We start from the raw sequence: 57,671 nt of genomic DNA, 5'->3' as shown, positions 1-57,671 counted from the left end.
CCACCGTCGCCTACCTGGGCGGCTTCTGGCTCGGCCTGCTGGTGACCGGCGAGCCGCCATCGGCCAATGCCCAGGTGCTCTGCGGCGCCGCGCTGCTGGCCCTGGGGCTGGGGGTGAACCTGCTGGGCATCAACCCGCTGAAGTACTTCGTCAACGCCGGCATCTTCGCCGAGGCCATCGCCTCCATCGGCATCGGCGTGCTGTTGCTGCTGTTCTTCCGCAACCACTCCTTCGAGATGCTGTTCAGCAGCCTCAATGCCCTGGAAGTCTCCGGCGGCAGTTACTGGAGCGGCTTCCTCACCGCGCTGGCGGTGGGTGGCTGGGCCTTCCTCGGCTTCGACGCCTGCTCGCAGATATCCGAGGAAACCACCGACGCCCGCGTCTCCACGCCGCGCGCCATCCTGCGCTCGATGCTGGTGGTCGGGCTGACGGTGATGCTCACCGCCTTCGCCGTCACCCTGTCGTACAAGGACCCGGCCGCCGTGGTCAGCGGGCAGATCATCGACCCGGTGACCCCGGCGGTGGTGGACGCCTTCGGCGCCTGGGCCGAGCGGCCGTTCGTGGCCATCGTGCTGGTGGCCTTCGTCGCCTGCGTGGTCTCGGTGCAGACCTACATCGGCCGCGCCATCTTCGGCATGGCCCGCGACCGCATCCTCCCCGGCTCCGCCCTGCTGCGCCGGGTGGACAAGCGCAAGGTGCCGATGGCCGCGATGGTCTGCAGCACCCTGCTGGCCAGCCTGGGCCTGGCGCTGGGGCTGAACGCCACGGCGGTCGGCACGCTGATCGCCTTCGGCAGTGGCGGCTTCTTCTTCGTCTTCCTGATCGTTGCCGCCAGCGCGCTGTATGCCCGCCTGACCGGCCGCTGGGATCCGGACAAGGGCGCGCTGAAGCTCGGCCGCAAGGGCCTGCTGGTCAACGTCATCGCCGTAGTCTGGCTGGTGTTCGAGGCGATCAACGTGGCCTGGCCGCGGGAAATGCTCGCTCCGCCCGGCGCGCCCTGGTTCCAGGTGTGGGCGGTGATCGTGGTGTTCTCCGTGCTCGCCCTGTTCGGCCTGGCCTACCTGTTCATCGCCAAGCCGCACCGCCGTATCGCCACCAGCCTGAGCTTCGCCGGCCGCGCTGTCGGCTGAATCATCGGCGCCGGTCCAGACCGGCGCCCACCTTTTCCGCCTTCCCGCCGCTGGCTTCCTGAATAGCCGGCACGGGCAGGTCATGCCTGAAATCCGGAGCTGCCCATGTCCACCCTGAACTACTGGAACTACCCCACGGAAATCCTCTGCGGCGTCGGCGCCCTCGACCAGCTGGCCGAGCGCTGCCGCCTGGCCGGCATGCGCAAGCCGCTGCTGGTCACCGACCCCGGCATGCTCGAACTGCCGCCGCTGCACGAGGTGCGCCAGCGCCTGGAAGCGGCCGGCATCGACTACGCGCTGTTCCACGGTTTCTCCAGCAATCCCGCGCTGGAAGAAGTCACCACCGGCGCCCAGGCCCTGGCCGAAGGCGGCCACGACTCGCTGATCGCCCTGGGCGGCGGCAGTGCGCTGGACGCGGCCAAGGGTATCGCCCTGCTCAGCCGCGACGCCGATGGCCTGCAAAACTTCGAATGGTCGCAGCTGATCGAGCGCTACCCGACCCTGGGCGATCACCCGGCCCTCGACCTGCCGCCGCTGATCGCCATTCCCACCACCGCCGGCACCGGCTCCGAGCTGGGCCGCGAAGCGGTGCTGACCGATACCGCGCGCGGCATCAAGATCGTCGTCGGCCACCGCGAACTGCTGGCCCGTTCGGTGATCCTCGACCCGGCGCTGACCGTCGGCCTGCCCAAGGGCCTCACCGCCGCCACCGGCATGGACGCCCTGACCCACCACCTGGAATCGCTGTTCTCGCCGCTCTACCACCCCATGTCGGCCGGCGTCGCCATCGAAGGCGTGCGCCTGGTGAAGGAGCACCTGCAGCGCGCGGTGCACAACGGCAGCGACCTCGCCGCCCGCGAAGGCATGCTGATTGCCTCGGCCAGCGCCGCGGTGGCCTTCCAGAAAGGCCTGGGCGGTGTGCACGCCCTCGCCCACCCGCTGGGCGCCAAGCACCACAAGCACCACGGCCTGCTCAACGCGGTGCTGCTGCCCTACCTGCTGGTGGCCAACCGCTCGGCCATCGAGGCCGACGCCACCCGTCTGGCGCGTTACCTGGAGCTGCCGGAAGCGAGTTTCGACGGTCTGCTCGGCTGGGTGCTGGAGCTGCGCGCCGCGGTGGGCATTCCCCACACGCTCAAGGAACTGGGCCTGGACGGCACGGACGCGCAGTGGGTCGGCGAACAGGCGGTGGCGGACATTTCCTCCTCCGAGACCAACGCCCTGCCGCTGGCGGCCGAGGACTACTCGCGCATCTACCTCAACGCCATCAACGGCATCCTTGCCTGAGCACTCAACCGTGCAGGCCGTGCACGCTCAGCAGGTCTTCGATGAAGGCGCGGGCGGCCTCGCTGCGGGGCCGCCCGGCGTAGGTGATCAGGCTGTGGGTCACCTCGTAGCAGAGCTTCTGCGGTAGCAGCGGCTTCATCCGCCCGCGCTCGACCCAGATGTTCGCGTAGTGGGTCGGCAGGTAGCCCAGGTGCGTGCCGGCCAGTACCGAATGCGCCACCGCCTCCATGTGATGCGCGGTGGCGCTGCTGCGTTCGGGGCGGAACGGCAGCTCCTGGTCCGCCGGCAGGAATCCGTGGCGCACCCAGTTGTATTCGGCGATCTGCTTGAGCGTCGGCTTGCGCGCGCTGAACAGCGGATGGCGCTCGCCGCAGAACACGCCGATCTCCTCGGTGTACAGCGGCAGGTACTCCAGGGTCGGCCGGGTGCGGCTGAAGTAGGAGATGGCCAGGTCCAGCTGGCCATCGATCACCGCCAGTTCCAGCTCGGTCGGCGAGTTCACGTAGAGGTTCAGCTGCACGTCCTGCTCGCGGCCGTGGAAGGCCGCCAGGGTCTCGTCGAAGCGCGCCTGCGGCAGGGTCGTGACGTTGTCCGCGAGGCCCAGGTACAACTCGCCCACCAACCTGCCGGAAAGCGCCTGGGCCTGGTCGCGGAACAGGCCGATGGCATCGAACATCGCCTGGGAGGCTTCGAGGATGCGCTGGCCCTTGGCGGTCAGGCGGAAGCCGCCCTTGCCGCGCTCGCACAGCCGGTAGCCCAGGCGCTTCTCCAGGCTGCCGATGTGCATGCTGATGTTCGACTGGCTCATGTTCAGCTCTGCCTGCGCCGCGGTGAAGCCGCCGCACTTCACCACGCAGGCGAAGATGCGCAGCAGGCGCAGATCCAGATCGGTGAAATTCCTGAGCATGACGGGCTTCCGGCGCCGGGCGGGGCTGGCAGTCTACTGCACCGGCGGCCCCGCGCCTAAGCCTGCGGGCCCGCTCAGCGAGCGCGCGAGGGCGCAGCGTATTGCGGCATGGTGATGCAGCCGATGTTGCCGCCACCGAGGAGGATTTCCCGCGAGTTGTCGATGCCGATCACCCGCTTGTCCGGGAACAGTTCGGCCAGCACGCCCTGGGCGATGCGGTCGTTGGGATCGTCGAAGAACGGCATGACGATGGCCGAGTTGCCGGTATAGAAATTGATGTAGGACGCGCAGATTTTCGTGCCTTCCTGGCGGTCGAAACTGCCGTCCACCTGGTCCAGCCCTTCGGCTTCGGCGGCGCTCCATTCGAGCACCAGCGGCTGCGGCAGCTTGTGCACCTGCAGCGCATTGCCACGGGCATCGCGGGCGTTGCGCAGGACGTCGTAGGCCTCCTGGTAGATTTCCCACTGCGGGTCGTTGCGATCATCGGTCCACTGCATCACCACCACGCCGGGGCGGACGAAGCAGGCCAGGTCGTCGACGTGGCCGTCGGTCTCGTCGAACTTGCAGCCGCGCGGCAGCCAGATCACGTGCTCGGCGCCCAGGTAATCGCACAGGCGGCGGGTGACTTCCTCCTTGCCCAGGTGGGCATTGCGGTTGCGATTGAGCAGGCACTGCTCGGTGGTCAGCAGGGTGCCCTGGCCGTCGCTGCGGATGCTGCCCATCTCGGCAATGATGGACGCGCGGTAGCGGTCGAAGCCCTCGATCTCCAGAATCTTCTGCGCGATCTGGTCGTCCTTGTCCCAGGGGTAGTACAGGCCGCCGTCGAGGCCGCCATAGGCGTTGAACTGGAAGTCCACGCCACGCATCTCGCCGCTCTCGTCGTTGACCAGGAAGGCTGGCCCGCTGTCGCGGAACCAGGTGTCGTTGCAGGTCATCTCCACCACGCGCACGTTGTCGGGAAGCATGCGCCGGGCGTTGGCGTATTGCGCGGCGGAGGCGCAGACGGTCACCGGTTCGCTGCTGGCAATGGCGCTGACCACCTCGACCCAGACCTTCTGCGCCGGCTTGCCACCGTTGCGCCAGACATCGCTGCGCTCGGGCCAGCCCAGCCAGCAGCGGGCCTTGGGTTCGAATTCGCCGGGCAGGCGGAAGCCATCGGCCTTGGGCATAGTCGAGTGGGTGCGGGACATCGGTGGCTCTCCGTATTCAGGGCGTATTCAGGCGGGAATGAGCGCAAGGTTGCCGCCCCACAGCGGAGGAAACCACTGATGAATTTCGCGGAATAGCTGAATAGGATTCATCGATCAACCCCCGATCAATGAGATTCCATGCAACGTAGGAGCGGACTCCGTCCGCGATCGGCCACGCTTCACGCCGGAGAGCATCGCGGACAGAGTCCGCTCCTACGCAAGGATCGCCAACCTCGCCGCCGCCACATTCCACACCTGGATGTGCCCGACGTTCACCTGTAGGAGCGAGCTTGCTCGCGAACAGATCCTTCCGGCGACTCCTGCATCAAGCCGGTTCGCGAGCAAGCTCGCTCCTACAAAAGCCGCTTCACCCGACTTACAGGTCGTTGAGCTGATCCGTTACCCACTCGATGAACTGCGCCACCGCCGGCTTGTCCAGGCGCAGGCGTTCGCAGACCAGCGCGTACTGCCCCAGAGAGGTGATCTGCGCAGCGAACGGGCGCACCAGGCGGCCGCTGGCCAGGTCCTCGGCGCTGGTGAGGTTGTCGCCGATGGCCACGCCCTGGCCGCGCACCGCCGCTTCCATGGTCAGCCCGGCGTGGCCGAGGTAGACGTGGCGGCTGGGGCGGATGTCGCTGGCGTGGGTGGTCAGCCAGGCGGTCCAGGACTTGCCGTCCTGATCATCGTGCAGCAGGCAGTGACGGGCCAGGTCGCGCGGGTGCTTGAGCGGCGACTGGTTGAACAGGCCGGGGCTGCACACCGGGAAGAACTGCAGGGTCGGCAGCGGCCGCACGAAGTAGGTGCTGGCGTCGGCCGGGCCGGTGCCGTAGGTGATCGCCAGGTCCATCTCGGCGGCCGGCCCCGGCGCCTCCAGCGGCTGCTCGTGCAGGTGCAGGACGATCTCCGGGTAGCGTTCGGCGAAATCTGCCAGCCGCCCCACCAACCACTTCTGCGCCAGCTCCACGGTCACCGCGATGTGCAGCTGCGCCTGGGACCCCGGATCGCGCAGCTCGTCGCAGGCGCTGCCGATCAGCTCGAAGGCCTGCTGCAAGCTGCGCAGCAGACGCCGCGCCTGGGCGGTCGGCTGCACCTGGCGGCCCCGGCGCTCGAACAATGTCGCCCCCAGTTGTTCCTCCAACTGGCGAATCTGGTGGCTCACCGCGCTGTCGGTGACGCACAGCTCAGCGGCAGCGCGGCCGAAATGCGCGTGCCGCGCGGCGGATTCGAAGGTGCGCAGGGCGGTGAGCGAAGGCAGGCGGCGCATGGCAGGGCTCTTGGCTGGAAACGAAGCGGAAGGTGGGCAGCCGGCATGCTGACGGAAGCAATGCGCGCCGTGCAAGACCACCCGGAGCATTCGTATGTTTGTATGAACAACCCCAGCGTAATCCTTAGGAATGCACGATAGGGATGGACTCCATTCCCGGCCACAGTAGCGTCAAACAACAACCCCATGGACCCCCACCATGAAGCGCTCCCTCTGGCTCCAGGAAATCGCCGACGAACTCACCCCCACCGAACCGCTGCGGGAACATCTCGAGGCCGACGTCGCCATCATCGGCGGCGGCTTCGTAGGCCTGTGGACGGCTCTGCGCCTGCTGGAGCTGGATCCCAAGTGCCGCATCGTGATCCTCGAGCGGGACATCTGCGGCGGCGGCGCCTCGGGGCGCAACGGCGGCTTCGTGATGTCCTGGTGGCCGAAGATCAGTTCGCTGGTGGAGCAGTGCGGCCAGGAGGAAGCGTTGCGCCTGGCCCGCGCCTCGGAGGCGAACATCGCCGAGATCGGCCAGTTCTGCGAGGAGCACGGCATCGACGCGCACTTCCGTCGTGGAGGCTGGCTGTGGACCGCCACCACCGCCGCCCAGCGCGGCTCCTGGAAAGGCGTGCAGCGCACCTGTGAAAGCCTGGGCGCCAACGTCTTCCGCAGCCTGCCGGACAACGAGGTGGAACGCCGCGCCGGCTCGCGCCAGCACCTGGAAGGGGTGATCGAGGACAGCAACGCCACCGTGCAGCCCGCCCGCCTCGCCCGTGGTCTGCGCCGGGTCGCCCTGGAGAAGGGCGTGCGCATCTTCGAGAACACCCAGGTGGACGACATCCAGCGCAGCCAGCCGGCTGTGCTGCGCACGCCTTACGGTTCGGTCACCGCGCCGCGCGTGGTGCTCGCCACCAACGCCTGGGCCGCGCAGGTTCCGGAATTGAGCCGCATGGTTTTGCCGGTCACCAGCACCATAGTCGCCACCCGGCCGATGCCCGAGCGCCTGGAGCAGATCGGCTGGACCGGCGGCGAATCCATCACCGACTCACAGCTGATGGTCGACTTCTACCGCACCACGAAGGACGGTCGCATTGCCTTCGGCAAGGGCACCGGGATGATCAACTACGCCAGCCGGATCGACGACAGCTTCGACGACAACCCGCGCCTGACCGAGGAAACCGAGCAGGACTTCCGCCGCACCTACCCCAACCTCGCCGACGAAGCCATCACCCACGCCTGGTGCGGCCCGATCGATCGCACCTACGACAGCATGCCGGTGTTCGGCCACCTCGACGGCGCGCCGCACATCTTCTACGGCATCGGCTGGAGCGGCAACGGCGTCGGTCCGACCCGCCTGGGCGGGCGCATTCTCGCCAGCCTGGTGCTGGGGCGCAATGACGAGTGGAGCCGCTGCGGTCTGGTCGGCCGCCAGCCCAAGCGCTTTCCGCCCGAGCCGGTGCGTTACGTCGGCGGCCTGATGGTGCGCGGCGCCGTGCAGCGCAAGGAGCAGGCCGAAGCGCAGAACCGCAAGCCATCGTGGATCGATCTGCGACTGGCCAAATTCGCCCCCGTGGGCCTGGAAGACAAGAGCGCCTGAGTGCGCAAGGAGACCGCCATGAACCAGCCGATCCACCTGCCCGACACCGCCCGCTTCGCCCTGCCCGCCGCCGTGCCCGCCAAGGAGCCGGTCGGCACCCCCATCGCCGAGGCGGCGACCCATGCCGCCGAGGGTCAGGGTGGGCTGCTCACCGGCGTGTGGGAGTGTTCGCCGGGGCGTTTCCGCCGGCAGATCCTGCAGCGCGAGTTCAGCCACTTCATCAGCGGCCACGGCTTCTTCCTCCCCGATGGCGGCGAGCCGATCGAGCTGCGCGCCGGCGACGCCATCCTTTTCCCGGAAAACTGCCAGGGCACCTGGGACATCCGCGAAACCCTGCGCAAGAGCTTCGTGATCATTCCCTGAGGTCGTTGCCCAACCCGGCGATCTGCGCGGCGCGCAGGGCGATCCAGAGGACGGCGACGTCCTCGGTGGAGTCCAGCGACAGGCCGGTGATCTCCTCGATGCGGCGGATGCGATAGACCAGGGTCTGCCGGTGCACGCTGAGCCGCTCGGCGGTCTTCTGCCACGAGCGGTTCTGTTCCAGGAATACCTGCAGGGTCTGCTGCAGCTGGGCGCTGTGTTCGCCGTCGTAGTCGGCCAGGGCACCCAGCGCACGGCGATGCACCAGTAGCGCCTCTTCCAGGCTGGAAGGCAGCCACAGCAGTTCGCCAGCGGCGCGCGCGTAATGCGCCAGCGGACGGCTCGCCGAGGTGTGCGCCAGGGCCAGGCGCGCCTCGCGCAGGGCCTCGCTGGTGCGCCCCGCATGCCCCAGCGGATCGGACAACCCCAGCGGGCAACCCAGCACCTGCTGCACCGCCGGCGCCGATTCAACATTCGCCAGCAGCAGGATCAACTCCTCGCCCTGGGCTCGTGCCAAGGTCGCCACGCCCTGCAACTGCAGACGCTGGCTCCAGCGCTCGGGCAATTGCGCCAGGCCACGGGCAATGGCGAACACCGCCTTGCCCACCGCATAGCCCATGGCGCTCAACCGCTCGTGGGCAGGCCTTTCGCTGAGGCGCTGCTGCAGCAGGTCGTCGAGCAGCTCGCCACCCTGGCGCAGCACGCGCTCCTGTTCGACCTGCTGGCGCTCCAGCTCGATGCCCAGTACCGCGGTGACATGGTGCAGCAGCCCGTAGTCGAGCAGGCCGCCGCAAGCCAGGACCTTGCACGCCGGGATCGACGGCAGCGCCATGGACAGCGCGTCGCCCTCCTCGGTGGCATGCCGGGTCACCGTGGTCGCCGTGCTGCTGCGCCGGCCCAGGCGTTCGCGCCAGTGGGCCGGCAACGACGCCAGGGCCGGCTGCCAGGGTTCCAGGCTCTGCGCGTCGAACAGGTAGAGCTGCGTGCGCAGGTCTGCCGCCAGCCGCTCCAGGAGAAACTCCAGGCCGTTGTGGCGCAGGCCCATGCGCGCGCTCTCGTAAATGCGCGTGACGGCGCTGCGGCGCTCCAGTTCCTCCTGCTTGCTGGTGTCGATGATCGCCCGCGCCACCGCCGAGAACGGCACCGACTTGTGGATCAGCAGCAAGGGGAAATCCAGGCGCTGGGCGGTGGCCAGCAGGGCGTCGATGTCCCGTGGCGCCTGCATGTTCTCGCCCAGCATCAGCCCGGCGACACGGGCGGCGGCCAGGCGCTCGACGTAATCACGCTGGGGCTCTGCGCCCGCCGGAATGCCCATCCCGGTGGTCATCAGCAGCTCGCCCTCGCCCAGCCACTGCGCCGGGTCGGGCAGCTCGCAGACATGCGCCCAGCGCAGGCGCCGCTGGGCGTGCTGGGCGCCGCTGACCAGACGGGTGACCAGTGCGGGGTCGTCGAGAATGTCCTGGATGGAAATGGGCATGGGCGGGCTCGCGGGCAAAGACGGAAGAACGAGGTGTCGGCGGAGCAAACCACAGCCTCTGCCGACAGCACTACGTACAAAGGTATGAACCATATCCAGGCGATTTGTAAATCCGTCTGATGTCACCGCGCCGCAGCGGCGCCGACACTGGTCCTCGAGCCCAGCCAGATCCCGCGCTCGGCCGCCATGCCGTGGCGGCCTCCTGACGACCCATCGGAGCCCATAACAATGCCAAAGCCTCTGAATACCGCCCTCGCCTTTTCCCTCTGCCTTCCCCTCATTGCCACATCCGGCCTCGCCCTGGCCGACATCACTGTCGCCTCCCAGGGTGGTGCCAACAAGGCCGCGCAGCAGAAGGCCTACTACGAACCCTACAGCGCCCAGACCGGCAGCAAGATCATCGCCGACGAGTTCAACGGCGAGATGGCCAAGGTGAAGATCCAGGTCGACACCGGCAGCGTCACCTGGGACGTGGTCGAGCTGGAGATGCCCGAACTGGCCCGCGCCTGTGACGAAGGTCTGCTGGAGGAGATCGGCAGCGACCCGGCCATCGCCGCGATGACGCCCAAGGTGGTCAAGGGCGCGATCCAGCCCTGCGGCGCCGGCATCTTCGTCTGGTCCACGGTGCTGGCCTACAACGCCGACAAGCTGAAGGTCGCGCCCACCGGCTGGGCCGACTTCTGGGACGTGAAGAAGTACCCGGGCAAGCGCGGCCTGCGCAAGAGCCCGATGTACACCCTGGAGTACGCGCTGATGGCCGACGGCGTGCCATACAAGGACATCTATACCCTGCTCGCCACCCAGGAAGGCCAGGACCGCGCGTTCCGCAAGCTCGACGAGATCAAGCCGTACATCCAGTGGTGGGAGGCCGGCGCGCAGCCGCCGCAGTACCTGATGTCCGGTGACGTGGTGATGAGCGCGGTGTACAACGGCCGCATTGCCGCCGTGCAGAACGAGAGCAACCTGAAGGTGGTGTGGGACGGTGGCATCTACGACATCGAGACCTACGCCATTCCCAAGGGCGCGAAGAACGCCGCCGAAGGCCGCAAGTTCATCGAGTTCGCCCTGCAGACCCAGCAGCAGAAGGCCTATTCCGACCACATCGCCTACGGCCCGGTGAACCTCGCCGCCGCCGCCGAGATCGCCCCGGCCCAGGCCCGCGACCTGCCCAGCGCGCCGGAAAACCTGAGCAAGCAGCTGGCGATGGACGCCAGCTTCTGGGCCGACCACGGCGAGCAACTGCAGCAGCGCTTCAACGCCTGGGCGGCGCGCTGAGGCCTGTCACTGGTCTTTACCCCCACCCGCACCCTCTCCCGCACGCGGGAGAGGGTGCCGTTCGGTGCAGGATAAAAACTCATCGTCAGCCGGCACGATCTGCCCCCTCTCCCTGAGGGAGAGGGCTGGGGTGAGGGTAAGAACTTGCACGGTATTCCCGACAGCGCCCGAAACATCGCTGACTGAAAAACACCGCCGCTCCGGTAGAAGCGGCGGCGCCTTTCCCAAGCAAACTGTATTGCTCCACCGGCAGACCTCTCTCCCTTCAGTGACGAACGTCAGCGCAGCTGAATCCCCGGCGTGCGCTACGGTCAACTGCCAGACAACCGTCCGGGAGAACCCCCATGCTGCTCGAAGGTTCCTGCCACTGCGGCGCCGTGCACTTCAGCCTGCACAGCGCCCATCCCTACCCCTACCAGCGCTGCTACTGCTCGATCTGCCGCAAGACCCAGGGCGGCGGTGGCTACGCCATCAACCTCGGCGGCGATGCCGCCAGCCTCAAGGTGCGCGGGCGCAAGCACATCAGCATCTACCACGCCAAGCTGCGCGAGGCCGGGCAGCGCACCCGCACCAGCGGCGCCGAGCGGCATTTCTGCAGCCTCTGCGGCAGCGGCCTGTGGCTGTACGACGCGCAATGGCCGGAGCTGGTCCACCCCTTCGCCTCGGCCATCGACACGCCGTTGCCGGTGCCGCCGGAGCACACCCACCTGCTGCTGGATTCGAAGGCGGAATGGGTCGAGGTGCAGGCCGGCCCGCACGATCTGCAGTTCGACGGCTACCCGCAGGAGTCCATCGCGCAGTGGCACCAGCGACTGGGGCTGGAGCGCTGACCAGCCGGCCTCGGGGAGAGCGACACGCCGACCATTGATCGGCACTGTTGCGAATGAATCTCGTCTTTCTGCGAAAGACAATGTAATATTATTACATCACAGAAAGGAGATTCCCCATGAAACCCGGTATCCATCCCGACTACCGCCTGGTGCTCTTCCACGACACCACCGCCGATGCGTTCTTCCTGATCCGCTCCACCGTGGACACGGACAAGACCTACACCCACAGCGATGGCCAGACCTACCCCTACATGACCCTGGACGTCTCCAGCGCCTCGCACCCGGTCTACACCGGCGAGCAGCGCAAGACCAAGTCCGAGGGCCGCGTGGCCGGCTTCAACAAGCGCTTCGCCGGGTTTGCCGGCAACAAGGGCGCCTGATGAAAGTCCTCGCCTCGCTGAAGACCGCCAAGCTGCGCCACCGCGATTGCCAGGTGGTGCGGCGCCGTGGCCGGGTCTACGTGATCTGCAAGTCCAACCCGCGCTTCAAATGTGTCCAGGGCCGGCCGAAGCCGAAGGTCAGGCGCTGAGGCCGGCGGCTGGCAGGGCTAGGCCGCGCCCTCCTCGGCGACGTTCAGCGCGCGCAGGTAGGCGCTCGGCGCGCTGCCCAGGCAACGGCGGAACATGCTGGAAAACGCGCTGGGGCTGTCATAGCCCAGCTCCAGCGCCACCCGCGTCACCGGCGTGCCGGCGGCCAGGCGGGTGACCGCGGCGAGCAGGCAGGCCTGCTGGCGCCAGGCGCCGAAGGATAGCCCGGTCTGCTGACGGAACAGCCGGCGGAAGGTCCGCGCGCTGCAACTCAGCAGCGCCGCCCAGTCGTCTTCCAGCACGCCGATGCCCGGCTCGCGCATGAACTCGCGGCACAACTCGGCCAGCCGTGCATCCCGCGGGAACGGCGCGAACAGCGGCAGGCTCGGCGCACTGCGCAGCTCGAGGAGCAGCAGGCGCACCAGGTCGCCGTCGCGGCCCTGCTCGTCATACAGCGCCGGCACCGCCGCGCTGGCCAGCAGCAACTGGTGCAGCAGCGGCGACACCACCACCGCCTCGCACAGCGCACTATCGCGCACCGGCACATCCGGCTCGATGTACAGGCTGCGCGTGCTCACCCCGCGCATCAGCACGCGATGGCGCTTGCCCGGTGGAATCCACACGCCGCTGTAGGGCGGAATCACCCAGGCGCCGTCCTCGGTTTCGACTTCCATCAGCCCGCTCATGCCGTAGAGGAACTGCGCCCGCCGGTGAGCATGGGCGCTCAGCAGCTTGCCCAGCGGATAGTCGCTGGCAATGGCCAGCACCGGCCTGGGCGTGGCGTCGACGCTGTGCAGGGGGATGTTGAGCATGGCGGGGTTCCGGCCGATTCAGAGTGATTGGCACAAAACTCTTGAGTTCCGGCCAGGGGTCGATCATACCCCAGTGCATCGGCGGCGGGTTTTGCATCGCCGAGTCGCTTTGCTTATGATCCATATACGTTTTGTAATGGTTCATATAGGAAACTCACCATGGGCATCATCAACCTCGATGACGAACTGCACGACCAGCTGCGCCGCGCCAGCTCGGTCAGCTGCCGCTCGGTCAACGCCCAGGCGGCGTTCTGGATCAGGATCGGCATGGCCTGCGAGCTGAATCCGACCCTGAGCTTCAACCAGATAGTCGCCCGCGAACTGCAGGAAGCCGGGGTCAGCTATCCCCTGGCCGGAGCGGCGAAGTGATCAAGACCCCGGCCGAGCTGGCCCTGATGGCGGAATCCGGGCGCCTGCTGGCGAAGGTCTTCGGCTTCGTCGACCAGTTGCCGCTGCAAGGCATGAGCACCCTGGCAGTGAACGATGCGGTGGAGCGCTACATAGTCGACGAACTTGCCTCGCGCCCCGCCAGCAAGGGCCAGTACGGCTTCGCCTACGTGCTCAATTCCTCGCGCAACCAGGTGGTCTGCCACGGCGTGCCGTCGCCGACCGAGCGCCTGGAAGACGGCGACATCGTCAACTTCGACATCACCCTGGAGAAGAACGGCTTCATCGCCGATTCGAGCAAGACCTACCTGATCGGCAACGTCGCCCCGGCGGCGAAACGCCTGGTGGAGATCACCTATGAAGCGATGTGGAAAGGCATCCGCGCAGTGAAGCCCGGCGCGCGCCTGGGCGATGTCGGCCACGCCATCGAGCGGCACGCCCGCCAGCACGGCTACAGCGTGGTCGAGGACTACTGCGGCCACGGCATCGGCCGCGAGATGCACGAAGAGCCGCAGGTGCTGCACTTCGGCCGCCCGCGGACCGGCCAGGTGCTACGCGAGGGCATGGTGTTCACCATCGAGCCGATGCTCAACCAGGGCCATTCGGGGGTGAAGACCCTGAAGGACGAATGGACCGTGGTCACCCTCGACGGCCAGCTCTCGGCGCAGTTCGAGCACACCGTCGCCGTTACCGCCAAGGGCTTCGAGGTCCTCACCCTGCGCCCCGAAGAGCGCTGATCCAGCCGCGCGGATTCAGCCGTCGGTGGAGAGGCTCAGGGCTTCCCAGCGGGTGATCTCCTCTTCCAGCGCGGCGAGCTTCTGCCGCACCAGGCCCACCGCATCGCTGCCCAGCAGCAGGTGGCTGGGCGTCCGCTCGGCGTCGATGGCCACCAACATCGCCTGGGCGGCTTTCTGCGGGTCGCCCAGCTGCTTGCCGCTCTTCTCCTGGCGCGCCTGGCGCACCGGGTCGAACAGCGCGTCGTAGTCGGCGATGCAGCGCGCGCTGCGCACCATGGAGCGCCCCGCCCAGTCGGTGCGGAATGACCCCGGCGCCACCGCCGTCACGGCGATGCCCAGGCCGGCCACCTCCTTGCCCAGGGTTTCGGAAATCCCCTCCAGGGCGAACTTGCTGCCGCAGTAGTAGGCGATGCCGGGCATGGTGATGTAGCCGCCCATGGAAGTGATGTTGAGGATGTGCCCGCGGCGCCGCTGGCGCATGAACGGCAGCACTGCGCGGATCATCGCCACCGCGCCGAACACGTTGACCTCGAACTGCCGGCGCATCTCCTCCAGCGGCGACTCTTCGAGGATGCCTTCGTGGCCGTAGCCGGCGCTGTTGACCAGCACGTCGATGGCGCCGATGTCCGCTTCGATGGCCGCCACCAGCGGGTCGATGGCCGCCAGGTCGGTGACGTCGAGCAGGCGCGCAAAGATGCGCCCCGGCGCCAATTGCTCCAGCTCGGCGCGGGCCTGTTCGCTGCGCACGGTGCCGACCACCCGGTGGCCGGCGGCCAGCGCCTGCTCGGCCAGGGCGCGACCGAAGCCGCTGCTGGCACCGGTGATCAGAAGGGTCTTGCCTGAGGACATGTCGATGACTCCATTGCGTCGGGAATGGGTGCACAATACTCATCGCAAGCGCGCCTTCAGAGACCTGATCCGCTGACTTTATTGCCTGATTCTATGAACACGACCCAGCAACCTGCCGAAAGCCCCACGCCACGTACGCCCGAGCAGGAGCGCCTGATCGCCCTGCTCGCCGCCCAGGCACCGCAGGAGGGCTACAACCTCACCGCCCTGCCCGGCGTACGCCTGCTGCGCTCGAACCGGCCGCTGACGCGCACCCCGGTGCTCTACGATCCGGGCATCGTGATCGTCTGCCAGGGCCGCAAGCGCGGCTACTTCGGCGAGCAGGTCTACGTCTACGACGAGCAGCAGTACCTGGCGGTGGCCGTGCCGGTGCCCTTCACCATGGAAACCGACGCCACGCCCGAGCAGCCGCTGCTGGCGATCTACCTGCACCTGGACTTTCAACTGGCCGCCGAGCTGATGCTGCAGCTCGACCAGCTGCGCAGCCCTGCTTCCGCTCCCGAGGAAGCGGCGCAGAGCCTGATGTCCAGTCCGCTGGACGCGCCGGTGACGCAAGCCGTGCTGCGCCTGCTCGAAGCGCTGGGCGATCCGCTGGAGTCGGCGATCCTCGCGCCGGGCCTGCTGCGCGAGCTGTACTTCCGCGTGCTCACCGGCGCCCAGGGCAGCGCCATGCGCGCGGCGCTGGCCATGCGCGGGCGCTTCGGCAATATCGCCCGCGCGCTGCGCCACATCCACAGCGCCTACGCGCAAGCGCTGGACCTGCCGCAGCTGGCCGCCATCGCCGGGATGAGCGCGCCGTCCTTCCACAGCCACTTCAAGGCCATCACCCAGACCTCGCCCATGCAGTACGTGAAGTGCATCCGCCTGCACCAGGCGCGCCTGCTGATCGCCCGCCAGGGCATGAGCGCCCAGGCCGCCAGCCTGGCGGTGGGCTACGCCAGCGCCTCGCAGTTCAACCGCGAGTTCAAGCGCCTATTCGGCCGCTCGCCGCTGGCCGAGGCGCGGCGCATGCGCGAGCACTTCGCGGTGCCGCCAGCGCAGGAGGCAGCGCAGTTCGTCTCCTCCCACTGAGCCTGTGCAGGCTCAGAAATCGAGGCTGTTGCGCTGCAGCTCGAACCAGTCCAGCACCGCCTGGCAGGCCGGGTGCGCGGCGCCGCTGTCGCGCAGCCAGAGGGCGTAGCGGCCGCCGGTCTTCAGCGCTTCGCCGAAGGGCACGATGAGGTCGCCGCGCTGCAGGGCGTCGTGGGCCAGCATGCGGTCGGTCATGGCCACGCCCATGCCTCGGGTGGCGGCGTCGAGCGCCAGGTCGTCGAGATTGAAGAGGATGTGCTTGAACTGCGTCGGCGGCGGGTCGCCCTGGGCACGCAGCCATTGCGGCCACTCCAGGCGGCCGGTGGATGAGTGGATCAGCGCATGGCGGGCCAACTCGTCCAGCGAGCGCGGCGGCTCCTGGCCATCGTTCAGGCGCGGGGCGCACACCGGGATCAGGTATTCGTCGTACAGCGCTGTCAGTGCACGGTCCTGCGGGTCGCTACCGCTGGGCAGGTAGAGCACGTAGGCATCGCAGTCGCCGCCATCGTCCACCACCTCGCCGCCCACCGTCTCGATGGACAGGCACAGCTCCGGGTGCTCGGTGTAGAACGAGCTCAGCCGGGGCAGCAGCCAGCGTACCGCCAACGAGACGAAGATGCGGATACGGAACGGCCGCTCCGCCGAAGCCGGGGCCAGGCGTTCCTCCAGGCGCAACAGTTGCTGCAGCATGCCTTCGGCCACCCCATAGACCTCGCGGCCGGCATCGGTCAGCGCCACCTTGCGGCTGGTACGGTCGAACAGCGGCACCCGGTAGTACTCCTCCAGTTGCTGTACCTGGCGGCTGATGGCGCTCTGGGTCAGGTGCAACTGGCGCGCGGCAGCGGTGAAGCTGCCGGCCTCGGCCACCTGGACCAGGGCCTGCAAGGCCTGCAGGGAGGGAACGCGAAGCAGTGTGTCCATGCGGGTCTCCGGGCGCTGGGCGATACAGCCAACTACGCACTGATCGATGCAGCGACCCATGCGCCATCTGTGCGGCCATCTATGCGAGATGGGAATGGAAGGATGAAAAATGAGCGTTGGCTGATCGCGCTCAACTCCCCGTAGATTCTGGCCATGACGCGCCAACGGGGAAATCCCCCTGGATACATCCGGCGCATGGATTCTGAAGGAGTGCCGGGCAATGAACAATCACTGTGGCTGGATCGCCCTGGCGGGCGAGTTGCCCGCACGGCCGACACTGAGCGATACCCGGAAGGCCGACTGGCTGATCATCGGCGGCGGCATCACCGGGCTGTCCGCCGCCCACACGCTGGCGGCGCGTTTCCCCGAGCAGCGCGTGGTGCTGCTGGAGCGCCAGCGCATCGCCCAGGGCGCCTCGGCACGCAACTCCGGCTTCGTCGTCGCCCATGAGCTGCCGGCGCCTGCCGAACGTCTCGGCCAGCCCGGCCATGCCGCCTACCAGGTGGCTTCGCGCATCGGCGTTGCGGCAGCGCAGGAAGTCCGCCAGCGCATCGCCGAACTGGACATCGACTGCGAGCTGTACGAAAACGGCTACCACTTCGCCGCGCACCGCGCCGAGCACCTGGGCGACGTCGACGGCATCCTCGCCACCCTGGCAGCGGTTGGCGCCAGCACGCGCTATTACGAAGGCTCGGCGCTGCAGCAGCGCCTGGGCAGCGAGTTCTATGCGCGGGCCATTCATTGCGCGGGCGGCAACGCCCTGCTGCAACCGGCTCGCTACGTGAAGGGCCTGGCCGAACGCCTGCCAGAGTCGGTGGACGTGTTCGAAAACAGCGGCGTGACCGACCTGCGCCGCAGCAGCCAGGGCTGGGTCGCGCGCACCGCGCAAGGCGAGGTGCACGCGCCGCAGTTACTGGTCTGCCTGGGCGCCTTCATCGCCCGCGCCGGCCTGCGCGACAGCGGCGCCTTCCCGCTGGAACTCAGTGCCAGCATCACCCGCCCGCTGGACGAGCCGCGCTGGCAGAGCCTGTTCGGCGAGCGCCAGTGGGGTGTGCTCGCTCCCCTGCCCGGCGGCGGCACCGTGCGCCTGCTGCCGGGGCGCCGGCTGCTGATCCGCAACACCGTCGAATACCGCCACCGCGACCTCGACAACGCCGCCCTGGCCGAGCGCCGGCAGCGCCATCTCGCCGGCCTGCAGAAGCGCTTCCCCGGCCTGGTCGAGGCCGACATCGCCTACAGCTGGACCGGTCACCTCAGCGGCACGCGCTCCGGCGAGCCGTACTTCGCCCGCGTCGACCAGGGCCTGCACGCCGTGGCCGGCTGCAACGGTTCGGGCGTGGCGCGCGGCACCCTGTGGGGTCGCCTGCTGGTGGAAATGGCCACGGGCGGCAGTTCGCCGCTGCTGGCCGATGTGCTGGCCCAGGCCAGCCCCGGCTACCTGCCGCCCAGCCCGTTCTTCGATATCGGCGCCTCGCTGCGCATGGCCTGGGAAGTGCGCCGCGCGCGCGCCGAGGCCTGACAAACCGTTTACCCACGCAAACGATCCATCACGACCATCTCCAAAAAAAAGAATACGAGGGCAGCATGATCAATCGTTCCAAGACCCTGGCCAGCGCCACCCTGGCCGGCCTCGCACTGGCGGCCGGCACTGGCGCCGTCCACGCGGCGCAGACCGTCACCATCGCCAACTGGAGCAGCTACATCGCCGACGACACCCTGGCGAACTTCACCCGGCAGACCGGTATCCAGACCACCTACGACCTGGTGGACAGCAACGAGACCACCGAGGCCAAGCTGATGACCGGCGCCAGCGGCTATGACCTGGCCAGCCCGTCCAACCACTTCCTGCCGCGGCTGATCAAGGCCGGCGCCATCCAGGAGCTGGACAAGAGCAAGCTGCCGCACTGGAACAACCTCGACCCGAAGCTGATGAAGATCCTCGAAACCAGCGATCCGGGTAACCGCTACGCCATCCCCTACCTGTGGGTGACCGTGGGCATCGGCTACAACGAGGACAAGATCAAGGCCATCTTCGGCAACACCGACGTGACCCGCAGCTGGCAGTTGCTGTTCGATCCAAAGAACGCCGAGAAGCTCGCCCAGTGCGGCATCGCCGTGATCGACAACGCCACCCAGATGGTGCCCATCACCCTCAAGGTGCTCGGCCGCGACCCGGCCAGCCAGAACCCGGACGACTTCAAGGCCGCCGAGGCGGCGCTGCAGGCGGTCCGCCCATCGATCCGCTATTTCCACCAGTCCAAGTACGTCAGCGACCTGGCCAACGGCAACATCTGCGTCGCCATCGGCTTCAGCGGCGACGTCCTGCAGGCGATGACCACCGCCCAGCAGGCCGGTAACGGCGTGAAGATCAACTACAGCCTGCCGCGCGAAGGCAGCACCATCGCCGTGGACACCGTGGTCATTCCCAAGGGCGCGCCACACCTGGACAACGCCTACGCCTACATGGACTACCTGCTGCAGCCCGAAGTGATCGCCAACATCACCAATGCCGTGCAGTACCCCAACGGCAACGCCGCCGCGAGCCAGTACGTGAAGCCCGAGCTGCGCAGCAACCCGGCCGTCTACCCGCCGCAGGAAGTGCTCGACACCCTGTTCCCGATCAAGACCCTGTCGCCCTCCGGCATGCGCATGAGCACCCGCCTGTGGACCCGCGTGATGAGCGGCAAATGACCCACGCCCCCGACACGCGCCGCCACGCCCTGGTGGTCGGCGCCGGCGTGGTCGGCCTGGCCAGCGCGCTGCAGTTGCAGCGCGCCGGCCTGCGCGTGACCCTGCTGGACCGCAACCCGCCGGGCCTGGCGACGTCCTTCGGCAACGCCTGCACCTTCGCCACCTACTCGGTGGAGCCGGTGGCCACCCCCGGCATCTGGCGCAAGGCGCCGGGCATGCTGCTGCGCCCGGACAGCCCGCTGGCGATCCGCCCGGCCTACCTGCCGCGCATCACGCCCTGGCTGCTGCAGTTCCTCGCCGCCTCGCGGCGGGATCGCGTCGAAGCCATCGGCCACCACCTCAACACCCTGCTGCGCCCGTGCATGGACGCCTGGCAGAAGCTGTTCGACGACGCCGGCGCCAACGACCTGATCCGCCACGACGGCGCGCTGTACATCTTCGAAAGCCACGAGCGCGGCGACGCCGAGGCCATGGTGGATTACCACCGGCGCTTCGAGGTGCCGATCCGCCTCGTCGAAGGCGCCGAGCTGCGCGAACTGGAACCGGCGCTCAATACCCGCGCCAGCTGCGCCGTGGAGCTGCCCGGCGTGAGCCGCACGCTCGACCCTTACGCGCTGAGCCTGCGCCTGTTCGAGCGCTTCCTCGCCATGGGCGGCGAGTTCCGTCGCGGCGAGCTGCTCGGCATCGAGCCGGCCGGCGCCGGCCGCGATGCAGTGCTCGCGCAACTGGCCAGCGGCGAACGCCTGGCTGCCGACCGCGTGGCACTGTGCACCGGCGCCTGGTCGCGGACCCTGGTGGACCAGCTGGGAGACGCCGTGCCGCAGGACACCGAGCGCGGCTACCACGTGCTCTTCGGCCATGCCGGGCAGGTGCTCAACCGCCCGGTCTGCTGGGGCGCCGGCGGCTTCTACATGACGCCCATGGCCCAGGGCCTGCGCATTGCCGGTACGGTGGAATTCGCCGGGCTGGAAGCGCTGCCGAGCCCGGCGCGCTACCGCTACCTGACCCGTGGCGCGCGGCGCTTCCTGCGCCTGCAGCACGAACCGGTGTCGCAGTGGATGGGCTTCCGTTCCTCGGTGCCCGACAGCATGCCGGTGCTCGGGCCGTCGCGGCGGCTGCCGCAGGTCTTCTACAACTTCGGCCACGGCCACATCGGCCTGACGCTTGGCGCCATCACCGGCCAGTTGCTCGCCGAGCAGGCCAGCGACCGGGTCACCAGCGTGCCAGTCACGCCCTTCCTCGCCAGTCGTTTCAGCGCGCGCTGAAACGCCGGCCTTCACCCAGCGCAAAGGAGAACACGCCATGCCCCAGCTGACCCTCGCCGTCCCCCGCAGCCATGCCCTGCGCAGCGTCGGCCTGATGCTGTTGTCGATGTTCTGTTTTGCCGTGGTGGATGCGCTGGCCAAGGTGGTGGCGCTGAAGTACCCGGCCAACGAGGTGACCTTCTTCCGCATGGCTTTCGGTGTGCTGCCAGCCTTCCTGCTATGCCTGCGCGGCCGGCCGCTGGCGCAGCGCTGGCGGCAGCTGGACGTACGTGGGCAGAGCATCCGTGCGCTGACGCTGCTGGGCTCCTCGGCGCTGTTCTTCGCCGGCTTGCCCTACGTGCCGCTGAGCGAGGCCATCTCCATCGCCTATTCCGAGGCGCTGCTGGTCATCGTGCTGGCACCGCTGCTGCTGGGCGAACGCCTGCTGCCGCGCAACGCATTGGCCGCCGTGCTGGGCTTCCTCGGCGTGCTGATGGTGGTCAAGCCGGACAACGCCGAGGCCAGCCTGGTCGGCCCGGCGCTGCTGGTGGCCAGCGCCTTTTTCGGCGCCTTGTCGATGATCCAGATCCGCCGCATCCGTGCGACCGACGACTCGACCACCACGGTGCTGTATTTCACCGTGGTCGGCACCCTGGTCACCGCCACCACACTGCCGTTTTCCTGGAGCACGCCGAGCCTGCCGGACCTGGGCGTGATGCTCGCCCTCGGCCTGCTCGCCACCCTCGGCCAGTTGCTCTTCACCATTGCCGTGCGCCGCGCCCATGCCGCCACCCTGGCCCCTTACACCTACACCAGCATCATCTGGGCAAGCCTGCTCGGTTACCTGATCTGGGGCGAGGTGCTCAGCCTGCTGTCGCTCATCGGCATCGTGCTGATCGTCGGCAGCGCCGTGGTGGTGGCGGTGCTGGAGCAGCCGCCGGAAGGCGCGGTGGTCTGACGGGCCTTTTTCCGGCGCGTGCGCCACTCATATTCCATTCAGCAGAGAGCTTCCATGCAGCACAAAGCCGTACTCGAACAGACCGACGTCAGCCGCATCCTCGCCTCCGCCAGCGCCGAGGCCCGGCGCGAGGGCTGGGCCGTGACCATCGCCATCGCCGACGACGGCGGCCACCCGCTGGCGCTGCTGCGTCTGGACGGCTGCGCCCAGGCCAGCGCCTACATCGCCACGGAGAAGGCCCGCAGCGCCGCCCTCGGCCGTCGTGAAACCGGCGAATACGAAAGCATGGTCAACGGCGGCCGCACCGCCTTCCTCAGCGCCCCGCTGCTGACCTCACTGGAAGGCGGCGTGCCGATCCTGGTGGACGGCCAGGTGGTCGGCGCGGTGGGCGTTTCCGGCGTACGTGCGGAGCAGGATGCGCGGGTGGCGAAGGCCGGTATCGCCGCGTTGCACGCGCGGGCGTAGGACGCGCGGGCGTTGCTGGACGGCCGTCGACGTCGCGACAGCAGTCGCGCAGCGGCACACAAATGCGATAGATTATCATTTATCACATTATCCAGCCGCCCATGCCATGACCGACGCCCTCAGCCAGCAGGCCCTGCACCAACTCTACAGCGACCACCACGGCTGGCTGCACCAGTGGCTGCGCCGCAAGCTGGGCTGCCGCGAGCAGGCGGCGGACCTGGCGCAGGACACCTTCGTCCGCGTCATCACCCAGCGCAAGCTGCTGGAGCTGCGCCAGCCGCGCGCCTACCTGACCACGGTGGCGCGCAGCCTGGTGATCGACCACTACCGCCGGCGCACCCTGGAGCAGGCCTACCTGGAAACCCTCGCGGCACTGCCCGAACCGGTGCAGATCTCGCCGCAGACGCGCTGCATCATCATCGAGACGCTGCTGGAGATCGACGCCCTGCTCGACGGCATGGGCGCGCGGCCCAGGGAAATCTTCCTGATGGCCCAGCTCGACGGCCTGAGCTTCGTGGAGATCGGCAGGCGCCTGGAGCTCTCCGCCAACTCGGTGCGCAAGCACTTCGTGCGGGCGATGACCCACTGCCTCCTGCTGCTGGACGACTGAGCCGATGGCCGCCCTGGACATCCAGACCCTGGAAGCCGCCGCACAGTGGTACATCACCCTCGCCGAACAGGGCGACGCCGCCCACGACGCCCATCGCCGCTGGCTGGCCAGCGATCCGCGCCACGCCCAGGCCTGGGCACGGGTGGAGCGCCTGCAGGCCAAGCTCGGCCAGGTCACGGCGGACATCGCCCGGCCGACGCTGAAGAACTCGCGAATCAAGCGCCGCGCCATGCTCAAGGTGCTCTCGGTGCTGCTCGCGGCCGGCGGCACGGCCGTGCTCGGCGTGCAGTACGGCCCGGCCCGCCATGCGCTGGCCGAGCACCGCACCGCCACTGGCGAGACCCTGGAGGTCGACCTGCCCGACGGCAGCCACCTGGTGCTGAATACCCGCACCGCCGTCGATGTGAAGTTCGACGCGCAACTGCGCCAGGTGGAGCTGCGCGAAGGCGAGATATGGGTGCAGACCGCACCGGACAGCCTCTCGCGCCCCTTCGTCGTGCACACGCCGTACGGCAGCGTGCGCGCCCTGGGCACGCGCTTCCTGGTGCACAGCGACGGCAGCGGTGCCCGCGTCAGCGTGTTGCAGCACGCCGTCGAAGTCCGCCCGCAGGAAGCGCCAGCGCAGGCGGTGCGGGTGGAGGCCGGCGAGCAGTTGGAGTTCAGCGCCACATCGGCCGGCACCCGCAGCGTCCTGCCCAAGGGCGCCGACGCCTGGCGACGCGGGCAACTGCTGGTCAACGACTGGCGGCTGGACCGATTCATCGCCGAGCTGTCGCGCTATCAACCGGGCTACCTGGGTTGCGCCGACAGCGTCGCCGCCCTGCGCATCTCCGGCGCCTTCCAGCTGCACGAGATCGATACCGTGCTGGATAACCTCGGCGGCACCCTGCCCGTGCGCACCCGTCGCCTGACCCGCTGGTGGGCACGGGTGGAGAGACGCTGAAGGCCCCGGCAGCGGCGATCCGGTCCGGCGCCATACCGTCCCGCGGAAAAATAGTTTCGAGAGGTGTTGGTGATTCTGATTCTCGTTCGACAAGGACAGTAGAGGCGCAGAGACGCCGCAATCTGCCATTGGAGAACAACGCAGTCATGTCTGGCACCCACCCGCAATTCCGCCGTACCCGCTTCCACGCCCTGCCCCTGGCGCTGCCGCTGGCCATGGGCGGCGCCCTGCTCGCCACGCCGCTGGCGGCCCTGGTCGCACCCGCCGCCTGGGCGCAGGACGTCCAGGCCGAGTACGCCTTCGACATCCCCGCCGGCTCGCTGGAGGACGCCATCGCGGCCTTCTCCGACGTCGCCGGGGTCAGCGTCTCCTACGAACCCGGCGCCACCGACGGCCGCCAGTCGCCGGGGCTGCGCGGACGCTTCGCCGCCAGCACCGCGCTGATGCTGCTGCTCGACGGCAGCGGCCTGCAGGCCGTGGAGCGCCAAGCCGGCAGCTTCACGCTGCGAGCGGCCAATGCCGATGCGGACAGTGCCCTGCAGATGAGCGAGACCATCGTCATGGGCCAGGGCATGGGCGAGATGACCGAGAACTCCCACTCCTACACCACCGGGCTGGTCAGCGTCGGCTCCAAGACCCCGGTGAGCCTGAAGGACACCCCACAGAGCGTCTCGGTGATCACCCGTCAGATGATCGACGATCGCCAGCTGACCACCCTGCCCGACGCCATGAGGCGCACGCCCGGCATCACCGTGCGCAACGGCAGTTACAACGCCCAGCAGCTCTATTCCCGCGGCTTCCCCATCGACAACCTGCAGATCGACGGCGCCGCTCCGATGGACATCGGCAGCGGCATTGGCACCTTCTACAGCAACCGCCAGTACGACATGTCCGGCTACGACCACGTCGAGGTCCTGCGCGGCGCCAGCGGCCTGCTCGGCGGCACCGGCGACCCCGGCGGCATCGTCAACCTGGTGCGCAAGCGCCCGCTCGACCATTACCAGCTCAAGCTGGAAACCTCCGCCGGCTCCTGGGACAACTACCGCAGCGAAGTCGACCTGACCGGCCCGCTGGCCTTCGACGGCAGGCTGCGCGGGCGCATGGTGGCGGCCTACACCGACCGCCAATACTTCATGGACACCCGCAGCACCGAGCGGCCCTACCTGTTCGGCACCCTCGAGGCGGACGTCACCGACAGCACGCTGCTGACCCTCGGCGGCAGCTACGACAAGGTCAAGGAAAACGGTACCGGCGATGGCCTGCCGCGCTACAGCACCGGTGGCGACGTGCACCTGCCACGGCACAGCTGGTACACCAGCAACAGCGCCTGGGCCGATAGCTATACCCGTGAGTGGTTCGCCAAGGTCGACCACTACTTCAACGACGACTGGAAGCTCAATACCTCCTACACATACTCCTACAACGGCTCGACCACCGAAGGCGTGATTCCCTACGGCTCGGTGGACGAAACCAGCAACACCGGGCCGTACTGGTGGGGCAGCTACATCGAAAGCTGGAGCAAACAATCGGTCGTCGACGTGAACCTCTCCGGGCATTTCGACGCCTTCGGCCGCCAGCACGAGCTGCTGCTGGGCGCGGACTACCAGAAGGTCACCAGCCGCTGGAGCTCCGCCCAGGGCATGGTGGACAAGGGCGGGCTGATCGACCTCTGGGACCCGTCCTCCACCCCGCTGCCCAGCAACGAATCGAACCACAACCTGTTCCGCGACTACTCGCCCAACACCCGCGAGCAGTACGGCGTCTATTCCACCCTGCGCCTGCAACTGAGCGATCCGCTCAAGCTGGTACTCGGCGCCCGCGCCCAGCGCTACAAGTTCGAGCAGGCCTACAGCATGCGCAACAGCGACGGCAGCGGCCCGTGGGTGCTGCAGGACAAGGTGTCCGACCGCGAGCCGACCACCCTGGTGCCCTACGGCGGGCTGATCTACGCCCTTGATGACAACTGGTCGACCTACGTCAGCTACTCCGAGGTCTTCAAACCCCAGGCGCAGAAATTCAAGGGCCCGGAAGACGCGCCCAGCTCCATCGAACCCATGACCGGCAAGACCTACGAAACCGGCATCAAGGGCGAACTGTTCGAGGGCAAGCTCAATGTCAGCGCCGCGCTGTTCTATACCCAGCGCGAACACCAGGCGGCCACCGACCCCAGCTACCCCAACCCGCCGTTCAGCTACAGCGGCTCGTGCTGCTTCGTCGCCCAGGACAAGATCACCAGCAAGGGCATCGACCTGGAAGCCAGCGGCGAAATCGCTCCGGGCTGGGAAATCCTCGCCGGCTACACCTACAACCAGCTGCACAACGACACCGAGGAAACCCTCTACAGCACCGTCACGCCCAAGCACCTGTTCAAGCTCTGGACCACCTACGCGCTGCCCGGCGACTTCGCCGCCTGGCGCGTCGGCGCCGGCGTCACCACCCAGAGCCCGACCTACGTCAGCGGCACCGCCTACCGCTTCGACGCCAACGGCAACACCATCGACAGCCGCGCCTACGACTTCAGCCAGTCCGGCTACGCGGTCTACGACGCGCTGGTGGAGTACCAGGTCGACCAGCACTGGTCCGTCGCGCTCAACGGCAACAACCTGTTCGATCGCCGCTACTACGCCAGCGTCGGCACCTCCGAGTACGGCAACTACTACGGTGAGCCACGCAACTTCACGCTGACCCTGCGCGGTAACTTCTGACCGCAGCCTGCCCCACCTCACACCCGCCAGAACGGCTTGGCGATCTCGGCCGCGACCTGCTCGCGGGTCAGGCCGATGTCGGCGATCAGGTGGGGATTGGCCCGCGCCATCCGCGCCAGTTGCCGGCGCAGCTGGGCGCGCGCCTGCCAGAGGGCGATCCACTGGCGCAGCGCCGCAGGGCTGGGGCGCAGTGGCGGAGCCTGGCGCAGCAATGGCGTCGAGCTGATTTCCATCCGCTTGGTTGTCATCGCGCTATGGTTCATCACAGCCTCCTGAAGAACCTTCCACGGGTTTTGCAGGAGCATGGAGAACGCCGGGCGCGCGGTCCTTAAGCGCGTCCAAAGCGTTGTGAAAACTTCCAAACGGGGAACGCCATGCCGCAACCGGGTTTTGCCTTCGGCGACTTCCTGCTCGATAGCCGAGCGGGCACGCTCACGCGCAACGGTGCGCCGGTTGCCCTGGGCTATCGCGCGCTGCAGCTGCTGGCGGCGCTGCTGGAGCGGGCCGGGGATGCCGTCCCGAAGGCCGAATTGCTGGAGGCCGCCTGGCCCGGCCTGGTGGTCGAGGAAGGCAACCTCACGGTGCAGATCGCCCAGCTGCGCAAGGCCCTGGGGCCGGCGCCGGACGGCGGCCAGTGGATTGCCACGCTGCCGCGGCTGGGCTATCGCTTCAGCGCGCCGGTGAGGCGGATCGCAGAGCAGGAATCGGCCGCATTGGCGCTGCCCGAACAGCCGTCGATCGCTGTGCTGCCCTTCGTCAACCTCAGCGACGATCCGCAGCAGGCCTTCTTCGCCGACGGCCTGAGCGAGGATCTGACCACCGAACTGTCCCGCGCCGGCGGGCTGTTCGTCATCGCCCGCACCTCGGCCTTCGCCTACCGGGGCAAGGCCATGGACGTACGGCAGATCGCCCGCGAGCTGGGCGTGCGCTACCTGCTCGAAGGCAGCGCGCGGCGCGTCGATGCGCGCGTGCGGGTCAACGCCAAGCTGCTCGATGCCAGCACCGGCGAGCACGTCTGGGCCGAGCGTTTCGAGAGCCGCGTGGAAGACCTGTTCGACCTGCAGGACCAGCTCAGCGCGAAAATCCTCCAGGCCCTGCTCGGCCACCTGCGCACGCCACTGCCGCGCAACCGGCCGAATAATCTTGAGGCCTACGAACTCTGCGTGCGTGCCCGCCAGTTGATGGACGATTCGCCATTGGCCGCACAGGAAGCGCACCTGCTGCTCAGCCGCGCCATCGCCCTCGACCCGCAATACGCCGAGGCACGGCGCTGGCTGGCGATGAACCACTGGATGGGCTGGATCCACAGCGGCGGCCCGACGCCCGTGGAGCGCGAGACCGCCCTGGCGCAGGCGCGAGAGGCGGTGGCCATCGACCCCAACGATGCCGGCAGCCGCTGGAGCCTGGCCTACCTGCTGACCTACGAGCGCCAGTACGCCGAAGCCGACGCGCAGTTCCAGCGCGCCCTCGAGCTCGACCCCAACGACGCCGACGCCTGGACCGCGCTGTCCGATGTCAGCGTGCTGGCCGGGCGCATCGACGAGGGGCTGGAATACATCCGCCGGGCGTTGCGCCTCAACCCCTTCCCCGCCGGCTGGTACTACCTGACCCTCGGCCAGGCGCAATACGCCGCCCGCGATTACCAGGGCGCGATCCACACCCTGCGCCGCGAGGAAACCTACCGCAGCAGCTCGCGGCGCTTCCTCGCCGCCAGCCTTGCCCAGCTCGGCCGGCTGGACGAGGCGCGGGCGGAGACCGAGCTGTTCCTGGTGGGCAACCCGCACTTCACGATCCGCCATTGGCTGGCCACCGAACCGCTGCGCGATGCAGCGGTGCGCGCGCACTTCGTCGAGGGCTTCCGTCTGGCGGGGTTGCCAGCGTGATCGGGCTTCGGATTTGGGTGGGTTCGCGAGCAAGCTCGCTCCTACGAAGAGCCACTGTCGGCTGCCTGCGGGAGCGAGCTTGCTCGCGAACCGCATGGCAGGGCCCTCGCCATCGCGGACGAAGTCCGCTCCTGGATTTTTGCCGTGAAACCACGCCGCGTGCCGGTCGCAGGCATGACCCGCGCCCACAGGCCAGCGCCGCCGTTTGCCCGTATGACGGGTCGCAGCTCCCTGGTTCATCGCGCGATAGTGATCGCAAGGCTCCCTGCCCCATCACACAGCTGTAACCGCGCCCCGCTAGAGTTCTCGGCCACTTTCCGCGCGCCCGCTCGACACCGCTGCGCAGAACCTCCCCGCCACCGGATGACCGCTGATGACTCCAGCCTCAGGCCACGCCCGCAAGCCCTTCCTGATCCGCTCCGAAGACATGAGCGCCGATGATTTCGGCGAGCTCTACACGCGGATGTTCGGCAACCTGTATTCGGGGATGCCGCGCCCGGAAAGGCCCATCGCCATCGGCGGGGTCTACGGCCGTTACGAGGGCGTGAGCTTCCGCCGTCTGAGCTTTCGCGGCGACCTGCTGGCCGAGATGCCGGACCTCGACGACGAGATCACCTTCATCTTCCCCAGTGCCGGCCGCGTGGTCTTCAACCAGTGCAGCGACAGCGTCGGCCTGCCCAGTGTCGGCTTGGCCATGGAGAAGGCCGCGGTGCGTTCGGTGGGTTTCATCGACGGCCACGCGCACCACGGCCTGTCGGTGCGCCGCTCGCTGTTCGCCCGGCGTCTGGCCACCCTGCTGGGCCGGCCGATCACCCACAAGGTGCGTTTCCAGCCACGGGTGGACCTGGGCGACGACGCGTTCCAGGGCATCAAGGCCATAGTCGCCATGGCCACCGGCAACGAGTTCGACGGGCTGATCAATTCCAGCGCGCTGATGCCGGCGCGGCTGCAGGAGATGCTGGTGGATTCGGTGCTGGAAATCTGGCCACACAATTACAGCGACGCGCTCAGGCGCCCTGCCCCGCAGATCGCTCCGCGTCATGTGAAGCTGGCCATGGACTACATACAAGAGCATCCCGACGCCCTGCTCAGCGGCAGCGACCTGGCCGAGCTGACCAACGTCAGCCTGCGCGCCCTGCAGGACGGTTTCCGCCGCTTCGTCGGCAGCACCATCGTCGCCTACCAGCGCGAAGTGCGCCTGCAGCGCGCCTACGAGGCGCTGCAGCAGGACAGCGCGCAGTCGGTCAGCGAGATTTCCCTGGCCCTGGGCTTCAGCAACGTCGGGCGCTTCTGCCAGTACTTCCAGAGCGCCTACGGCATGAGCCCGGCAGACCTGCGCAAGGGCCTGCCGCTGTCTGCCTAGGCAGCACCGAGCGGGTTCGCGAGCAAGCTCGCTCCTACAGGGAAGCTCCGTGCCTGCCAGATAGTTCTGCACTCGGGCCGGCCCTCACCCTCTCCCAGAGGGAGAGGGGACCACTCGGCGCAGGATGAAACCATGGCGTCAGCCGGCACGATCGCCCCCTCTCCCTTTGGGAGAGGGCTGGGGGTGAGGGGTTGATCGGGCACGGACTCATCCCGGCACGCAGGGCGCATAACGCCTCCAGCGTTATCCGCCCTGTCGACCGCAGGTAATGCCACGCCACCCAGCACCGTAGGAGCGGACTCCGTCCGCGATTGGCCCCGCTTCACGCCGGAAACCTTCGCGGACGGAGTCCGCTCCTACGCAAGCTGCCATTCCCGTGGATATGTAATCAGAATGGCCGTCCAAATACGTAGGGCGCATAACCCGGAACGGGTTATCCGCCATATCAACCGCAGGTAATGCGGAACCATCCAACACCGTAGGAGCGGACTCCGTCCGCGATCGGCCCCGCTTCACGCCGGACACCCTCGCGGACGGAGTCCGCTCCTACGCAACCTGCTGCTTCCGTGCACTCATGGACCGGCATGCTGAATGCAAACGGCCCGCCGGGAATTCCCGACGGGCCGCTCTTAGCGCGCAGTGCCGATCAGAACTGATAGCTGGCCTTCAGGCTGCCACTGGCGCCGTGGCTGCCGCTGCCTCCCAGTGCGCCGACTTCGGCGCCGACGCTGAAGTCGCCCTGGCTGGCGGTCAGGCTGAAGGCGCCGCTGAACTGGTCGCGGTTGTCGAAGGCGGCGCGCTGGGACACGTCCAGGCCCAGCAACTGGCCCTGGCTGTCGACCTGGTAGTCACCCAGCGCATGGTCGTAGCCGACCTCCAGCGCCGGCACCATCTGCCAGCCGCTGCCCAGTTGCGTTGGTGCGAACGAGGCCTTGAGGTTGGCGTAGGCGCTACGGCGGTTCTCGCTGATGTCGTCGACATCCAGCGCCAGCTCGCTGCCCTTCTCCTGGAAGCCGTCGAGGTCCAGGTGGCTGTAGCGCAGGCCGATGCTCGGCTCCAGGGTGACGGTGGACACCGCCGTACGGTAGCCAAGCGCAACGCTGGCACCGCTCAGCTTGCCGTGAGTATCACCCTTGGCCTTGCCGAGGCCACCGCCGATGTCGCGCTTGCTGTCGTAGTCGAGCCAGCCGTAGCTGAGGTCGGCGTCGACGAACAGGCCCTGCTCCAGGCTGTCGAGGGCGAAGCGCGCACCGCCGCGGACGAAGGTCAGGTCGGTGTCCACGTCGCCGCCGGCACCACCGATGCTGCCCTTGCTGTAGCCGAAGCCGGCGTTGCCGCTGAGCTGCTCGGAGAAGCGCTGGGTCACGCCGATCAGCATGCCCTGGGTGTGTTCGCTGCTGCTTTCGGCATCGGAGGTGGCGGAGTTGCCCTGGTAGCCGGCCAGCGCGCTGGTCCACAGGCGGGTCTGCCCGGTCTTCAGGTCGACGCCGCTGGCGTAGGGTGCGGCGGCGTGGTCGATCAGCGCATCCTGGCGCAGCAGGTAGCTGGCCGCATCGGCATGCACCTGGCCGCCGACGGTGGACTCGACGCCACCGAGGGTGCCGGCATCGATGGCCGACTGCAGGTAGTAGTTGTACGCGGTGTAGTCACCGGACAGGCTGCTGTTCTGCAGCTGGGTCAGCAGCTGTGCGCCGGCGGCGGCATTGCCGGAAAGGCCTTCCACGCCCGGCAGGGCGCTGTAGTAAACCATCTTGCCACGCAGCACGTAGATGGTTTCCTGGGACAGGCCGAGGCCTTCCTTGAGGTAGTTGTCCATGCTGCCGTACTCGGCAGTCACCTCGTCCAGGCCGGCCTGCAGGTAGCTGGCCTGCACGCCCAGCAGCGGCGCGTAGATGGCCGCCATGCTGGCCGGCATCATTGCCAGGGTGGCCTGCACCCGCGCGGCGGTGTAGTCGTTGGTGGCCAGGTAGTTCTGCATGATGGTGGCGCTGTCGACCCCGGCGATGCTCAGCAGCACGGCGGCGGTCCAGCCGGTGCGGTCCTTGCCGGCGGTGCAATGGAACAGCGCGGCGCCGTCGGCTGCGGCCAGTTCGTTGAACAGCGTGGTGAACTGGCCGCGCATGCCGGCGTCGTTGACGAAGGCGCGGTTGGTCTCCTCCATCATGGCCACGGCCTGGGCGGCGCTGGTGAAGGAGATGTTGGTGACGTTGGCGCCGGAGGTGGTGCTGCCGATGATGTCGATGTTCTGGTACGCCGCGCCGGCGGGCAGGGTGTCGGGCGTGCCGGCGATTTCGCTGGGCGTGCGCAGGTCGTAGACATTGCTGATACCCAGGCTGTTGAGGATCGCCAGGTCATTGCCCTTGGGCGTCAGTGCGTTGGAGCGGTAGAACACCCCGGAGCGCATCACGCCGTCGTTGGAGGTGGTGTAGGCGGTGGTGGTGCCGGCGATGTCGCGGAAGTTGTCGATGCCGGTCAGCCGCGGGGTGTCCAGGGTGTAGGTCTCGGCGCCGTGGGCGGCGGCGATGGACAGGCTGAGCAGGGACAGGGAAAGCAGGGCGCGATGGAACACAATGTAGCCTCTTTGAGCTGGTTGGCGGGGCTACTATCGGTGGCGCTCGGGACCCGAATGTGACAGTGCCGCGTCCCAGGCAAATGGGCGCGCGATCTGTCCGTGGGCTGCGTTTTCTGTCCGTGCTCTCAGTCTTCGGAGCGGCCGGAGGACTCGCGATCACGCTCGTAGTGATGGCGCACCGGCAAGGCCGGCAGCCACGCTTCACGGCGGCAGGTCCACAGCTCGTACGTGGGCCGGAAGCGCTCGGGCTCATCGAAGGCGCCCAGGCTCACCTCGATCTCGTCGCCGCTGCGACCGAACACCGAGGAACCGCAACGCGGGCAGAAGCAGCGCCCGGCGTATTCGCGACTTTCACCGTCGATGCGCACGGCATCCTCGGGAAAGATCGCCGAGGCGTGAAACAGCGAGCCGGTGTGCTTGCGGCAATCCCGGCAATGGCAGATGCCGACCCGGTAGGGCTGGCCCGTCGCCTCGATACGCAGGCTGCCGCACAGGCAGCCGCCGGTGACCTTGTCCATGCTGCACCTTCTCGCTTGCGGAAGTTCTTTCGACCCGAGCCACCGGCCGCTGTTCAGTCCGGCAGACCGTCGCCCTCCAGCCCGACGCAATTGAGCAACGCGGCATGCCATTGCGGGTTGTCCAGCAGCAGCGGCAGCAGGCCGCTGTGGCCGGCGCCCGGCACCACCAGCAGCTCACGGGATTGCGCGTGGATCGCAGCAGCGTGCAGGCGCTCGGGGATTTCCAGGGGGATCACGGCGTCCTGCTCGCCAGCCACCACCAGCAGCCGGCCACGGAAGCGTTGGAGAATCGCCCAGGCGTCGCTGTCGAGCCAGCTGCGCGGACGGCGAATGATCGCTGAGAAGTCCGGGCCGAATGGCACCTCCAAGGCCTCGGGCGTGTAGATGCCGGGCACGATGAGGATCAGCGCCTGAACCTCCAGGGCTTCGCTGAGGCGCAAGGCGTTGTAGGCGCCCATGCTGATGCCGGCCAGCGCAGTGGGGCGTACGCCAGCGCGCTCGATCACCGAGCGTGCCTGCTGGCTGCGCCGCTGCAGGGAAGATTCGGCGAACACCCCGCCCGTGTCGCCGTGGCCAACGCAATCCAGCGCGGTGGAACCGACGCCGCGCTGCCACAGCGACTGGCGCAGGCCGTCCCACACCGAGCGGTTGCTCGCGCCGCCACCGTGGATGCCGAACAGGTGCAGGGGCGAAGTGCCCGTCAGGGTATCGGCATGCAGTTCACGGCCCTCGAAGGGCACACGCAGGGTGACGGCGGGTGACATGGCAACGGTCTGTTCCGGGAAAAGGCGAGGCGGCGAGCATAGCCGATCAGCGACTCGGCCGGCCGATTTGGCCGTTTCGCGATATTCCTCGTCCGGATCGCGTGAGACAGCCACGCTTGCCACGCCTAGCATAGGCCTCCCCAACAGAAGAACCCGGCGCGCCCTGCCCGTGCGCCACACCTTGCTGCCCCGGAGTCCCATGTCTACCACCGCTTCCCCCCTGGCCACGCCGTCCGTGGCCAGCCAGGCCAGCCCGCTGGTCATGCGCGTGATCGGCGCCTGCGCCCTCGCCCACCTGACCAACGACCTGATCCAGGCCGTGCTGCCGTCGATCTACCCGGTGCTCAAGGCCAACTACGGCCTGAGCTTCACCCAGGTCGGCCTGATCACCCTGACCTTCCAGCTCACCGCCTCGCTGCTGCAGCCCTGGGTCGGCTACCACACCGACCGTCATCCCAAGCCGTGGCTGGCGCCGCTGGGCAGCGTCTGCACGCTGATCGGCATCCTCATGCTGGCCTTCGTCGGCAGCTTCCACGCCATCCTGGTCGCCTCGGCGCTGGTGGGCATCGGCTCGTCGACCTTCCACCCGGAAACCTCGCGCATCGCGCGGCTGGCCTCCGGCGGGCGCTACGGGCTGGCGCAGTCCACCTTCCAGGTCGGCGGCAACGCCGGCAGCGCGTTCGGCCCGCTGCTGGCGGCGGCCATCATCATTCCCTACGGCCAGGGCCACGTGGCGTACTTCGGGCTGTTCGCGGTGTTCCTCGTCGGCGTGCTCTGGGGCCTGAGCCGCTGGTACAGCCACCACCTCAACCTGTTCAAGCTCAAGGCCGGCGGCGTGGCCACCCACGGGCTGTCCAAGGGCCGGGTGACCGCCTCCCTGGTAGTACTGGCGCTGCTGGTGTTCTCCAAGTACTTCTACATGGCGAGCTTCACCAGCTACTACACCTTCTACCTGATCGAGAAATTCGACCTCTCGGTGGCAAGCTCGCAGCTGTATCTGTTCGGCTTCCTCGGCGCAGTGGCGGCCGGCACCTTCTTCGGCGGCCCGGTGGGCGACCGCATCGGCCGCAAGGCGGTGATCTGGTTCTCCATCCTCGGTGTCACGCCGTTCACCCTGGCGCTGCCCTACGTCGACCTGTTCTGGACCAGCATTCTCAGCCTGGTGATCGGCTTCATCCTCGCCTCGGCGTTCTCGGCCATCGTGGTCTATGCCCAGGAACTGGTGCCGGGTAACGTCGGCATGATCGCCGGGGTGTTCTTCGGCCTGATGTTCGGTTTCGGCGGCATCGGCGCAGCCCTGCTCGGCCACCTGGCCGACATCCACGGCATCGAGTACGTCTACAAGCTGTGCTCCTACCTGCCGCTGCTGGGCTGCCTGACCATCCTGCTGCCGTCCACGAAGAAGAAAGCCTGACTCTCCTGCCGCCGGCCCCGAGCCGGCGGCAGACCCTTCGCCCGGCCGTTCGTGCGCGGGCAAATGTAATGGATTGTTGTAAAGCGCCGGGCGCGTCGACGGCGATACATTTGCGCCGCCAGGGCCTGGGGCCATCACTGATAGCCTTTCCGCAATGCAAATAACTCGCATTTGCCGGAGAGCTTTCCGTCCATGTCGTCCCGCTTGAACCTCACTCCCGTTAGCCGTTCCGAAACACCTTTCACCCTCGCCCCCCTCATCGGCCTCGCCACCTTCATGGCGATCCCTCTGAGTGCCTGGGCGGATCAACTGCCAGCCGCCGATGACCAGGACGCCCTGGCCCTGCCCGACAGCACCGTGCAGGCCACCCAGGAGTCGCCCTACAAGGTCGACCGTGCCAGCTCGGCGAAGTACAGCGAACCGCTGCGCGATACCCCGCAGAGCGTCACCGTGCTCTCCGAGACGCTGCTCAAGGAGCAGAATGCCCAGAGCCTGAAGGATGCCCTGCGCAACGTGCCAGGCATCACCTTCAACTCCGGCGAGGGCGGCGGTGGCGTCGGCGACAGCCTGACCATCCGCGGCTTCAACGCCGACGGCAACATCTACCGTGACGGCGTGCGCGACCCGGCCAAGTACTCGCGCGACGACTTCTTCAACACCGAGGGCGTGGAAGTCTTCAAAGGCTCCAGCACCTCCGCCTGGGGTGTCGGCGCCGTTGGCGGCGCGGTCAACCTGGTGACCAAGACCCCGCAGCTGGACGACTTCAACCTGCTCAGCGGCAGCGCCGGCACCGCCAACTTCAAGCGCGGCACGCTGGACGTGAACCACCGCATCGACGGCCTCGGCGAGGGCGCGGCGTTCCGCGTCAACGTGATGGGCGCCAACACCGGCACCGACGGCCGCGACTGGGTCGGCGACGAGCGCTACGGCTTCGCCCCGTCCCTGGCGCTGGGCCTGGGCACCGACACCCGCGTCACCCTGGCCTACGAATACCTGCACGACAACGCCACCCCCGACTACGGCATCCCCACCGTCAACGGCAGCCACGGCAGCTCGCCGCACCGCGCCGGCGGCGCCAGCTGGAGCAGCTACTGGGGCTGGCGCAACCTCGATTACGAGAACAACGAATCGCACCGGGTGAACCTGAAGTTGGCCCACGACTTCAACGACGCCCTGAGCCTGGACAGCCGCTTCACCTGGTTCCACCTGGACCACGACTTCTTCGTCACCACCCCCGGCGGCGATCCGAACGCCGGCGCACCCGGCATCCAGGCCGGCAAGGGCATCTACCGGCGCAACATCAACACGCCGCTGCGCGAGCAGACCAACGACACCTACAGCAACCAGACCAGCCTGACCTGGCGCGGCGACACCTTCGGCATCGGCCACACCCTGGTCGGCGGCGTCGACCTGAGCAAGCAGACGCTGGACTCGAAGACCGGCGCCCTCAGCGCCGCCAGCCGCACCGCCATGGGCAACCTGCCGGTGGCCAGCAACGACTGGTCCAGATACCCCTACGCGCTGGACACCTACACCTCGGCCAAGCAGTCGGTGGAGCAGATCGACAAGGCCCTCTACCTGCTCGACACCCTGAAGTTCGACGAGCACTGGCAGCTGCACCTGGCCGCCCGCCAGGACCACTTCGACACCCGTGTGCTGGACAGCGAAACCCGCGCCAGCCAGAGCGCCGCCTGGGTCGACAAGGGCAGCTCTTCGCAGAACGAGAAGCTCACCAGCGTGCACACCGCGCAGACCTACAAGCCGGTGGAGAACGGCAGCATCTACGTCAGCTACGCCAACGCCAAGCAGCCTTCGGGCGTGCTCGCGGTGGCGCAGACCGGCAGCATCGCCTCGACCAAGGGCGACCGTGGCAAGACCTACGAAGTGGGCAGCAAGTGGGAGTTCCTCGACGGCCAGTTGGCGCTCAACGGCGATGTGTTCGAGACCAAGCGCCAACTGACGTACATCGATGACGAGGAGCTTTCCGCCTACACCGGCGGCGAGGAGCGGGTGCGCGGCATCGAGCTGTCCGCCAGCGGCAATATCACCCGCAACTGGTCGCTGTACGCCGCCTACGTGCACCAGAACAGCAAGCTGATCAAACCCTACAACGGCTCGGACAAGGGCGTGCAACTGGCCAACACCCCGCAGAACGCCCTGAGCCTGTGGAGCACCTGGCAGCTGCCGGACGACCTGGCCCTGAGCTACGGCATGCGCTACGTGGACGATGTGAAGATCTACCCCGGCCTGGGCTCGACCATGACCCGCGCCGGCCAGAGCACCGTGCCCGGCTACGTGGTCCACGACGCCATGCTCAGCTGGCAGGCGACCCAGGACGTGGCGCTGCGCCTGAACGTCAACAACCTGTTCGACAAGCACTACTGGAGCCAGTACAACGGCCGCGGTTATGGCGTGCCGGGCGCCGGGCGTGGCGCGGTGCTCAGCGCGGATTATTCGTTCTGATCACCGATCTTGCGTAGGAGCGGACTCCGTCCGCGATCGGTCCGCATCGCGCCGGATACCATCGCGGACGGAGTCCGCTCCTACGAGTCGACCATAGCTTCGGCTCGACCCGCTTCAACCGCGAACCTGTCCGCCATCAGGACTCCCTCCCCGGAAACCCGGTGGGCAGGTTCGCGACCCTATCGGCCTCCCGGCCAGCAGCACAGCTCTGCACCGGCGATGTAACGCGATCCCTCCCGACGACTCCGCCCTGGCTCCAGGCACGCCATCTTTGCGCTGCCATGGCCCTGGAGAACATGGCGCCGCCATGTTCTACATCAGTTCAACCAGCCTCCTGAGTTCCTCGGCCCGCAAAGGCGCCTGCAGTATGCCGAGCAATGGAACCCCTTCCCGCGTGGACCACTTCAGCAAGGCCTGGCGCTGGGAAGAGTTGGCATCGGCGACCAGCGCCACCGAGGCCACCGTGCCATACCAGAGAGCGCTGGCCAGAAAGCCGGAGTGCAGTTTCAGGCTGAACGAATCGACGATAAGCACACGAAAGGTGTCGCCACGCTCCAGGCTATCGATCAGTTCACTCTCGGTGCCAAACAGCGAGATGGAGTAATACTCCAGGTCATTCAGGACCCTCGCATATTCCAGGAGCGTGCCGGGACTTTCACTCAGGATGGCAATTCTGTCTCGTACACGTCTCATTCAGTTCAATCCCGGTATGGCAAAACAACTCACGGCAACTTCCGGCGAAAACACCGGGCAACTCTCCGAACTACCGACCTGGCACAGGCTTAGTTGCCAGTTGATATTCCCGGCTCGCGCCGATTGCGCTCAGTCTTCGTCGACCTCTCGGCCATTCACGTTCTGCAGCGGACGGTGGTTGTCACCGATAATCCTGGCGAATCGCTCTATCTGCTCCTTCGACAGTTGCACCGGAGTATCGAAGAGCACCCACTGCACGCCTTCACTGCAAGGCGGTGTGGTCAGCGATCCCTGATAGAAGTAGTGGTGGGAGTTCTCCGGGATCAGCGCACTCAGGTCCGGCGAATGCGCCCGGTCCAGTTCGAAGGTTTCACCACTTCGCGCCGGCAGGGCCTGCGTCAGCGAAGCGAGTTCGGCGTTCTGCTTTCCTTCCGCGAGCATCAGGCCAATCACCAGCAGATCGCCATTGCTGGCCTTGTTCACCAGGTGCAGCTCCATCGGGTATCGCTGGTGATTGATGGAGTGTTCGCTGGGCGTATGGAAGTGGAACTGAGCCAGCTGGTAGACGGTGCCGCGATAGGTAATCCAGTCATTGGCCATCGGGCCGGGAGTGGCCTGGATGGTATGTCCGTTATTGACCAGGGTGACCGCCGACTTGCCATAGTTGAGCTGCAGAGCGCGGGAATCGGCCTTGCTCAGCGCGTGATGAACCGCGCTGATATCGATCGGAGACTGGTGGTCGCCGCTACGGCACAGCGGGCTTCCCTCCTGCCCCCAATGATCGGGCCCCTGCTCGCCGTGATAGGACCAGTGCGCCCCTTCTGCATGAACATAGGGAACGGCGAAAACAGCGATGAGCGAAAGAACACGTAGTGAGAAAGTCATGAACGAATAACCTGAATGAATAATGACTCGAAAGAGTGGGAAATAATTAATACCGCTGTCTCACTTGCTACCCACCAGCGCAGGCGGGGCCAATCTTCTATTTCACTGCAATCTCTTCGACAATCAACATTTCGCCGGGGGCGCGAATGATCAGCCGGACGCTATCCTTGAGAATGGCTTCGACTTCAATTTCAATGCCCTGGGTGAGCAGCAGGTGCATCATTCTTTCGCCGGCTTCGCCTTGAAGGATATTCAGGGAAAGGACATCACCGACTTTGTTTTCTCCTTGATGGATCTGCATGAACTTGTGCTCCGCAAGATGATTCAATGAGAGAATTCTTGCATTGCCGTTCACGGCGATACACCTGACTAGTATTAAAATTTTCCGCAACTGGCCGTACTGGACTATTTGAAAAACAGTCTCTGCGCAACAGGCCTTTTAGCGGCTGGCGGTGGACCCGGGGTGAGTGCTTTCTCCCACCCCAGGTCAGCCGAGGTCACGCCTTTTCAGTGCTCCTGCAGAACGCTGGCGGACATCGCCTCACCCACTTCGATCTGGCCATTGATCACGCTGTCCACTTCCAGTTCCTTGAAGTACTGGGCTTCTGTCTCCGTGTGCGCATGGGCAATGACATGCAGGCTCGGATTGGCGGCTCTGGCGTTGCTGATGACCTGGCCGGCCTCGATGCAACCCGGGATATCGACGAGCAGCCAGCGAGCCTCAGCGACCTTGGCCTGCGTCAGTTGATCCGCGAGCAAGGGAGAGCCGATGACCACACTCACGCCCCTGCCTCGCAGCTCCTGCGCCAGCTCGCGCTGCTCGACGATCGCGACGATGGGCACGGCGTCCTTCTGCAGCCTGGCAATCACGTGCTCGCCTACCCGCCCCTGGCAAACCACGATGGCGTGGCCGAACTCTTGCACTACCGGCGGCTGGTCATCGGACTCCACGGCCTTGGCGCTGTCCTGCTCCAGCCTGCTGGCGCGGGTCTGCAGGCGCTCGATGGCGATGAACAGCAGTGGGTTGACCAGGATCGACAGAATCGCGCCCGCCAGCACCAGGTCGCGCCCCTGCTCCGGCAGCAGATCCAGGGTGACCCCCAGACCGACGAGGATGAACGAGAACTCGCCGATCTGCGCCAGACTGGCGGCAATCACCAGCGCCCGGCTGTTGGAGTGGCCGAACAGGCGGACAATCGCATAGGCGGCCACGGACTTGCCGAAAACGATCACCAGGAAGGTGGCCAGCACCGGCAGCGGGTGTTCGATCAGGATGAGCGGGTTGAACAGCATCCCGACCGAGACGAAGAACAGCACGGCGAAGGCATCGCGCAGCGGCAGCGAGTTCTCCGCGGCTTCGTGGCTGAGCTCGGACTCGTTGAGGATCATGCCGGCGAAGAAAGCACCCAGGGCGAAGGAAACGCCGAACACCACTGCCGAGCCGGTGGCGATGCCCAGGGCGATCGCCAGCACCCCCAGGGTGAACAACTCACGGGACCCGGTGGCAGCGATGCGCTCCAGGACCCAGGGCACCAGGCGACGGCCGCCCAGGATCATGACCGCGACGAATGCGGCGACCTTACCCAGCGTCAGCAGAATGGCCATGAGCACGTTGCCATCAGCGCCTTCCTCGACGGTTCCGCCGAGGGGGCCGGCCAGCGCCGGCAGCAGCACCAGGGCCAGGACCATGGCGAGGTCTTCGACGATCAACCAGCCGATGGCGATCCGGCCACGCTTGGTGTCGATGAGTCGCCGCTGCTCCAGCGCGCGCAGAAGCACGACGGTACTGGCAACCGACAAGGCCAACCCGAATACCAGGCCGCTGCCGAAGGGCCAGCCCATCAGCCACGCGAGCCCCATGCCGAGCAGCGTCGCCACGGCAATCTGCGCCACCGCCCCCGGAATGGCGATGGCCTTTACCGACAGCAGGTCCTTGAGGGAGAAATGCAGGCCGACGCCGAACATCAGCAGGATGACGCCCAGTTCAGCGATCTCCATCGACAACGCCTGATCAGCCACGTAGCCCGGCGTGAAGGGGCCGGCCAGGACGCCAGCCAGCAGATAACCCACCAGTGGCGAGATACGCAGGCGATTGGCGATTGCGCCCAATACGAAGGCGAGTACGAATCCCACTGCGAGAGTGGTCAGCAAAGGGGTGTAATGCATGCACTGGCTCCAGAAATGGTAAAGCCGCGCGCAACTTGCTGCTGCGCTGCGTTAAGAGTTTCTGCGGCCATTCTAAAAGTGCAGCGAGCAGGAGAAATTAGGACCCGTACGAATTTGAAATCGGCAGACTGGAACTTGTAGTGCACGTTGACGAAAGAAGCATCGAAGCAGACGCTGAACTTCCCGCCCTTTCGCCGGCAGCCAGGGTGACCGGCCGATAAAAACCGGGTGAACCACGCGCAATTCAGATTAGTTCTATTTCAAACGCATCCCGATAATCGGAAACTGACCCGGCTGCACGTGTCACTCTATGCAATCCTTCCTTTGCCATTATTGGCGCTCCACCCGGTGAGCACTTAATAGACAACCCGAGTTTGCTCACTGGGTTTTTTAACCGACTTTCTCCATCAATATCCTGTCCCTCCATCAATACCCTGCTGACTCCGGCAATCCGCTTGCGGGCATCGAAAAGCGCCTGCAAAAAAAAGCCCGGCAGTAATGCCGGGCTTTTCAAGTGCGGGGAATTACGGGGCCTTCGCTTCGACCTCGGCTTCTACGCGACGGTTGATGGCGCGGCCTTCGGCGGTGGCGTTGTCAGCAACCGGACGGGACTCACCATAACCCACAGCGTTTACGCGGCCGCCTTCAACACCGTACTCGTTGACCAGTACGTCACGAACGGCGTTGGCACGACGCTCGGACAGTTTCTGGTTGTAGGCGTCGGTGCCGACGGAGTCGGTGTGGCCTTCAACGGTGGTGGAGGTGGACGGGTACTGCTTCATGAAGTCAGCCAGGTTCTTGATGTCGGCGTAGCTGTTCTCCTTGACCCTGGACTTGTCGAAGTCGAACTTCACGTCCAGCTGAACGCGAACGACTTCAGCCACAGCCGGGCAGCCGTTGGCGTCAACGGTGACGTTGGCCGGGGTGTTCGGGCACTTGTCGACGTTGTCGCAGACGCCATCGTTGTCGGCGTCGGAGCAGACTTCAGCAACCGGCTCGGGAGCCTGGGCCGGCTTGGCGCCGCCACCGAAGTTCATGCCCACGCCCAGGCCGGCCATCCACTCGCCCTGGTGACCGTTGACGCGGTTCTCCAGGCCGTACTGGCCGTCGAGGCTGGCTTTGGCGTAGAGGTTTTCGGTGAAGTAGTACTTCACACCGGTACCGACCATGGCCATGGTCAGGTTCTGACGGCCACCGTTGTCGGAGTTGATGTTGGTCAGGCTCTGGTGACCGATACCCGCCGAGACGTAGGGACGCAGGTTGCCAGCGCCCGGGGTGCCGAAGTGGTAGATGGCGTCCAGGGTGCTCAGGTTGCCGTGGACCTTCTTGTTGCCGGTCTCGTAGGTGCCACGTACGTCGTGGTACTCACCGTAGGACAGAGCCAGCTCGACGTCGTCGCTCAGGAAGTAGCCAACGGAGCCGCCGTACAGGTCCGCGTTCTTCATGTTGCGAACGCTGTCGGTGAAGTAGCGCTTGCCGAAGGCTTCGACTTCGACGGCGCCCTGGCCCTGGGCTACAGCAGTGAATGAAACAGCGCCAAGAACGGCTGCAGCAGCAAGACGAATAGTGAGAGACATGGAATTTTCCAATGGATACCTAAGATAGGGAGATCAGCTCCGCGCTCTACAGGAACACGATCAGAGCACTGGCGGTTATCAGGGAAAGCACGAGAAACATGCTTATCATGAATGCGAAAATCTGACTTTCTAACTGTTGCACAAGCCTCCGGAAATACTTCTATTGCAACGGAGCCCCGGAAACTATTCCGCTCCAGGGCGAGCTCGCTCATGAGGCCAGAAACAGCCCCACCCAAGCAATGCGTTCAAATAAATTCATACTTGTTCTATTCCCGCCAACTCCCGACTCTGGGGGGATGACAGAGTACGCAGACAATGATCAGCGCAGTGCCGATACTTGAACCTGAACTCGACCGGTGAACTTCAGATTCCTGCAATGGGAATACCGCGCCGGTTTACCCCAGCCTGGCACCCTTCTGCCATTTTAGTGATGGGTAAGCCATCAATCCGACTCGTTTAGAACTAGTCAGATAGTTCGAAAAACCACCCTCCCCCTAATCTTCTCGTCGCGAAATATCGCCGTTTCTATGCGGTCAGCCAGCACGTCTTTCCTGGCATCGGACATGAAAGTGGATCGGAGGAAAACTGCCCGCAGTTCATGGCCTCAAGGCCGGGAGCAGCGGGCCTCCCCTGAAGGACAGGGGACAGAAATCTTGCGTGCAATACCAATCGATAGAAGCGTAAATCCTTTTCTCATATGGCTATTCGAATCTCAATGAAAAACCCCATCGATTACTTGATCAACTTTTCGGTGATCACCGAAGAGTCTCTGTTCCAGACCTACACGCTGGAGTCCTATCAGAATGCCCCCGAGCAGGCCGTTACCGCCATGCCGGGTGAGCTGTACGTGCTTCAGGCGCCGCAGGATGAGTCCATCGGCAATGCCCTGGTGGCCGAGCGCTCCGGGCAGGACCTGCTGCTGTCCTTCCGCTCCCAGGAGCCAGGCTCCCACGCCATCAAGCTCGATCAGTTCTTCAGTAATCACGGCGCTCTGCACCTGCTCAAGCAGGACGGCGAGCTGGTACGCGTGATCAGCGCTGACGCCGAGCCCGAACAAGGCGTGGTCACTTTCGCTGCGGAACCGGCGAGCGTCGCCGTGCAGGAAATGGCGGCACCGGTGATCGACGTCCTGCCCAAGCCCATGGTCCAGTACGCGGCTCCCGAAGCCAGCGTCGAAATGGCCCCGTTCGCGGCCCCGACCCTGGCCGCTGCGCCGCTCGCACAACCCATGGCCTTCAGTGCCAATGCCCTGCAGGTCACCCCGAAAATTGACCATGCCGAGGACCAGGTGGGCAGCCGCACGGGCTCCCTCGGTTCCGGCAGCGTAACCGACGACCAGTACGCCACCCTGGTGGGCACCGGCACTCCGGGCGCCACTCTGGAAGTATTCGACAACGACGAATACCTCGGCGAGGTCCGCGTGGACGCCAATGGCAACTGGAGCTTCGATCCCATCGAAGAACTCGCAGAGTCCGGCCACGTCTTCACCGTGCGTGAACAGGGCAGCGGCGCAAAATCCGGTCCGTTCGTGCTGATTGTCGATACCATCGCACCGCCCAGCGCAGTGATCGACAGCATCAGCGACAACCGTGGCGGCAATGTCATCGCCAGGGATGGTCACACCGCCGACAACACCCCGTTCTTCGCCGGCACCGCCGAGCCGCTGAGCATGGTCGCCATCTACGTCGGCAAGACCATGATGGGTACCAGCTTCGCCGACGCTTCGGGCAAGTGGACCTTCGACTCGATCTTCGTCATGCCCGACGGTGAATACACCATCACCGCCAAGGCGATGGACTTCTCCGGCAACACCAGCCTGTCCTCCAAGGCCTACAAGTTCACCGTCGACACCATCCCGCCGGCCATGCCGAGCATCAACGAAGCGCTGGACAATGTCGGCGACCAGCAAGGTGCGCTGCACTCAGGTCAGCAGACCGATGACAGCACCCCGACGCTGACCGGCTACGCCGAAGCGGGTACCACCGTCTTCGTTTACGACCACGGCAAGCTGGTAGGTACCGCGCTGGCCAATGCCCAGGGCACCTGGTCGCTGACCCCCGCCGCGCCGCTGGCCGACGGCGAGCACAGCTTCACCGCCGTCGCCCGGGACCTGGCCGGCAACCTCAGCACGCCGAGCACGCCGTTCGTGCTGACGCTCGCTCCGGATGCCACTCAGGTGCCCACCATCGACAGCGTCTTCGACGATGTCGGTCGTATCGTCGGCCCCGTCGCCTGGGGTGGTCACACCGATGACGACAAGCCGACCCTGAGCGGCAAGGGCAAGCCGGGCGACAGCGTCCGCATCTACGACAACGGCAAACTGCTCGGCGAAGCCCAGGTCGATGCCCAGGGCAAGTGGAGCTTCAGCCCGAGCGCGTCGCTGGAAGAAGGCCCGCACTCCTTCACCGTGCAGGCGTTCAACGCCAGCCAATCGCCCAGCGCCCTGTCCCCCAGCTTCGACCTGGTGCTGGACCTGTCGCCGCCGGACGCTTCGAAGCTGAGCATCACCAGCGTCTACGATGACGTCGGCAAGATCACCGGCAACATCGCGCCCAACGGCCGTACCGACGACCAGAATCCGGACGTCAGCGGCACCGGCACCGCCGGCAATACCGTGGTTCTCTACGTTCGCGAGGCCAGCGGCCAACGCGAAGTCGGCCGCGCGCAGGTCGATGGCCAAGGCAAGTGGTCCATCCACGTCGCGGACGATCTGCACCTGGGCAAGAACACCTTCACCGCCGTCGAAATGGACCAGGCTGGCAACGCCACCGCTCCCAGCGCGCCCTACAGCATCACCGTGGGCAATGATCAGATGGGTGGGTTCGACGTGACTGCCGGGGCGAACTCGTCCCAGCAGATCAATACCAACACCACTGGCGATCAGAACAACCCGCAGGTGACTCGCCTGGCCAACGGCAACCTCGTGGTGGTCTGGCAGGATGCCCGCGGTGGCTATGACGTATGCATGCAGTTGATGGACCCGACCGGCACCCACAAGATCGGTCAGGAGCAGTTCGTCAACCAGCGCAACGCCAATGACCAGGACTCTCCGAGCGTCACGGCGCTTGCCGATGGTGGCTTCCTGATTACCTGGGAATCCTATGTCAGCACGCTGGATCCCAGCGGTGACGGTGTGTACGCGCGCCGCTACGCGGCCGACGGCGCCGCCCAGACCGACGAATTCCTGGTCAACCAGACCACCGCCGGTGCGCAGCGCGCTGCCTACAGCCTGGGCCTGCCTGACGGCGGTTACATCATTTCCTGGGGCAGCGATCAGAGCGGCGGCTCCATCGTCCAGCGCACCTATGACGCCAACAACAAACCGGTCGGCAACGAAGTCGTCATCAAGTCCGGTGGGGCCTCGATAGCTTACGGTGGCCCGGAGATGGTCGCCTTCGACGACCCGGCCCATGCTGGCTGGTACCTCACGGTCTGGGACGGCCCGGACGGCAAGGGCAACGGCGTTCTCGGTCAGCTTCGCAAGACTGATGGCTCGGCCAACGGCCCGGTCATCACGCTCAACACGACCACTGACAACAACCAGCAATATCCGGATGCCATCGCCCTGAAAGATGGCAGCTTTGTGGTCTTCTGGGATAGCAACGACAGCAAGGCCATCGGCTCCGACATCCGCGCGGCGCATTACACCTTCGACCCGGTTACCGGCGCGGCGAAGATCATCGGCGACGGCGACTTCATCGTTAACGAATATCGCCAGGGCAAGCAGTACAAGCCGGTCGGCGTGGCCCTGGAAGACGGCGGCTATGTGCTGATCTGGGGCTCCGATGGCGGCGACGGCAGCGGCTCGGCGATCTTTGCCCAGCGCTTTGACGCCAATAGCCAGAAGATCGGCCATGAGTTCCTGGTCAACCCGGTGATCCAGGGTAACCAGGGCGCGGGCTGGGATGATATCAACCTGGCCAATATGCTCGACGCCACACTGCTGGACAATGGCGATATCTTCGTCACCTGGCAAAGCAACAATATCGACGGCAGCGGCTTCGGCATCGAAGGGGTCACGATTGACGCCGATGCTGGCTTCTATTCCGAGTTCCTGGTGAATACCAACCGTGAGAACGATCAGAACCGCTCAACTACCTGCGCAACACCTGACGGTGGTTTTGTCGTGGTCTGGAACTCCAAGTACGCGGGTATAAGTCAGCCCATGGGGCAAGTGTTCGATGCCAGCGGGATGCCGGTCGGTCCTGAGTTCAACATCAGCGCCAAGCTGTCAGACACCACTGTGGCCCCGGATGTCGTAGCCTTCCCGGATGGCACCTTCATGGTTTCCTGGCACAATTGGGAGAGCGGGCGCGAAGTCGTTCACACCCAGCGTTTTGGCTATACCCATGATGACAACGGCAATATCAACGGATCGGTCAAAGTAGGTCCTGACCTCGCCATTAGCCCTGCCAACTACGGCTTCAATCAGAATTCAAAGATTGTCGTTCTCGATGATGGCGGCTATGTGGTTATGTGGCAGGCCGCAGTAACCCTTGGCAAGCAGTGGGATATCGTAGCTCGACAATTTGATGCAAGTGGAAAAGTTGTTGGTGGGGATACCATAATTGGTGAGATCGGGGTCAGGGAGAAGCCATCCAGCGATGTATCGGTTACGAAACTTGAAGATGGGAATTTAGCCATTGCATGGGGAAAATACCCCAACGCCAACTGCGATGTCGTTCTCACCATCTACAACCCCAGCACACTGTCAGTAAGTGCCTCGGTCACCGCTAACGTTGTAACTGCAAACGTGCAGGATAGCCCTTCTATCGCAACCCTCTCGAATGGAAACATAATCGTTACATGGGATTCCAACGATGTGTCTGGCGTAGATCAATCCGAATGGGGCGTCTGGGGCAGGATCTTCACGCCCAATGGCACCGCTGTCGGTGGGGAATTCCTGGTCAACAGTTACACTCCGGGAACCCAGAAGACGCCGACCGTTGTAGCCAACCCCAATGGTGGCTTCATTGTCCTGTACACCTCCAACGCGGACGTGGTGGATGGGCTGAATTCCGCAGGAATTTATGCCCAGTACTTTGACAACGATGGTCACCGGGTGGGCCAGGAACTGCGCATTCACCAGTTGATGGTAGGCGAACAGAAACAGCCTGACGCGACCTTCCTCGCCGACGGCCGCCTGTTCGTCACCTGGACCGATACCTATGTCTCGGACGGCAGCGGTGAAGCGATCAAGGGCCGCATCATCGACGTGGACAGCTCCGTAGGCCTGTCGATCGAAGATGCGTCGACGCCGACTCCCCTGGCGGCCCACGTCGAGTCCTCGAGTGGGCTGTGGATGCTCTTCGACGATGGCTCGGCAACCGGCCTGATGCTGAACAATGAGTTCCTCTCGAGTGTTCAGGGCGGCGACGGCAATGATGTCATCGGCATCAGCAATACCGCGTTCACCTCCATCAACGGTGGCGCCGGCATCGACACGCTGCTGATCGACGGTCGCAACATGGCTCTGGACATCGACAGCCTGGTCAACCGCATCACCGGCATCGAGAAGATCGATCTGGGACAGGGCGGCGCCAACAGCGTCAGCCTGAGCGCCCACGCCCTGGAAGGCCTGGGTCAGGTCGACATGCTGCTGGCCGATGGCAAGAACCAGTTCGTCATCAACGGCGATGGCTCGAACAGCATCCAGCTGATCGACAGCCTCTCCGAGACCTGGGCCGATGCCGGCCAGGCCGAGATCGGCGGCGTGGTTTATCAGACCTATGTGTCCGGCACCCATGAGGTCCTGATCGAGCAGAACATTCAGGTAACCGTTCATTAATCATTAACCCTTGACCTTGCGCCGCCTCCTCCGAGGCGGCGCAAGTTTTTTCTATGCAGTACCCGCAACACATGCTGTTTTTGAAAGAGTCACGATAGTCACTACTCTGGAACAGCCCTCAAATTCAGATTGGCCTCTATTCCAGCACCACGCTTTGCAGCGTAGCTACGCCATCCCGGTCATCGATACGCAATTCAAGCTTATCCGACTCCATCCTCGGCCTGTCGAGAGCTCAGAGCATCAGCGAAGCTGATCATTGAGGAGTACCTAAAATATCTCACTCTTCTTCAAGGCTGCGCATTTGGCCCGCAGTCGCAAGATTTCAATTTCAGCTTCCAGCAGTTCGCTGGCTTACCTCTTCGACTTGTCAGGAGTGATGGCCTTTACCCATTTGTAGAGGCTGTGAGTAGAGGCGCCGAAGCTTGCAGCAATTTCTACCACTGAATATTCGCGTTCGGCGGGCCGCCTGATGACTTCGGCCTTGAATTCCGGGGAAAATCGCTGAGCGCTCATAAACTTCCTCCGATGATCAAAGCGCAGGCTGGGAACATCTATCATTCCGGGGTAGCACATAGTACTTGTACGAAATACTTGGGAGTGTAAAAAATCTTCAATAAATCAGCTATACCCATAAAAGCTGAGAACTTACGACCGGAAAACGTAATCTTCTGAGCCATGCTGATTTTCATAACTGGAGATTGATATGAAAAATGATTACGACATTAACCTCCCAGACTTTCTAACCAAGCTGTTACGTCATATTGAGAATAATGGCGCTGAAATCGTTTCCTGTTTGAAGCGAGCAGCTCAGCCCGATTTCGAGTTCCCTGAAACGATCACCCCAGAGGAGGAGCGCTACATCAAGGCGATTATTAAATGGCTGTTGGAGGTTGGGCCAACCAACCAGCGAACCGTGGCGAGAATGGCGGTATTGCTGATGAGTTATATTTACTATGATGAGTTTCACTACCCGCAACCAGAGACTGGCGTTTATGATATCGCGGGCAGTGAATTTGAAAAGCTGAAGTGGGTTTATCGCTATTGGTTCAACCAGCTTGAAGTGGCAGAGAAAGGGTCTGGAATTGAACAAGTATTCGCATCTCAAGATCTGAGCGAGCTTGCCAAAGATCCGCCAGAAAATACAGAAAATTTCTCCTTCTCGTGCGCGGGAGACTTACTGGCGGTCGATGTCTTAACACCGGAAAACACGAACCATTTATTCGATGAAATTCGTGATTTTTACAGCACTGCTGACATCGTAAGTGCAAACCTAGAATCAACAGTTCATCCCAAACAGCCTATAGGACGAACTCAATCTCCTGGGAAGCCAGCTCAAATGAATACATCCATAGAAATGCTCAATCGATTCAACACTCGCGCAGGCATCAATTTTGTTAGCACAGCAACTAATCACGCTATGGATTGGGATGCGGATGGAGTTAAAGAAACGATTAACAGCATTCAGGCCTTTGGTTCAGGTATGAAATTTTCGGGGACGGTGCGAGACCCGGAGCACAAAGAGTCCCCTCTGTATTTGGTAAGTTCAGGGGCTGGTCGAACAATAAAAGTTGCTGTGCTTTGTTTCACGATGGATCTCAATGGGTATGGAGCTCCGCCGAAAGACTCTCTGGTCAACGAAGTGCGGTTTAATGACGTGAAGCCTCGCCCTGACTATTCACTCATAGAACGTCAGATTGCTGCAGCTAGAAGAGATCGCGCGGACTGGATCATTGCCTATGTTCATTGGGGCTGGGAATTTGAGATGTACCCCCATGTCAATATTCGCGAAGCGGCTCGTGAAATTATTGCACGCGGCGTCGATACAATCCTGGGCAACCACGCACATGTCAGTCAGCCCGCTGAGCTTATCCCGCGCCCGGACAACAAGCAGGATGCCTTGGTCATTTATAGCTTTGGTGATTTTGTCAGCTATCACCCAGAAAGCCGAAATTCAAAGCTTTCCTACATAGTTAAATTTAACGTCACCACAACCAGGCAGGATAGCTATATTTCGGCGCTGAAAGTGCTGCCCATATACATAGTTAACGAAGATCTGCACAACGGTAAATTTAATTGTCGGATTGTTAAATTCCAGAACGTCCTGGATAATCCCGATGCTTACGGACTAACTGACATTGAGAAAAGCCAGCTCCCCCATTTGCGCGATAAGGTTTGGAATGAAATATTGTCACCTCTTTCAAAGTTGAGCCCAATTAATTAGTGTTGCATGCACGGGAAAGATAATTCTTTGGAATAAGAAGAGAGAAGCTGTTGTCAGGATACGCAGGCTAGCAAAGCTGCGTATCCTAAATAGTGGAATACCGCCTCCATCAGTCATCTGCACTCTACTCGCCTGGCCCACTTACCTTTCGGCTAGCCTCACGGCCAGTTGCTGGACGGTCGAGTTTATTTCGTCCAGGTCGTATTTCTCTGCACCAGGCCGGGACAGCAGCATCAGCCGGGCGATCAGCGAGTCTACGGAAACAGGCGCCTGCAGGACTTCTGCTCGCAGCGACTGGCAGAACTGCTCGATCAGACGGGTGCAGCCTTCCACTCCGCTCTCCCTTATCCGCTGGCCGACGAGCCGCCCCTGCTCGGCTATCGACTCGAATCCGAACACACTCAAGGCCCCCTGGATGGCATGCAGTTGCTGCAATATCGCCTCTGCGTCGGCCGTGGCCTGCGCTTGCGCTATCGACAGCAGCGCTTCCTGGCAGGAACTCTCGAAGGTCGAGCGCACATCCGCCGGCAATGCCTTTCCACCCAGCCAATCCGCGGGATCGCTCCCCTCCTCGGCGTGAATGCCGGCCTGGGCGATCCCGCAAACTTCGCACAGCGCCAGCTCCAGGGCAGACAGCGAGAGTGGCTTGGCCACCATCCTGGCGATCCCGATGGCACTGCAGGTTTCCTGCTCCTGCACCGTGACGCTGGCAGTGGCGGCAATCACCGGCATCTGCGGGCAGCGTCGACGCGCCTGCCGCGCCAGCTCGTAGCCGTCCATGATCGGCATCGCCAGGTCGGTGATCAGCAGGTCGAAGCGCTGACGCTCCAGCTCTGCCAGCGCCTTCTGCCCATCCTCGACCAGCACTGCGGTGCAGCCAAGCAGCTGCAACTGCTCTTCGATGAGACGGCGGTTGACGGCGTTGTCCTCGGCGACCAGCACATGCAGATGCGCCTGGCGGATATCCGCATGGCCATCCTCTTCGGGCAGATCCTGCCCTTGAAAAGCATGCAGAAGGCCTTGGCAAAGCCCCTTCAATCCGTTGCCAGAAGCACTCACGACATGTCCGCTCGCAGACGGCGTCGAGGGGCCGTCAGAACGGCAGTCGATGACCCAGGATGACTCCGAGACGAGGCGGTTCAGGTCGGCTGACAGCCAGCCGATGCGCTCACCCCAGAACACCAGGGCATCGGCCCTGGCCAGGGATTCATCGCTCAATTGCACAGGGTGCTGGAAAGCCTCGACGCGCAGGCCCCAGCCTGCCAGTACCTGGCTGATGTAGCGCTGATCACTGGGCAGTACCGCGAGCACCAGGACCTTTTCGCCACTGAAGGCCGGGGCGCTGGCCATCTCGCTGTTACCCAAAGGGAGAGCCACCCTGAAGACGCTGCCTTCGCCCGGGCGGCTTTGCACGTCCACTTCACCGTCCATGGCTTCGACCAGATGCCGGCAGAGCGCCAGTCCCAGTCCGGTGCCGCCATAGCGCCGGGTGATCGAATCGTCGGTCTGGCTGAACGCCCGGAACAACTGGCCGAGCTGCTCCTGGGTCATCCCGATGCCGGAATCCTCCACCTCCAGCCTGAGCCGATTGCTGCCGCTATCCACCGCGGCACGCACGGTCACTTCCCCGCTCTCGGTGAACTTGATCGCATTGGAAAGCAGGTTGTTCAGCACCTGCGAGATCCGCGTGGGATCGCCCCACAGGGGTTGCGCAGCGCAGGTGCCGATCTCTCCGCGAAGTATCAGCCCCTTGGCCTGCGCCACGGGCAGGAAAACCGCCAGGGCATCGGCCACCAGCGCAAACACGTCGAACTCCATGCGTTCGAGCTTCAGCTCCCCCGCCTCGATCTTCGAGAAATCCAGGACATCGCTGATGATGCCCAGCAGGTTGTTGGACGACTTCCTGATCACCTCCAGACGGCCCTGCTGGCTTGCCGGGATGGCGCGGGAAAGCAGTTCGATGTTGCCCAGCACTGCGTTCAGGGGCGTGCGGATTTCGTGGCTCATGGCGGCCAGGAACGCGGACTTTGCCGCATTGGCCTGATCGGCGGCCTCACGCGCCCTGATCAATTCATGCTCCAGGGTTTTCTTCTCGGTGACGTTCACGAACGCCGTGACCAGCACGTCCTGTCCGTGATAGCGGGCTGGGGACATGCTGGCGGACAGCACCACGCTGCCCTTGTCGACGGTATTGAGCGTTATCTCCGTATGGAAATGCTCATTCTCCGCAGGCTCGGGGCGCTGCCTGTAACGCAGCAGCAACTCGCCAGGCAGCACGTCATGCCCCTGGCGGATATGACTCTGCAGTTGCACCATCGCCGGGCTTCGAATCAATGCCGAGCCCTTGCCGGCATCGAGGATCGCCAGGCCCACCGGGGCGGTTTCGATGAGCGTGCGGCTCAGGTGCTCGCTTTCGAACACCATCTCGGACTGCCGCACGGCCGGCATCAAAATCTTCCGCTGGATCAGCCCCAGCAGCATCCAGGTCAGGATGATGATCGTGCCCGCGGTCATGGCTGTATGGATGACCTGGGTGCGCATTCCCTGGAAGATGTCACGCCATGACTGGGTGTAGATCAGCGTCCAGCCGTTCTGCCCCAGGGACCAGCCGTAGAAAAACACGCCGTCCTGATAGTTTCTGCGGAATTTTTTCCCCAGCCCGGCAGCCAGCCCCTGGCGCGCCGGCTCAAGCAGATCGTCCGCCGCTGCAGTGCTGCAACTCATCATCTGCTGGCCGGCGTCGTTGAGAATGAAACAGTTCCCGCCAAATGCCGTTTCGCTCAGCTGCGCGGCCAGTATCTCGCTGGGCAACTCCACCGTCAGGACGCCGAACGGCTGCCCCTGCGGACCGCGAATGAGCGAGGCGATCGGCACCGACAGTTTCCCCGTCAGGCGACTGACCGCGGGAGGCAACCAGTGCAGCGTGGGCCTTCCACCAGCGCCCCCCTCCAGCTCAAGGTGGGTGAGCTCCGCGAACAGGCGGGCCTTCTCCGCGAGAAGCCGCTGTTGCCATGCATCGCCGGGCCAGGGGGAAACTGCCAGGAGCAGTGCTTGAGCTTCGGTGCCGTACAGGTAGGCGCTGAGTTGATCATCATTGCGGGCAGCGATGATCGATATGGCGGGAGACATGTGCTGGGCTATGCGCAGGAACGGCTCGACCTCCCGCGTACTGCCTGCAAACCCCTTGCTCACCACCAGTACCGGCGCGGCATCTGGCGAGGTGCGGACCTGGGTCGCGCCGCCATTGTTCAGGTAATCCTGCACCAGGGCCGGATCGACCGGATCGCGGGACTTCAGCGAGACCTCGATATTCTGCGCGTTGTTTCTCAGGTTCGCGGTGGTGCGGGCACTGGTCTCGCTCAACTGCCGCGCATCGATGGAGACCTCATCCTGGACCTTGGCCAGGTACTCGCGGACACCCGCCCAGAGCTCCAGGGTGCTCGCCAGGATCACCGCCAGGGTGATGATCAGGCCGCCAGCGTTGATCAGCAGATACTGGTGGCGGCGCAGCTTTCCCAGAACGCGTTGAGAGGCGGTAGGCATGGAGCTCCTTCTTGCATGACGCGGCATCCAGGCGTCTCAGGAATCCCTGGTCCGCTGCGGGCGCCGGGCGCGCTCAAGCCGATCGCCTAAGCGTAGCAAAGGCAACGCCCGATCCGGGTGCGCTGGACTGCCGATAACCCGTGTTTTTCCCCGCCGGCCTCAGCCGGCGTCGGCGCGCTGGCCGGCTTCCAGACTCAACTTGGCTTCGAGGTCCCGCAGCAGCTGCTCAACGCTCTGCCTGACATGCTCCGTCCCCTGGGATCTGCGTGCTTCGATAGCCACGATCCTCTGGCACTCTTCCTTGTGCTGGTACACCCCCAAGGCCCCCTTCAAGGCGTGCAGGTGGTGCGCCAGCGCCCCCTCATCCTCTTCTTCCAGCGCACGGCGAACATCCGCAAAGCACGAGCGGCAGAACTGTCGGAAGACCTCCTCCATCCCCTTTGGCAAGTCGCGGTTGCCGAGCAGGCGACGATCCGCCGACGGCGCCAGCGGGGAGCCCTGGAGCCTGCAGAGATCCTCCAGGACCTTGCTCAGGCCGGACAGGGAAAGGGGTTTCCCCAGCACCCGCTCGATACCCGCGGCCCGGCAGCCTTCCTGCTCCTGCACCGTGATGTTCGCCGTGGCCGCGATGACCGGAAGCTGCGGCCAGCGCTGGCGGACCGCCTTGGCCAGGCCATAGCCGTCGAGCCTTGGCATGGACAGATCGGTGATCAGCAGATCGCACTCTCGACGCTCCAGCCAGGCCAGGGCCGCCAGACCATCCGGCACGACCTCCACGTCGCAGCCCAGCATCTGCAACTGCTCCTCGAACAGGCGCCCGTTCACCGGGTTGTCTTCGGCCACCAGCACCCTCAGGCGGAGGGTCGAGGCCTGCGGCTGCAGGGGGCGGGACGACAAGGGCTTTTCCAGCAGAACGTGCTCGAGCGCCCTGGCCACACCTTTCAACCCATAGGACGAGGCCTTCAGCACATGCCCGGCCAGCAAGGGCTCGGCGGGGCCGTCAGCCCTGCAATCGATCAGCCAGTTGGCGCCATCGACCAGTTGCTCCTCATCCTGGGGATGCCAGGTATCCCGCTCGCCCCAGATGATCAGCACAGCGGCTCGCGCCAGCGTTTCCTCGTCGATCTGCGCGGGATGCTGGAAACAGCTGATCTGCAGATTCCAGCTTTCCAACACCTCCACCAGGTAGCCTTGCCAGGCTGGCGCTGAAGTGAGCAGGACCACGCGCTGGCGATCGAAGCGCGCCGGGGCGCTGGGCTGGAAGGACTCCCCCAGCGGAAGGAAAATCCGGAACAGCGACCCCTTGCCCTGTGAACTGCGCACCGACAGCCGCCCGCCCATGGCTTCGGCCAGCCGCAGGCACAGCGTCAGCCCCAGGCCGGTGCCGCCATAGCGGCGCGAGATGGTCGCATCCGTCTGGCTGAACGCGCGGAAGGCATCCAGGATCTGCGCCTCGGACATGCCGATACCGGTGTCCTGCACCTCGGCCCACAGCTGTCGGTTCGCGGCATCCACCTTCAGGCGCAGGATGACTTCACCCTGCTCGGTGAACTTGATGGCGTTGGACAGCAGGTTGTTCAGGATCTGGCTGAACCGGGTGGGATCCCCCAGCATGGGGCAGGCAATGGAGTCGCCCAGCTCTCCCCGCAACAGCAGTCCCTTGGCCTGCGCCATGGGGGTGAACAGTGCCAGGGTGGTTGCACCGACTTCCACCGCGTCGAACTCGATGTTCTCCAGCAGGAGTTCGCCGGCTTCGATCTTCGAGAAATCGAGTACATCACTGACGATCGCCAGCAGGCTGTCCGAGGACTTGCGGACGATTTCCAGGCGATCGAGCTGCTCCGCTGTCGCGCCATAAGCCAGCAATTCGAGGTTGCCCATGATCGCATTGAGCGGCGTGCGGATTTCATGGCTCATGGCCGCGAGAAACGCGGACTTCGCCGCGTTGGATCGGTCGGCGGCATCCTTGGCGTTGAGCAGCTGGACTTCCAGTTGCTTCTGCGCGGTGATGTCGGTGAACGCGACCACCACCGCCTCGCGCTTTCGGTACTTGACCGAGGTCATGCCCACCGAGAGGCTGACGGCACCGTGGTTCTGCGAGTCGATGGTGAGATCTTCCTGGATCAGCTGGCCGATGCTGCTCGCCCGCAGCCTGGTGCGGTTGCGCCGGTAGCACTCCACCAGCTCGACGACCAGGCGCTGCCCTTGCAGATCGATGCGGGTCTGCATCTGCACCATGGAGCGGCTCTTGAGCAGGAACTCCCCGGTATCGGCAATCAGCAGCCCCAACCCGACAGGAGCGGTCTCCATCAGCGTCCGATTGAGCTGCTCGCTCTCGAAGACCTGCTGGGAGCGTTTGATCAACGGGCGCAGCACGCGAAGCTTGAAGAACAGCAGGGCAATCCAGATCATCAGCAGCACGACGAGAGTCAGGCCGACCTGCAGCACGATCTGCCACCCGACGCTCGCGAGCAGGTCACGCCAGGAGTAGTAGTACACCAGTCGCCACTGGGTCTCCCCCAGGGCATCGGCCAGGACCAGGCCATCCAGCGAGAAATGCTCGACCCGGCGCCCTTCGGACGAGCGCAGTACCTGATCGAGCAATTTCCCATCCAGCCCGGCCGACTTCGAGTAGGTGGACTCGGAGGCCGTGATGATTTCGCCCTGGGCGGACAGGATCATGTAGGCGCCGCGGCTGGGTTCGGGCACCGCGGTGCGCGACAGGTTCAACACCGCGTATTCCATGACCAGCGCCGCAAAGGGAGTGCCGCGGTCCATGATCGGGCCGGCAATGCGAAGCACCCGCTCGCCGCTGTAGGGATTGGTGTACGGGGGCAGCCAATAGAGCGGATGGTGCGCCTCGGCATCGGCATGGCTGACGGAGAGGCGTTGATCGATATCCCGGGTGAGCAGGCGCAGGAAGTTGCCGCGCTCCTGGGCGATTCTCGAGCGTGCGTCCAGGTCCGGCGCCGGGATGATGCCGGCGATGTCGTGGCGCAGGCTGTAGAAGTACGCCGAGAGCACTTCTCCCTTGACCATCCGGTCCAGCGAGGTGCCCCTGCCCACCTCGGTGGCCAGGCTGAAGAAGCGCGCCAGTTCCTCATCCCCCACCCACTCGTGGCCGGTGCCGAACACCCATTGCGGGCGCAGTTCGGAGGATGATTCGAGCAGCCACTGGCGCTCATGCTGACGATAGCTGTCCACCTCCGACAGGTCGAAGTGGCCCGCCTCTCGCCAGACGATTTCCGCGCCGATCAGGACGATACGGAAAGCATCTTCCCGCGCGTCGATTTCCTTGAGCAGCAGCGCCCGTTCGGAACCGAACGCCTGCAGCAGCAGTTCGCGATGCTTGAGCAGCGTGGTCCTGACTTCCGCGAACAGCATCAACAGGACCAACAAGGTCGCGACAATACCGCCGCCGAATATCAGCACTCGCTGATATCGGCGGAAACTTTCGAGCGTATTGAGTTGGCTGGTGGGCATTTGCTACTTGTCCGAAGTGTGGTCTGCTCCCCGCATCTGAGTACAGGGACTCACGCTAATTTTGCTGCCTGTTTGCGCCGCCGAAATTCCCTTGGGGATCGGTAGTTCAAGGC

At 65.2% G+C, this 57,671-nt stretch carries 43 protein-coding genes and 1 pseudogene (1 of these 44 running past the window's edge); 25 read left to right on the top strand and 19 right to left on the bottom strand.

Annotation, left to right across the window (positions count from 1 at the left end):
* Positions 1-1,130 carry the 3' portion of an APC family permease gene (locus tag HNP46_RS25745; protein WP_184594670.1) on the top strand. It extends 364 nt beyond the left edge of the window, so only the last 1,130 of its 1,494 coding nucleotides appear in the window; its start codon lies off the left edge, out of view; its stop codon occupies positions 1,128-1,130.
* Between the two features lie 105 nt (positions 1,131-1,235).
* Positions 1,236-2,417: an iron-containing alcohol dehydrogenase gene (locus HNP46_RS25740; RefSeq protein WP_184594668.1), complete on the top strand. Its 1,182-nt coding sequence runs from the start codon at positions 1,236-1,238 to the stop codon at positions 2,415-2,417.
* A gap of 4 nt (positions 2,418-2,421) precedes the next feature.
* Here HNP46_RS25740 and HNP46_RS25735 read toward each other — a convergent pair whose 3' ends face one another.
* The 3 genes from HNP46_RS25735 to HNP46_RS25725 form a co-directional block, all read right to left on the bottom strand.
* On the bottom strand, positions 2,422-3,324 hold the full coding sequence (locus HNP46_RS25735; RefSeq protein WP_184594665.1) for a LysR family transcriptional regulator: 903 nt from the start codon (positions 3,322-3,324) through the stop codon (positions 2,422-2,424).
* A 74-nt stretch (positions 3,325-3,398) separates the two neighbouring features.
* Positions 3,399-4,514: an agmatine deiminase gene (gene aguA, locus HNP46_RS25730; protein WP_184594663.1), complete on the bottom strand. Its 1,116-nt coding sequence runs from the start codon at positions 4,512-4,514 to the stop codon at positions 3,399-3,401.
* A 376-nt stretch (positions 4,515-4,890) separates the two neighbouring features.
* Entirely contained in the window at positions 4,891-5,778 is an 888-nt protein-coding gene (locus HNP46_RS25725) for a LysR substrate-binding domain-containing protein (RefSeq protein WP_184594661.1), read from the bottom strand.
* A gap of 199 nt (positions 5,779-5,977) precedes the next feature.
* Here HNP46_RS25725 and HNP46_RS25720 point away from each other — a divergent pair, with 199 nt between their 5' ends.
* Positions 5,978-7,363 (top strand): NAD(P)/FAD-dependent oxidoreductase, encoded by a 1,386-nt coding sequence (locus HNP46_RS25720; RefSeq protein ID WP_184594659.1) that lies wholly within the window; start codon positions 5,978-5,980, stop codon positions 7,361-7,363.
* 18 nt (positions 7,364-7,381) lie between these two features.
* Positions 7,382-7,726, top strand: coding sequence for a cupin domain-containing protein (locus HNP46_RS25715; protein WP_184594656.1), 345 nt, complete (start codon positions 7,382-7,384; stop codon positions 7,724-7,726).
* Here HNP46_RS25715 and HNP46_RS25710 read toward each other — a convergent pair.
* Positions 7,716-9,200, bottom strand: coding sequence for a PucR family transcriptional regulator (locus HNP46_RS25710; RefSeq protein WP_184594654.1), 1,485 nt, complete (start codon positions 9,198-9,200; stop codon positions 7,716-7,718). The genes HNP46_RS25715 and HNP46_RS25710 overlap by 11 nt on opposite strands.
* Before the next feature lie 228 nt (positions 9,201-9,428).
* Between HNP46_RS25710 and HNP46_RS25705 the strand changes: the two genes are divergently transcribed.
* The 4 genes from HNP46_RS25705 (at position 9,429) to ykgO (ending at position 11,834) form a co-directional block, all read left to right on the top strand.
* On the top strand, positions 9,429-10,475 hold the full coding sequence (locus HNP46_RS25705) for an ABC transporter substrate-binding protein (protein ID WP_184594651.1): 1,047 nt from the start codon (positions 9,429-9,431) through the stop codon (positions 10,473-10,475).
* Between the two features lie 344 nt (positions 10,476-10,819).
* Positions 10,820-11,305: a GFA family protein gene (locus tag HNP46_RS25700; protein WP_184594649.1), complete on the top strand. Its 486-nt coding sequence runs from the start codon at positions 10,820-10,822 to the stop codon at positions 11,303-11,305.
* 116 nt (positions 11,306-11,421) lie between these two features.
* Positions 11,422-11,685: a type B 50S ribosomal protein L31 gene (locus HNP46_RS25695; RefSeq protein ID WP_184594647.1), complete on the top strand. Its 264-nt coding sequence runs from the start codon at positions 11,422-11,424 to the stop codon at positions 11,683-11,685.
* A complete protein-coding gene (ykgO, locus tag HNP46_RS25690; protein ID WP_184594645.1) occupies positions 11,685-11,834 on the top strand; it encodes a type B 50S ribosomal protein L36 in 150 nt (49 codons plus the stop codon). Before HNP46_RS25695 ends, ykgO begins: the two co-directional genes overlap by 1 nt.
* 18 nt (positions 11,835-11,852) lie before the next feature.
* On the opposite strand, the gene HNP46_RS25685 is transcribed toward ykgO, so the two are convergent.
* A complete protein-coding gene (locus HNP46_RS25685) occupies positions 11,853-12,644 on the bottom strand; it encodes an AraC family transcriptional regulator (protein ID WP_184594643.1) in 792 nt (263 codons plus the stop codon).
* A gap of 159 nt (positions 12,645-12,803) precedes the next feature.
* On the opposite strand from HNP46_RS25685, the gene HNP46_RS25680 reads away from it, so the two are divergent.
* Together HNP46_RS25680 and map are read left to right on the top strand one after the other, a co-directional pair.
* Positions 12,804-13,013, top strand: coding sequence for a ParD-like family protein (locus HNP46_RS25680; protein WP_184594641.1), 210 nt, complete (start codon positions 12,804-12,806; stop codon positions 13,011-13,013).
* Positions 13,010-13,768, top strand: coding sequence for a type I methionyl aminopeptidase (map, locus tag HNP46_RS25675; protein ID WP_184594639.1), 759 nt, complete (start codon positions 13,010-13,012; stop codon positions 13,766-13,768). Before HNP46_RS25680 ends, map begins: the two co-directional genes overlap by 4 nt.
* A 15-nt stretch (positions 13,769-13,783) precedes the next feature.
* On the opposite strand, the gene HNP46_RS25670 is transcribed toward map, so the two are convergent.
* Positions 13,784-14,617, bottom strand: a complete 834-nt coding sequence (locus HNP46_RS25670; RefSeq protein WP_184594637.1) for an oxidoreductase — start codon at positions 14,615-14,617, stop codon at positions 13,784-13,786.
* Between the two features lie 93 nt (positions 14,618-14,710).
* Between HNP46_RS25670 and HNP46_RS25665 the strand changes: the two genes are divergently transcribed.
* Positions 14,711-15,688, top strand: a complete 978-nt coding sequence (locus tag HNP46_RS25665; protein ID WP_184594635.1) for an AraC family transcriptional regulator — start codon at positions 14,711-14,713, stop codon at positions 15,686-15,688.
* Between the two features lie 12 nt (positions 15,689-15,700).
* Here the strand turns inward: HNP46_RS25665 and HNP46_RS25660 are convergent, their stop codons facing one another.
* Positions 15,701-16,609 (bottom strand): LysR substrate-binding domain-containing protein, encoded by a 909-nt coding sequence (locus tag HNP46_RS25660; protein ID WP_184594633.1) that lies wholly within the window; start codon positions 16,607-16,609, stop codon positions 15,701-15,703.
* 220 nt (positions 16,610-16,829) lie between these two features.
* On the opposite strand from HNP46_RS25660, the gene HNP46_RS25655 reads away from it, so the two are divergent.
* The 8 genes from HNP46_RS25655 to HNP46_RS25620 all read left to right on the top strand — a co-directional run bounded on the left by HNP46_RS25655 (position 16,830) and on the right by HNP46_RS25620 (position 26,225).
* Positions 16,830-18,128, top strand: coding sequence for an NAD(P)/FAD-dependent oxidoreductase (locus HNP46_RS25655; RefSeq protein ID WP_184594631.1), 1,299 nt, complete (start codon positions 16,830-16,832; stop codon positions 18,126-18,128).
* 65 nt (positions 18,129-18,193) lie between these two features.
* A complete protein-coding gene (locus HNP46_RS25650; protein ID WP_184594629.1) occupies positions 18,194-19,300 on the top strand; it encodes a polyamine ABC transporter substrate-binding protein in 1,107 nt (368 codons plus the stop codon).
* Positions 19,297-20,565 (top strand): NAD(P)/FAD-dependent oxidoreductase, encoded by a 1,269-nt coding sequence (locus tag HNP46_RS25645; protein ID WP_184594627.1) that lies wholly within the window; start codon positions 19,297-19,299, stop codon positions 20,563-20,565. The genes HNP46_RS25650 and HNP46_RS25645 overlap by 4 nt, the downstream gene beginning before the upstream one ends.
* Positions 20,566-20,602: 37 nt before the next feature.
* A complete protein-coding gene (locus HNP46_RS25640) occupies positions 20,603-21,502 on the top strand; it encodes a DMT family transporter (RefSeq protein ID WP_184594625.1) in 900 nt (299 codons plus the stop codon).
* Positions 21,503-21,556: 54 nt separating this feature from the next.
* The gene (locus HNP46_RS25635) at positions 21,557-21,967 is read left to right on the top strand and encodes a heme-binding protein (RefSeq protein WP_184594623.1); all 411 of its coding nucleotides are present in this window, start codon (positions 21,557-21,559) and stop codon (positions 21,965-21,967) included.
* 106 nt (positions 21,968-22,073) lie between these two features.
* Positions 22,074-22,577, top strand: coding sequence for a sigma-70 family RNA polymerase sigma factor (locus tag HNP46_RS25630; protein WP_184594621.1), 504 nt, complete (start codon positions 22,074-22,076; stop codon positions 22,575-22,577).
* A gap of 4 nt (positions 22,578-22,581) precedes the next feature.
* Entirely contained in the window at positions 22,582-23,520 is a 939-nt protein-coding gene (locus HNP46_RS25625; protein WP_184594619.1) for a FecR domain-containing protein, read from the top strand.
* 146 nt (positions 23,521-23,666) lie between these two features.
* Positions 23,667-26,225, top strand: coding sequence for a TonB-dependent siderophore receptor (locus HNP46_RS25620; protein ID WP_260403263.1), 2,559 nt, complete (start codon positions 23,667-23,669; stop codon positions 26,223-26,225).
* Between the two features lie 17 nt (positions 26,226-26,242).
* Here the strand turns inward: HNP46_RS25620 and HNP46_RS25615 are convergent, their stop codons facing one another.
* On the bottom strand, positions 26,243-26,488 hold the full coding sequence (locus HNP46_RS25615) for a DUF1127 domain-containing protein (RefSeq protein ID WP_221455119.1): 246 nt from the start codon (positions 26,486-26,488) through the stop codon (positions 26,243-26,245).
* A 111-nt stretch (positions 26,489-26,599) separates the two neighbouring features.
* Between HNP46_RS25615 and HNP46_RS25610 the strand changes: the two genes are divergently transcribed.
* A complete protein-coding gene (locus HNP46_RS25610; protein ID WP_184594617.1) occupies positions 26,600-28,108 on the top strand; it encodes a winged helix-turn-helix domain-containing tetratricopeptide repeat protein in 1,509 nt (502 codons plus the stop codon).
* Between the two features lie 373 nt (positions 28,109-28,481).
* On the top strand, positions 28,482-29,471 hold the full coding sequence (locus tag HNP46_RS25605; RefSeq protein WP_260403262.1) for an AraC family transcriptional regulator: 990 nt from the start codon (positions 28,482-28,484) through the stop codon (positions 29,469-29,471).
* A 646-nt stretch (positions 29,472-30,117) separates the two neighbouring features.
* Here the strand turns inward: HNP46_RS25605 and HNP46_RS25600 are convergent.
* From HNP46_RS25600 to HNP46_RS25590, 3 genes are all read right to left on the bottom strand, one after another.
* Positions 30,118-32,040, bottom strand: a complete 1,923-nt coding sequence (locus HNP46_RS25600; RefSeq protein WP_184594615.1) for a tyrosine-protein phosphatase — start codon at positions 32,038-32,040, stop codon at positions 30,118-30,120.
* A gap of 128 nt (positions 32,041-32,168) precedes the next feature.
* Positions 32,169-32,561, bottom strand: a complete 393-nt coding sequence (locus HNP46_RS25595) for a GFA family protein (RefSeq protein WP_184594613.1) — start codon at positions 32,559-32,561, stop codon at positions 32,169-32,171.
* A 53-nt stretch (positions 32,562-32,614) separates the two neighbouring features.
* A complete protein-coding gene (locus tag HNP46_RS25590) occupies positions 32,615-33,325 on the bottom strand; it encodes an alpha/beta fold hydrolase (protein WP_184594611.1) in 711 nt (236 codons plus the stop codon).
* Between the two features lie 199 nt (positions 33,326-33,524).
* On the opposite strand from HNP46_RS25590, the gene HNP46_RS25585 reads away from it, so the two are divergent.
* Positions 33,525-34,739 (top strand): MFS transporter, encoded by a 1,215-nt coding sequence (locus HNP46_RS25585; protein ID WP_184594609.1) that lies wholly within the window; start codon positions 33,525-33,527, stop codon positions 34,737-34,739.
* A 192-nt stretch (positions 34,740-34,931) separates the two neighbouring features.
* Positions 34,932-37,202: a TonB-dependent receptor gene (locus HNP46_RS25580; protein WP_184594607.1), complete on the top strand. Its 2,271-nt coding sequence runs from the start codon at positions 34,932-34,934 to the stop codon at positions 37,200-37,202.
* Between the two features lie 312 nt (positions 37,203-37,514).
* Here HNP46_RS25580 and HNP46_RS25575 read toward each other — a convergent pair whose 3' ends face one another.
* The 5 genes from HNP46_RS25575 to HNP46_RS25555 all read right to left on the bottom strand — a co-directional run bounded on the left by HNP46_RS25575 (position 37,515) and on the right by HNP46_RS25555 (position 42,523).
* Complete coding sequence (locus HNP46_RS25575; RefSeq protein ID WP_184594605.1) at positions 37,515-37,895, bottom strand: hypothetical protein; 381 nt, start codon at positions 37,893-37,895, stop codon at positions 37,515-37,517.
* A 129-nt stretch (positions 37,896-38,024) separates the two neighbouring features.
* Positions 38,025-38,780: a carbonic anhydrase gene (locus tag HNP46_RS25570; protein ID WP_184594602.1), complete on the bottom strand. Its 756-nt coding sequence runs from the start codon at positions 38,778-38,780 to the stop codon at positions 38,025-38,027.
* Between the two features lie 97 nt (positions 38,781-38,877).
* On the bottom strand, positions 38,878-39,135 hold the full coding sequence (locus tag HNP46_RS25565; RefSeq protein ID WP_184594600.1) for a hypothetical protein: 258 nt from the start codon (positions 39,133-39,135) through the stop codon (positions 38,878-38,880).
* Between the two features lie 152 nt (positions 39,136-39,287).
* Positions 39,288-40,946, bottom strand: coding sequence for a YbaL family putative K(+) efflux transporter (gene ybaL / locus HNP46_RS25560; RefSeq protein WP_184594598.1), 1,659 nt, complete (start codon positions 40,944-40,946; stop codon positions 39,288-39,290).
* A gap of 524 nt (positions 40,947-41,470) precedes the next feature.
* Positions 41,471-42,523: an OmpA family protein gene (locus HNP46_RS25555; protein ID WP_184594595.1), complete on the bottom strand. Its 1,053-nt coding sequence runs from the start codon at positions 42,521-42,523 to the stop codon at positions 41,471-41,473.
* 715 nt (positions 42,524-43,238) lie between these two features.
* On the opposite strand from HNP46_RS25555, the gene HNP46_RS25550 reads away from it, so the two are divergent.
* Entirely contained in the window at positions 43,239-48,311 is a 5,073-nt protein-coding gene (locus HNP46_RS25550; RefSeq protein WP_184594593.1) for an Ig-like domain-containing protein, read from the top strand.
* Between the two features lie 280 nt (positions 48,312-48,591).
* Here HNP46_RS25550 and HNP46_RS36240 read toward each other — a convergent pair.
* A pseudogene (locus HNP46_RS36240) lies at positions 48,592-48,824 on the bottom strand (transposase); the annotation flags it as partial.
* Between the two features lie 190 nt (positions 48,825-49,014).
* Between HNP46_RS36240 and HNP46_RS25540 the strand changes: the two are divergent.
* Positions 49,015-50,532, top strand: coding sequence for a CapA family protein (locus HNP46_RS25540; RefSeq protein ID WP_184594589.1), 1,518 nt, complete (start codon positions 49,015-49,017; stop codon positions 50,530-50,532).
* Positions 50,533-50,673: 141 nt separating this feature from the next.
* Here the strand turns inward: HNP46_RS25540 and HNP46_RS25535 are convergent, their stop codons facing one another.
* Both HNP46_RS25535 and HNP46_RS25530 read right to left on the bottom strand, forming a co-directional pair.
* A complete protein-coding gene (locus HNP46_RS25535) occupies positions 50,674-54,075 on the bottom strand; it encodes a hybrid sensor histidine kinase/response regulator (RefSeq protein WP_184594587.1) in 3,402 nt (1,133 codons plus the stop codon).
* A gap of 159 nt (positions 54,076-54,234) precedes the next feature.
* Entirely contained in the window at positions 54,235-57,459 is a 3,225-nt protein-coding gene (locus HNP46_RS25530) for a hybrid sensor histidine kinase/response regulator (RefSeq protein ID WP_184594585.1), read from the bottom strand.
* Positions 57,460-57,671 lie beyond the last annotated feature (212 nt).

Origin of the sequence: Pseudomonas nitroreducens, from assembly GCF_014204515.1 — a bacterium.
Taxonomy (GTDB): domain Bacteria; phylum Pseudomonadota; class Gammaproteobacteria; order Pseudomonadales; family Pseudomonadaceae; genus Pseudomonas; species Pseudomonas nitritireducens_A.
The sequence above is the reverse complement of the archived record's forward strand: the minus strand, read 5'-3'. Positions and strand labels throughout refer to the sequence as shown.

Excerpts from the sequence above, each read along its gene's own strand:
- HNP46_RS25740 (WP_184594668.1), top strand. The coding sequence starts at position 1,236 with ATGTCCACCCTGAACTACTGGAACTACCCCACGGAAATCCTCTGCGGC.
- HNP46_RS25735 (WP_184594665.1), bottom strand. The coding sequence starts at position 3,324 with ATGCTCAGGAATTTCACCGATCTGGATCTGCGCCTGCTGCGCATCTTC.
- aguA (WP_184594663.1), bottom strand. The coding sequence starts at position 4,514 with ATGTCCCGCACCCACTCGACTATGCCCAAGGCCGATGGCTTCCGCCTG.
- HNP46_RS25725 (WP_184594661.1), bottom strand. The coding sequence starts at position 5,778 with ATGCGCCGCCTGCCTTCGCTCACCGCCCTGCGCACCTTCGAATCCGCC.
- HNP46_RS25720 (WP_184594659.1), top strand. The coding sequence starts at position 5,978 with ATGAAGCGCTCCCTCTGGCTCCAGGAAATCGCCGACGAACTCACCCCC.
- HNP46_RS25715 (WP_184594656.1), top strand. The coding sequence starts at position 7,382 with ATGAACCAGCCGATCCACCTGCCCGACACCGCCCGCTTCGCCCTGCCC.
- HNP46_RS25710 (WP_184594654.1), bottom strand. The coding sequence starts at position 9,200 with ATGCCCATTTCCATCCAGGACATTCTCGACGACCCCGCACTGGTCACC.
- HNP46_RS25705 (WP_184594651.1), top strand. The coding sequence starts at position 9,429 with ATGCCAAAGCCTCTGAATACCGCCCTCGCCTTTTCCCTCTGCCTTCCC.
- HNP46_RS25700 (WP_184594649.1), top strand. The coding sequence starts at position 10,820 with ATGCTGCTCGAAGGTTCCTGCCACTGCGGCGCCGTGCACTTCAGCCTG.
- HNP46_RS25695 (WP_184594647.1), top strand. The coding sequence starts at position 11,422 with ATGAAACCCGGTATCCATCCCGACTACCGCCTGGTGCTCTTCCACGAC.
- ykgO (WP_184594645.1), top strand. The coding sequence starts at position 11,685 with ATGAAAGTCCTCGCCTCGCTGAAGACCGCCAAGCTGCGCCACCGCGAT.
- HNP46_RS25685 (WP_184594643.1), bottom strand. The coding sequence starts at position 12,644 with ATGCTCAACATCCCCCTGCACAGCGTCGACGCCACGCCCAGGCCGGTG.
- HNP46_RS25680 (WP_184594641.1), top strand. The coding sequence starts at position 12,804 with ATGGGCATCATCAACCTCGATGACGAACTGCACGACCAGCTGCGCCGC.
- HNP46_RS25670 (WP_184594637.1), bottom strand. The coding sequence starts at position 14,617 with ATGTCCTCAGGCAAGACCCTTCTGATCACCGGTGCCAGCAGCGGCTTC.
- HNP46_RS25665 (WP_184594635.1), top strand. The coding sequence starts at position 14,711 with ATGAACACGACCCAGCAACCTGCCGAAAGCCCCACGCCACGTACGCCC.
- HNP46_RS25660 (WP_184594633.1), bottom strand. The coding sequence starts at position 16,609 with ATGGACACACTGCTTCGCGTTCCCTCCCTGCAGGCCTTGCAGGCCCTG.
- HNP46_RS25655 (WP_184594631.1), top strand. The coding sequence starts at position 16,830 with ATGAACAATCACTGTGGCTGGATCGCCCTGGCGGGCGAGTTGCCCGCA.
- HNP46_RS25650 (WP_184594629.1), top strand. The coding sequence starts at position 18,194 with ATGATCAATCGTTCCAAGACCCTGGCCAGCGCCACCCTGGCCGGCCTC.
- HNP46_RS25645 (WP_184594627.1), top strand. The coding sequence starts at position 19,297 with ATGACCCACGCCCCCGACACGCGCCGCCACGCCCTGGTGGTCGGCGCC.
- HNP46_RS25640 (WP_184594625.1), top strand. The coding sequence starts at position 20,603 with ATGCCCCAGCTGACCCTCGCCGTCCCCCGCAGCCATGCCCTGCGCAGC.
- HNP46_RS25635 (WP_184594623.1), top strand. The coding sequence starts at position 21,557 with ATGCAGCACAAAGCCGTACTCGAACAGACCGACGTCAGCCGCATCCTC.
- HNP46_RS25630 (WP_184594621.1), top strand. The coding sequence starts at position 22,074 with ATGACCGACGCCCTCAGCCAGCAGGCCCTGCACCAACTCTACAGCGAC.
- HNP46_RS25625 (WP_184594619.1), top strand. The coding sequence starts at position 22,582 with ATGGCCGCCCTGGACATCCAGACCCTGGAAGCCGCCGCACAGTGGTAC.
- HNP46_RS25620 (WP_260403263.1), top strand. The coding sequence starts at position 23,667 with ATGTCTGGCACCCACCCGCAATTCCGCCGTACCCGCTTCCACGCCCTG.
- HNP46_RS25615 (WP_221455119.1), bottom strand. The coding sequence starts at position 26,488 with ATGAACCATAGCGCGATGACAACCAAGCGGATGGAAATCAGCTCGACG.
- HNP46_RS25610 (WP_184594617.1), top strand. The coding sequence starts at position 26,600 with ATGCCGCAACCGGGTTTTGCCTTCGGCGACTTCCTGCTCGATAGCCGA.
- HNP46_RS25605 (WP_260403262.1), top strand. The coding sequence starts at position 28,482 with ATGACTCCAGCCTCAGGCCACGCCCGCAAGCCCTTCCTGATCCGCTCC.
- HNP46_RS25595 (WP_184594613.1), bottom strand. The coding sequence starts at position 32,561 with ATGGACAAGGTCACCGGCGGCTGCCTGTGCGGCAGCCTGCGTATCGAG.
- HNP46_RS25590 (WP_184594611.1), bottom strand. The coding sequence starts at position 33,325 with ATGTCACCCGCCGTCACCCTGCGTGTGCCCTTCGAGGGCCGTGAACTG.
- HNP46_RS25585 (WP_184594609.1), top strand. The coding sequence starts at position 33,525 with ATGTCTACCACCGCTTCCCCCCTGGCCACGCCGTCCGTGGCCAGCCAG.
- HNP46_RS25580 (WP_184594607.1), top strand. The coding sequence starts at position 34,932 with ATGTCGTCCCGCTTGAACCTCACTCCCGTTAGCCGTTCCGAAACACCT.
- HNP46_RS25575 (WP_184594605.1), bottom strand. The coding sequence starts at position 37,895 with ATGAGACGTGTACGAGACAGAATTGCCATCCTGAGTGAAAGTCCCGGC.
- HNP46_RS25570 (WP_184594602.1), bottom strand. The coding sequence starts at position 38,780 with ATGACTTTCTCACTACGTGTTCTTTCGCTCATCGCTGTTTTCGCCGTT.
- ybaL (WP_184594598.1), bottom strand. The coding sequence starts at position 40,946 with ATGCATTACACCCCTTTGCTGACCACTCTCGCAGTGGGATTCGTACTC.
- HNP46_RS25555 (WP_184594595.1), bottom strand. The coding sequence starts at position 42,523 with ATGTCTCTCACTATTCGTCTTGCTGCTGCAGCCGTTCTTGGCGCTGTT.
- HNP46_RS25550 (WP_184594593.1), top strand. The coding sequence starts at position 43,239 with ATGAAAAACCCCATCGATTACTTGATCAACTTTTCGGTGATCACCGAA.
- HNP46_RS25540 (WP_184594589.1), top strand. The coding sequence starts at position 49,015 with ATGAAAAATGATTACGACATTAACCTCCCAGACTTTCTAACCAAGCTG.
- HNP46_RS25535 (WP_184594587.1), bottom strand. The coding sequence starts at position 54,075 with ATGCCTACCGCCTCTCAACGCGTTCTGGGAAAGCTGCGCCGCCACCAG.
- HNP46_RS25530 (WP_184594585.1), bottom strand. The coding sequence starts at position 57,459 with ATGCTGTTCGCGGAAGTCAGGACCACGCTGCTCAAGCATCGCGAACTG.